The organism is Aquimarina rubra (assembly GCF_042684305.1).
GTDB lineage: Bacteria > Bacteroidota > Bacteroidia > Flavobacteriales > Flavobacteriaceae > Aquimarina > Aquimarina rubra.
Window position 1 is genome coordinate 64112 of the sequence record NZ_JBHULE010000008.1, and the last position, 57671, is coordinate 121782.

Consider the following 57671-nt stretch of genomic DNA (forward strand, 5'->3'; position numbering starts at 1 on the left):
TGCTAAAAAGGATTGCTGATATACATGGTGCTAAAAACATTGAACTTTTTACCGGTATTTACAAAATGAATTCTACAAATACTCCCAAAATTGGTAATATACTTCTTGAAAATGGGCTTGATTACATCCCTGAAGCACATTGTTATTTAAGATATAAAGGGGAAACAATCGATGCCACATCGGACACTTCGGATTTTGAAAGAATCAAAAAAGACATAATCATTGAACGAAAGATACAGCCTGATCAAGTAGCAAATTTCAAAGAACAATTCCATCAAAATTTTATCAAAACCTGGATAATCTCAGAAAGACTCAATTTTTCTTATAGTGAGTTATGGGAAATTAGAGAAGAATGTATTTATAACTTATCAACGTGAGTGAAATTTACATTTCTCACAATGCTTTGAGAAGTAATTGTGCCGTAGCCGGATTGGTTGCTAGAGGTACATCATATACATCGCACAACCTCATCAGCATAAAAATATCTGGTTCATGAGGATGTTTTGCCAATGGATCCCTGAAGAAGATGACCATATCCACTTTTTTCTCTGCTACTCCGGCCGCTATCTGTGCATCCCCACCAAGAGGACCAGAAAGTAATGCATTTACCTCAAAACCTGCTCGTTTTGCTTTCTCTCCAGTAGTACCTGTAGCAATAAGTTTAATGTTTTTAGAACTTAAAATATCCTGATGTTCATTAAGAAACTGAACCATTTCTGCTTTTTTACCATCGTGAGCTATGATTGCTATTGTCATAATCCTTTATTATACAGATAGTATATCTGAAATACGTAATAATTCTTTATTAATACTATGATCTTCTTTTAATCCCTCATCGAAATTAGTAGCAACAATTTTATTATTAAGTAATCCTACCATTACATTTTCTTCTCCATCTAACAACAACTCTACAGCTTTTACACATAATCTGCTTGCTAGTGTCCTATCAAAACACGATGGGGAACCTCCACGTTGCATATGTCCTAAAACAGTTACTCTTACATCATAATCAGGAAGGTTATCCGTAACATAGTCAGCTAGTTCATATACATTTTTCCCAATTTTATCACCTTCACAAACCACTACGATACTTGATGACTTCCCGGAACGTTTACTTCTTTTTAAAGATTCCAACAGCCTATCTAATCCTAGATCTTCTTCAGGAATTAAAATTTCCTCTGCTCCTGCTCCTACTCCACTATTTAATGCAATAAATCCTGCATCACGCCCCATCACTTCTATAAAAAACAAACGATCGTGTGAACTGGCTGTATCTCTAATCTTATCGATAGCTTCAACAACAGTGTTTAATGCTGTATCATATCCGATGGTGAAATTAGTACCTGCAATATCATTATCTATCGTTCCTGGAACTCCAATAACCGGGATATCGTGCTCTTCGCTAAAAATCTTACCTCCTTTAAATGTACCGTCACCACCTATTAATATCATGGCATCAACGTCGGATTTTTTAAGATTTTCGGCAGCTTTTTTTCTTCCCTCAGGCGTTCTGAAATCTTCCGAACGAGCAGATTTAAGAATGGTTCCTCCGGCACTAATGATATTACGCACACTACGGGCGTTTAGCTCACAGTAATCATTTTCTATCATTCCCTGATAGCCCCTATAAAAACCTATACATTTTACATTATAATATGAGCAGGCACGAGCAACAGCTCTGATTGCAGCATTCATCCCAGGAGAATCACCTCCAGAGGTCATTACTCCGATAGTCCTAATTTGTTTAGCCATGTATTGTGTAAAATTTAATCAAATTACTTATTCTTATCTGTAAAATTAATAAATTCTGGTGTGTCTATTTTGGTTGTATCCTGAGTTTTTACAATCAAAGTGTCCTTTTCTTTTTTAGACTTGAAAACCTTTTTCCAAAGCTCATTAAAATTGTCAAAATCTACAGAGTATGAAAGACCTAAACCTTGTTTATAACCTTGCGACTCTCCGATATATTGAATTTCATTCTGACGATTAAAAATCTTTCCTTTTAGCGTTCCTTCTTCATTAAACAAATATTCTACTTCTACATCTCCTGTCACCACCGATTCGCTCACACCACCTATTGGGACACCGACTCTTCCATTAATTAAGATCCTATTATTGATTTGTGTAGATACTGTTACCCCAAATTGATCGGCTGCTTCCTGATCGACATTTCTGTTTCCTTGCACGTAGTTTACTCCTACCTGAAATTTATCATCGTCTCCGGAGAATATTCCATTCACCAATCCTGCAGCGCGCTCCACCAAATTTCCTGTAATAAACGTTGGATCCAGATTTCCACTATAAAACTGTCCCTGAGTAACTAACGACAAAGCCTGTAGCTCTTTGGTTGCCTGATCTTCTAGTTGATATTCTAACTCACTTTTGGCAACAGAACTTAAATTAGGTAATTCTATATTAAAATTAAGATCAGGCTGTATCAATTCTCCATTTAGATCTACTACTACTTCTACCGGAATTTTCCGATTAATCGTTGCATTTTCTAATAATACTGCCGGATTTGCTTCAGTTTTATATACCGCACTTAGATTTAGTTTTGCTCTTGTCGGGCTACCATCCCAGTTAATACTTCCTCCTGATCTTACAGTAAAGTCTTTACCTACCAATGCCCCATATCTGAAATTATAGCTTCCTTCATATGCCACAAAATCCCCCCACATATTAAACTTCCCATTTGTATTGATTTCTATAAGCAATGTTCCTGCTCCTCTTCCCTTTAGAGAACTACCCGTTTTCTTATCTACAACAACTTCTACTAAGGCATTATTATTTACATCCAGATCAAAATTGAGTTCTAATCCTTTGATATCTTTTATTACAATTTCCTTTCCTTCCAAACGTGCTAACTTTTCTTCTTTGCTTAAAAAATGGATATATGAATTATCACCAATGGATTCGGATTCGTTTAAAGGAATTTTAAAAACTGTTCCTTCTTCTGTAGTTGCATTTACATTAATAACAAGAGCGTCTGTTGGACCTTCAATAGTTGCATCACCACTAATAAAACCTGTTCCATAATACAATGATTCCTCATCTTCTTTTGTATCTAGCACCAACAACCTTTCATTAGCTGTTAACTTAAGCCCTAATTTCCACTTAGAAAAACGCTGGTGACCAATAAAACCTCCTAAAATACCTCTTGTATTATACTTCGTATCCGTAATGTCTACGTTATCAAAATTAAAACGCTGCTTATTCAGGATAACTCTAGAATCCTTATCAAAGTCAAGATCTACATTTAGATATGGGATTTTTAAACCAGCGTCATTCAGTTTTAAGACCCCATCAATAGAAGGATTCACATAATTTCCGGTCACTTTTGCATTACCTGTTACCAAACCTCTAAGATCAGATATCACGATCCCACCCAAAGCACTGAATCCTGACATATTAAACTGATCCAGATTTACATCAATATGCATATTCGGGTCGTTATCAGAAACATTGATAGACCCTATCGCCGAAAGTGTTTTTACATCATTTTCATTTACTAATCTGGTATTCACCTTATATTCGGTAAGAGATTCATTACCAGAAACGTTTACTCGTAATTCTCCCAGATTGGTATCATTTACTGCCAAGTCATTAATGATTACTGTAGAACTCGGAAAATACACCCCTTTATCCTGAAATACCTTAAGATCACCATCTACTACACCTGACAACTTTAGATTTTCTATATAGGGAGTGATCTTATTTAAGTCTACATCTCTGAAATTAGCTTTGATATCCTTGTTATTTTTGCCTTCCATTATTCCAGAAACACTTATTTGCTCATCTTCATGTTTTAATAAAATTGACTGGATATCTACATTTTGGAAATTATTATCAAAAATTATCTTATTGTTACTTTTGCTTCTATTCGGGTTTGCATACCAGGTATAACCTTTAAAAGTGAAGTCAGATTTTTTTAACCCTAAAACAGAATTATTATCTTCATTGATCGTATGATAGAACTCTAGGTTATAATTATCAACATTATTTTTTCCTCCTTTAAATTCTGATCGCATAAATAAAGTGTCTTTTAGTGTTACATTAATCAAACTAAATTTGGACACATCATAGTATTGCGTATCGATACTATCAATAGCAACATACGTATTAAACAGAGGGTTTTTGTTATCAACTTGTATATCGACATCCTTCATTAAGTTATCGAACGCTTTTATTGAAGGAGATTTAAAGGTGAGCTTAAACTCAGAATCATTGCTTTCTACTTTCCCTTTGATAAAGGTATTCGGTGCAAACTCGATTTCCGGAAAAAATACATCTACAATTTTGTTATAAATTCTAAAATTGAATTCCATGAATTCATTATCTGTTATTTCTGTAGCTTCAAAATTAGTGTATAGACTACCTATAGAATTACGAAACAGATCGTAAACATTTTCGAATCTAAATATTCCTTTTACACTTCCATCGATAATGTCAGGACTATTCATGGTGATGGTTCTTACATTTTGATCGTCAAAACTCGAAGTGATCTCAAAATCATCAAAATAATAACTCGCATTTTGATTTTTATACAATGTTTTTTCAAAAGAAATGGTACCAAAAGCATCATTTATACCGGTTCCTTTCATTTTCATGATAACATCTCCATTAAAAACCGATACACTATCCCTTGTAAAAAGATTTAATCGATTTAAATCTATATGATCCACATTTGCTGTAAAATCATAATTATTGATCTCTTTTGATAAATCAGCTACCCCATTAAAAGCAAATTTCACGTTTGGATCATCAGAAATAAGTTTTCCATCAAAAACAGGGTCTTTTAGATTTCCTACTACATTAAGATTGGTATAAGTATATCCGTTGAATTCTAGTTTTCTAATATCACCTTCTAGTTTTGTATCCAGATTATTTAATGTAAAACCGCTTCCATCCACGTGTATATCAAAAGCTGCATTACCTAGATTTTTTTTGCTCAGCAATTGACCTATATTAAAATCATTAGATATTACATTTCCATTATAGGTTGCTTCTTTAACATTATCCAGATCGCCTAATAAAACAAACGCATTGATTTTGCCCAATTGAGAATAGAAATCCATATCTACATCAACATCCTTTATGGTCACTATAGTAGATCCAACACCTTTCACGCTTCCTAATTGATATAATTGTTTTGGTAATGATTCACCCAGAATTCCTGGTAAAAGGTTTACGAGATCATAATAATTAGTTGTAAGGTTTTTTAAATCCCCATCTAATCGAAACTTAGAAGCATTAGTAACTGCATTTCTAATTCTTATATCTCCCTTAATGATAGATCTATCGAGTCCTGAAATATCTGAGTTTAGTATCTCAAAATCATTCAAAGTACCTTTTACGGTAGTATTTTTAATTAATAAGTCTTCATCTCTTCCGAATTCTTTATAAAAAGGTATTAAATCATTGGTAGAAATTGTAGCTTTTTTAAAATCTGCGGTAATGTTCACTTTGTTTTCGAAATTAACCATTCCACCACGTTCATATGAAAATACAATTTCACCTTGAACTTTAGAGTCTGCCGTTTCTATTAGCAACTCACGAAACCTCATTTCTGTTGGAGTAATAGAAAAACCTGTCTTTAGATTCGATACATTTAATCCTCTATGATCTTTGAAAGAAAGCAAATCTGTAGTAATATAAAAGTCTTCGCCATCTACTTTTAAGCTTTCTGCATCTAGTATTATATCCCGTAATACCACAACATTTGGAGAACTTAGATTTTCATCTACATAGCTAAACTTACTGTTCTCCATAGTTACATTACCAGTGGTAAGTAAAAATTTGGTATCGGATGTAGATTTTTTACCGGTATCAAATTTTCTGATAAAAGTCATCAGGTTGTCACTGCTTTCATCCTTATACATTTTCATTCTAAAGGTTAGATCATCTATAGCAACATCTCCCAATTCTGGTTGACCTTTAGAAATTTCTCTGATGTTTAGAATCGACGTAGCTATACTTTTTGCGTATATCAAGGTATCCTGATGATGATCTTTTACAAATACTTCTTTTAAGTCAACATCACCAGAATAGGTTAATCCTACTCTACCTACGTTGATATCTACACCGTATTCATTATTTAGATAATTAGTAATTTTTTTACCAAAAAAAGTTTGTACAGCAGGAATGGAAAACAGGATCACTAATAGTATAAATAGCGAGATAAGGGTAAGTAATACCCTTTTCAATATTTTCCCGAATTTTTTGATACGTTTTATTGTTTTAACTTTGCTGACAATATTAACAATTTCTATGCCCTTTTCCTCATAATGAGTTCACAAAATGTATACATCTTAGGTATTGAATCGTCGTGTGATGATACCTCTGCCGCTATATTATGCAACGATAATGTATTATCAAATGTTGTAGCATCTCAAAAAATTCACGAACAATATGGTGGAGTTGTTCCAGAACTGGCTTCTAGAGCACATCAGCAAAACATTGTTCCTGTTATTGATCAGGCAATAAAACAAGCTAATATTAACAAGTCCGATTTAAGTGCCATCGCATTTACAAGAGGCCCCGGTTTAATGGGATCTTTGTTGGTAGGCACTTCATTTGCTAAGTCATTAGCTTTATCCTTAGACATTCCCTTAATCGATGTAAACCATATGCAGGCTCATATTCTGGCACATTTTATAGACGAGGAAGGTTTTGACAAACCAGAATTTCCTTTTCTGGCTTTAACAATTAGTGGTGGACATACCCAAATTGTAAAAGTAAATGACCACTTTGATATGGAAATCATTGGCGAAACGATTGACGATGCGGTAGGAGAAGCTTTTGATAAAAGTGCTAAAATATTAGGCCTTCCTTATCCAGGCGGACCGTTGATAGATAAACACGCACAATCAGGTAATCCCAAAGCATTTCCGTTTACGAAACCAAGAGTTGATGGATTGAACTTTAGTTTTAGTGGCCTTAAAACTGCTGTATTGTACTTTGTTCAAAAGCAGGTAAAGGAAAATCCTAACTTTATAGAAGAAAACCTTGAAGATGTATGCGCATCTATTCAATATACCATTATCAATATCTTAATTGACAAGTTGAAAAAAGCTTCTAAAGAAACCGGAATTAAAGCAATTGCCATTGGAGGTGGGGTTTCTGCAAACTCAGGAATCCGAAAAGCTCTAAAGGAAGGTGAGCATAAATACGGATGGAAGACCTTTGTTCCTAAATTTGAATATACCACGGATAATGCAGCTATGATCGGAATTGTTGGATACTTAAAATATCTTAAAGAAGATTTTACGGATATGAGTGTCGTGGCCAAAGCAAGAATTAAATTTTGAATAGACTGTTAGATTATTAGACAATTGGATTGTTATAAGTAAGAAACCTGAAACCAAAACATGCAATTATTCTATAGTAAAGATATTACTGAAGCTACCAATGAGTTTGAATTCTCTAGAGAAGAAAGTAAGCATATCTCAAAAGTATTGCGAAAAAAGGAAGGTGATACGCTCCAAATCACAAACGGAAACGGATTGCTTTGTAACGGAACGATAATCTTTTCAAGCCCAAACAAATGTATTATATCACTTACACATAAAGAATTACAAACTCCCAAAAATTATCGATTACATCTTGCGGTTGCTCCAACTAAGATGAATGATCGCTATGAGTGGTTTTTAGAAAAAGCAACAGAAATTGGTGTTGATGAGATTACTCCGATCATCTGTGATCACAGTGAGCGAAAAGTGGTGAAACTAGAACGTTTTGAGCGTATTTTACAAAGCGCTATGAAACAGTCCCTACAATCTTATTTACCGAAACTGAACCCTGCTATTTCTTTTTCAGAGTTTATGCAAAAAGAAAGTACTGACCAATTGCTTATCGCGCATTGCGAAGAGTCTGATAAACAATCACTAAAAGACATACTTACTTTACAAGGACATACCACGATTTTAATTGGTCCTGAAGGAGATTTTTCTCAAAAAGAAATAGAAAGTTCTTTAAACATAGGTTATACACCTGTTACCTTAGGCGAAACCAGACTGCGAACAGAAACTGCAGCTATTGTTGCTACGCATAGTGTGGCTTTTTTAAACTCATAACAGGATAAAATACTATCTTTATAGACATATGGTATAAAAAAAGCGTCAATTCGATTTCTATGACACTACCACTCGAATTGACTTATTTTGAATTAAAAAGTATCAAATGCACAAATGATATCCTTATATCCAATAAAACTGAAGAAATGAAAGCAAAAATCATCTGTTTTATAATCTCCATTACACTTTTCACAAGTTGTTCTTCTAATGATGATACTACAACGATTCCTCCGTTACCTGTAGATCCTTTAAATACAATTAGTCGTCTGGAATATATAGATGAATTTGTAATTCCTGAGCAAGATATTGATGGTGTACCTATTGGAGGTTTCTCTGGAATTGACTACAAAAATGATACTTGGTATATCATTAGTGACGGCTCGGATCCTATTCGGTTTTATACAGCAGATATATCATACGATCAAAGTACGTTTACTAATGTGAGTATAAACACTATGGTTGAAATCAAAGATGTAATGGGAAACTCTTTTCCTGAAAATCAGATGGATCCCGAAGCCATTCGGTTTGACACAAGTACAGGAAACATCATCTACACTAGTGAGGGCTCCATAGTTAATGGTACAGATCCAGCTGTATTAGAAATTGGAATGAATGGTGTGCAATTACGAAATCTAGAGCTTCCGGATCATTTTGCTGCGAATACCACAGATGATATAACCGGACCAAGACATAATGGAGCTTTAGAAGCACTATCCTTAAGTTTTGATACCAATGCATATTGGATTGGCATGGAACTGCCGTTGATCGAGGATGGACCAGAACCAACTACGACAGATACCGAATCACCAGTGCGCATTACACGTATCAATAAAACTACAGGCATAGCAGAACGTCAATTTGCCTATGAGTTAGATCCCGTAGATCGAGAGCCTGCTTTAGGAACAACCTTTACCATCAATGGTCTTGTAGAAATTTTGGAATATGATGAAAATAAATTCCTTACCATAGAACGTTCTTTCTCATCCGGTTATTTGGACGGAGGAAATACGGTAAAAATTTATAAAGTAGATGCTACAAATGCTACCGATATATTGTCGACAACTGCTCTGGTTCCTGAAACCTTCACCAAAGCAACCAAGACATTGCTATTTGACTTTGATACCATTCGCAGTCAATTAACAAATAGTACTGTCGATAATCTAGAAGGAATTACATTTGGTCCTACATTACCAGATGGTAATAAATCTCTGGTTGTGATTTCTGATAATAATTTTAACGCATTTTTACCTCAACTAAATCAATTGATTGTTTTTAGGGTGGTTCCTTGATAGTAAACACTTTGAATACACTACTAAGTGTGACTTATAAAAGTAAAATTAGTATTAAGTTACAATTGAAGGTTGATAAATTACTAAAGCCTATGGTTTTACCGCATTAATTTCTTCGTATATTGCAAGACAATTTCACTCAATTATAATTACTATTATGAAAAAACTTTATTTTTTACTCTTTACTATTACACTCTCATTTACTTCTTTTGGACAGGTTTTTCAGGAATCTTTTGAAACTGGAAATTCTGGAACTCCTTCTGAAACTTGTAATGACGGAACTGACTTTTTTACAAGAACCAATGGTACTGATATTAACAATTACTCAGTAACTGGTGGTGATGGTTCTTTTTTCTTTGCTGCTCAGGATACTGATGGTGCGCCTTGTACTTCAGCTACTGAAACTTTAATTTTTGATGATATTGATATTTCTGGTTTTACCAATCTTACTTTTGCCATCCTAATCGCTGAAGATGATTCTTCTGATGGTCAAGAAGACTGGGACGATGTTAGTAGTTTTACCGTTGAAGTTGACATCGATAACTCAGGTATGTTTACTAAAATTTTACAATTTGAGGCTATTGAACTAAGACCTGATGGTAGCCCTAGCACTACAAATAAAGAACCTGCTCTTGATACAAATTTTGATGGGGTTGGAGATGGTACTCTTTTAACTTCCACTTTTCAAGAGTTTACTGCTTCTATGAACAGTGGTTCTCTAGCAGATATCAGACTAACGTTTACCAATTTAAAAAATGGTGATGAAGACATAGCTATAGATAATATTAGAATCATAGAAAATTTTGCTACTACACCTACAATTTCTGTTAGTGGGGCGGTTTCAGGTTTAGATTATTTCGAAAACAACGGACCATCAGCTGAAGGTACGTTTACTGTTTCCGGAACAAATCTTACTGCTGATCTAACCGTAACGGCACCTACTGATTTTGAAGTATCATTAACTTCAGGAAGTGGTTTCGGTTCTTCGGTTGTCATCACTCCTAGTATGGGTACTGTGGCTACTACTACAGTTTATACTCGTTTAGCTGCAGGTCTAACAGCAAATTCTTATATGGGTGATGCTACGGCATCTTCTACAGGCGTAACTGATCAAACTGTAGCACTAAGCGGAACGGTATCACCAGACGATCCTCAAATTACGGTTTCAGGATTTGTTGGTGATTTTTCGTATTTTGAAGGAACCGGTCCTTCTGCAGAAGATAGCTTTAACGTAGAAGGCTTATTTCTTACAGGAGATATTACTGTTACAGCTCCGATGAATTTTGAAGTATCGCTTACAACAGGAACTGGTTTTGGATCGTCCGTGACTATTACACCTAGCATGGGAACAGTAACCAGTACAGAAGTTTTTGTGAGAATGGCTTCGGGTCTTACAGCAAATTCTTACGCTGGGGATGTTACAGCTTCATCAACCGGAGCTACGGATCAAACAATCGGTTTAACTGGTACCGTATCGCCTGCTGCTGTATGCGCAAATGTTGGTGATATTATCATTACAGAGGTTATGAGAAATCCCGATGCTGTTGGTGATCCTAATGGAGAATATTTTGAATTATACAATACTACAACTAGCCCAATTGATATTCAAAGCTGGGTTATCAAAGACGATGCTACTGTATCAGAAACTCACGTGATTGCATCCTCTGTTATTGTTCCTGCAATGGGTTACGCACTAATTGCGAATGGAGGAACTCCAAACGGAGGCATTACACCTGACTACACCTATGCCAATGATATTTCTTTAGGAAATGGTGCTGATGGTCTTATTATTGAATGTAGTTCTACTACCATAGACGAAGTCATCTGGGATGGAACTTTTCCAAATCCGACTGGAGCGAGTATGGAACTATCTATAAGTACTTTAAACAGCACGGACAATGACAACGGGGCGAATTGGCTAGAAGCGGTATCTGCATTTGGTAGCGGTGACCTTGGTACTCCAGGAACTGAAAATGATGCCAATTTACTATCAGTAGATTCATTTGATGAACCCTCTGAAGATTTTACTATATTCCCTAATCCAACAAATACAGGGTTTATAAATATTACTACAAAATCTAATACGGCGATTACTGTTAGTGTATTTGATATGTTAGGAAAACAAGTAGTTTCGCAAATTTTAAACAACAATATCTTAAATATATCGAATCTTAATGCTGGTATTTATATTGTTAAACTAGATCAAAACAGTGCATCCGTTACTAAGAAATTAGTGATCGAATAAACGTTTTTTATAATATCCTAAAAAGAGCATTGTCCATAATGGCAATGCTCTTTTTTATTTCTAAGTTTTTGTAATGTTATGTATCTAAGGATAACCTATCCAAATATTTTCTTCTCTATATTCTCCATAATTTTTATCCAAGTTAATGGACACTAAATTCAAAGCTCCCTGTACTCTGTAAGTTCCTGATTCGTTTATATTTTGCTTTAACAAACCCTCCCAAAAATTGATATCACCGGTAACATTCATAGAATTTTCGCAAACTTTGAGAATCTGTGCGCCACTTTTAATATGTGTTCTAATCCAAGGATCAAAGGTTTTATCATCTTTGGTCCAATTCATATAATCCTCAATTTTAATATCGGGATATGTATGTTTTAAAATTGGTCTTATAGGAATGATGAAATTCTTAAACCCTAAATTCTCTTTTACCTGTTTACCTCTAGCGATTAATAGTTGGCTATATCCTTTACCCTGGAACTCCTTAGTAACTACTATTTGCAAACCACCCAAGCTGTTTGGTTGTATATCGTTTTCGAAATCACTAATCCCTTTTTTCACAAGCCAGTCCCAGCCATCATCAGGTAATTCATCTAACGGTTGATCCCAAAATATCGGTATTGCATTCATAAAACCAATGAGATTATGATTCTCTCCTACCGCAAAAAGTTGTGTATAAGGGAAATACTTTTCCAATCTCTCCCAGTAGTTTCTGATTACCTCAGAATGTAGAATAATCTCGGGAAAAGCGAGACGGATCGCTCTTCTATATTGGTCTAGAAGATGATCATCCAAATCAGAAAACTCAAGATAAGTAATCAAGTTATTCATATTATCTAACAAAACAAATACATAATGTTTTAGAAAATACACTATTTTTTATTTCAAAATAAATCTTCGAATTCCAATAAAAACAAGAATCAAAGCAGAATACCCTATAAAAAAAGGTATTACGTATTTCTCTAAATGAAATAATAACATTAACGCCATAAACAACAACTGAAACCCGAGGCCAAAAACAGATATCAATGTCATAAACCATTTAGGAAAAGGCTTACTATTACTTGCGTTTTTATCAAGGAAATATATGGTTTTATCAAAAACAATATAAAGAACATCGTAAATTTTATAAAATATATTTACAGCTCTTTGGGTTTCTCCTTTCATAGCTATTGGAGCCGCATCTTCAAATACTCTGCTGGTGGAATCTCCATTCACATTATTACGTAAAATCACATAATAATAATTATATACGGTTCCTTGTAATTGAATCCCAACAAATGCTAATATCATAAGGATGATAGAACTATCTGTGATGTACCAAAAAGTAAGAAGAAAGAGAAAGTTTAAAATAATATCGGCTATAGAGTCATAATAGCGGCCCGTATAAGAAGGTGTTTTTTTTATTCTTGCCAATTCGCCATCTGCTGCATCCAAAATTGATTTTAAAATCAAAAAAAATGCTGCCGCCGTATTATATTGGTATACCATACAGATGATTGCCATAATTCCCGAAACGATAAAGAAAGTGGTCACATGAATTGGTGTCAATCGCGTATTCTTCAATGAATCTGCGATCCAGTGCCCTGGAGATCTTCCATAATCTGATACATCTATAAATTGATATTGTTTTGGTAGTTTAGCCATTCTTGTTTATTGTGAATTCTTTAGGATGCTAATCCATTTTTATAATCTCTATTTTCTTGTTGTTCAATTGTTATTTCTTCAATTCCATATGTAAAATAGGATATGGTTTACCCGAAGCATCTAATTCGGAACGCCTGATTGTTTTGAATCCCGCGTGTTCATAAAACCCAACTGCTTGCTCATTCTGCTCATTTACATCTACTTTGATTACGTTTAATTGATCAATTGAATAACGTAATAAAGTTTTACCAATACTCATTCCTCTATATTCGGGATGAATAAAAAGCATTTCTAAGTTTTGTTCTGCTACTCCCAAAAAACCAATAATATCTTTGTTGTTATTTCTCACACAACGCAACTCCACTGCATCTAAATACTCGTTTAAAATCAATGGTTTAAAATATGCTATATCCTCTTCCTTTAAGAAATGATGAGTTGCTCTTACCGAAGCTTCCCATACATCTACAACACTTGGAAATTCAGTTTTATCGATACTGCCAACAAAGTGTTTCATACTATATTAGCTTTAGTTATTTGCCAATGTTCTATCAATATAAGCGTCTATGATTTCTTCCAAAATATCCAAAGGTACGGCTCCATTTTTCAAAACTGCATTATGAAACTCTCGTAAATCAAATCGATCGCCTAGTTTTTGTTTCGCTTTTTCTCTTAACTCTAAAATTTTAAGCATTCCGATTTTATATGCACAGGCTTGTCCGGGCCAAACAATGTATCGTTCTATTTCTGTTGTTACCTCGGTTGTAGTCATTCCCGTATTCTGCACCATATAATCAATCGCTTGTTCTCTGGTCCATTTTTTATGATGAATCCCTGTATCTACAACAAGACGAACCGCCCTAAACATCTCTGCTTGTAATCTTCCTAAGTTTCCAAAAGGATCATTTTCATAAAAACCGAGTTCCCAGGCCAATTGTTCAGAATACAACGCCCATCCTTCGATATACGATGTAAAAAGCCCAATGGTTCTGAAAATAGGTACTCCTTCTAGTTCTGATTGAATCGCAATTTGGAAATGATGCCCCGGTATTCCTTCGTGATAAGCCAATGTTTTCATTCCGAATTTAACAGATTCGTGTACATTTCTAAGGTTGGCGTAAAAGACACCTCCGCGTGATCCGTCCATAGCGGGTCTGTTATAATATGCCCCAGCAGATCCTTCTTCTTTAAACTCAGGAACACGTTTTACCTCAAGTCCTGCTTTTGGTCTAATATCAAAGGCATCATCAAGACCTGCACTTATTTCAGACAAAATACGATCATACTCGTCTAACACCATCTGCCTGCCTTCATCCGTATTAGGAAAAAGAAAACGTTCTTCTTTATTTAATTCCTGGACAATAGCGCCCAGTGTTTTTGTAGAATCTGCATATCCTTCAGCAGAAAGTATCTCAAGCATTTCGCCTTTGATTCTGGCAACTTCGGATACTCCTATTTGATGTACTTCTTCAGGATCTAAATCCGTTGTAGTGCGTTGCTTTAATTGATAGCGATAAAACGCATCTCCATCAGGTAGTTTCCAAACTCCGGCATCTGTTGTTGCCTTTTTTTTCAGAGCTTCAAAATAAGTAATCAGTTTCTTATAAGCGCCAAAAACAGTGGTTTCTATTTCTTGTTCTACTTGTTTTTTGAGTGTATCTTTTTCTTCCTGAGAAAGCTCCTCTATTTTTTCAATTTTAGTCTTGAAATTGGAATATAAAATATTTGATTTCGTCTCTCCAATAAAACCATTCATTTCATCTAATACCCGATCCATTACGAATTTTGGTGGTATGATGCCTTTGTCCTCTCTCAGTTTTAAATTCTCAATTAATTGGTCAAACTTGGTATCAAACAATGACAAACGTGTGATATAGGCTTCTGCATCACTTTTATCCCTTAGTTTATGCGAATTTTCTAAGAGACTAGGTAATGAACTCTGCTCCCCTCCCATTTGATTAACTGGATAATCGTGATAGAAGAAACGTTCACCTTCCATTAATCCTTCCAGATAAAAACCTAAAATTTTAGTGTTTAATTGATTGGCTTCTGACTGGTTTTCAAAATTATAGCTTTGTAAAGTTTTATAGTCTTCTTTCATTTTATTGAAAGTTTCCCATTGCTTTGCATCGGAGATATCATCCAATTCATCCTTAGACCAATCGTAGATTACGGGAATTCCCATCGACGTGGTAAGTTCAGGGCTATCTAAAGCCAATTCTACAAAGACTTTGTCATAAAAATGATTGATATTAAACGGTCTAAACCAAATAAGGTTTACTAACCAAAGTAACCCAAAAACCAAAATGATTAATAAAGTTCTTGAGGTCCAAAATTTCCAGGTACGTTTTTTTTTCATGATGAGTGATTTATGCGTGAATATGATTGATGATCATCCTAAGATGATATGCTAAGATAGTAAATCTAAGAAGCTTTATAACCGAAGGTAATTCTAATTCTTTATGATTATTTTCCTGATCTAATCGCAGATTCTATTGAATTTTTATTTTTGCCTTTTAGATCCGTAAATTGTTGTATGCATTCCTGCAATTCTCCACGTACCATTTGACTTTTCCATAAGCCTTGTTTCCCGCTTTAGTCCTCTTAGTGAATCTTGTTGTTCATAAGTAACCCAGGCTGCTTTATGATATAATCTGACTTCAATATCTTTTACTAATTCCGGAATCGGTTCCGGTTCAGGATGTTCTTCGATAAACGTTTTAACAAAACCGCTGATTTCACTCCATCCAATAGATTCTGAAAAACTATTATCTACAAAGTTTATATATGTTTTGGAAATGGTTGAATCGTGCACCCAATGATTCTGCCAGCTTTTATAGTCTCTTTTAAAAGCTGCTTTGGTTTCATTATGTAATGTTTCCAAAATAGCTAGTTTCTCTTTTTCAAAATCTACCAGCTGACTTTGTACATCATTTGTCTTATCATTTTTCTTTTTTGTGCAGCTTGTACATAATATGATTATAAAAACGAAAGCTACTAGTTTATTGAGAGTCATAATTTTTGTCTTACTTATTTATTGAGTTCATTTAGAATTCGATTGAACTCAACAACTGCTGAATTTCTTCTATCATTCTTAGCTTTTTTCATCCCTTCTTCGGCAACTTTTAACGCTTCCGTATTTTTGCCTAGTTCTTTTAGTAGGATTGCTTTGACCCTAAGATCCCACCAACCAGCATTTTTTGCTATAGCTATGGCTTTATTTATCCAGTTTAGTCCTTTTGTAAACTCTTTTCCTGATTCCATCTGATATACCGCAGCCAGGTAGTAATCATCATATGTTGGCCCCTCTAAATGACTACTTATTTTTTTATCCATTAATTCTTTTGTAGATAGCTCGATAGGTACAGAAACAAGTGTATGATCCCAGGCAATGTTCAAATCGAATTGATAATTTGTAAAATCGCCAATTTCAATAGTGAGCACCTCTTTTTTTGTATTTAATTGAACGGGGACTACTTTTACTTTTGATACAATTTTTGCAGTATCAATAACCTCAGGAACATTCCAATTATCTGTATCCTTGTAAAAAATGATTTCCCATTCGCTCGGATTTGGTATAGAGAATATGGCATATTTGCCTTTTTTTATTCTTTCCTTATTAATAAAAACATCTTGATTGAAACTTATTGTGGTATTTTTATTAGCACCTGTTCGCCAATACTTGCCATAAGGTACTAACGCTCCAAATATTTCCCTCCCCCTTTTTGATGGACGTGAATACTCAATGATGATATCTGTGAGTCCAATATTCTGTTCTATTCTTTGGCTTGGGCTTAATGGCAATCTTCCAATTTGTGCATTTAATTCAAAATTAACAGATGCTATTAATAATAAAACATAAACTATATACTTTAATGGAGTCTTCATTTTATTTTCATTTTGATATTCTTTAAGATACTTTTTTTATGGAAGTTACAGGCTTGTATACATAATTTTACAATACCTTTATTAATAACTATTTACAAACCTATAATTTACATTTGATACAATAGTTCTTCCATTTTTTATTAAAGAAAAGGAAAAATCATAGAACAAAAAAACCACAACAATAATTGTTGTGGCTAAGTTACTCTGTACTATAAATTAAGATCGAATATTTATTTTTGCAGCTCCTGTAGTAGCTAGTTTATTATTCTGTGTATACGCAATGATCATTAATTCATCATTCACATCAATCCATTCCGGAAAAGACAACGTTACGATTCCGGATGTATCCTTTTTTACCACACGACCGGCTACAATATTAGTGTTTTTTAGTGTCCTATTTCTATTTTCTCCTCTTCTTATTTTTGTAACTCTTTTTGAAACGACCAGTGCCAAAGTAATTTGTTCAAAGGTTTCTCCTTGTACATTATATTGAATTTCAATAGCATCTTTTTTACGTTGAATATCTTTAAGTTCAATATTGTTATTACTCTTTGATTTTGAATACTTATGGATAGCTTCCAACGCCTTACTACTATGAGACCCTGTAAAATGTTCACTACCATTAACTACCAATTGTGGTGTATAAATTGAACTGCTATTAAACTGTCTTGCATACTCTCTTTGATAATCACTAAACACTTCTACACTAAAAGGATCATTCCATCCTAATCGATTCCAATAATCTACGTGATATGATAGAACATAAACATTTTCATATTTATTTTTGATCACTTCCAGTAGTTCATCTGCCGGCGGACAACTACTACATCCCTGAGATGTAAATAATTCCATGACCACAATTGAATTACTATTCTGCTGAGCTTTAGTAATTGAAGAAATTGTGATCGTTAATAGTATCAAAAGGTTTCTGATCATCTCGTTTATTTTAGTACTTTTAGAATCTATTATTTAGACGATGATGATCAGAAAGCTTACACAGATTATTTGCCTTTTGTTATTTTCAGGAGCTATGTTCGCTCAGGATATTGCGGTATTGCAATATAATGGTGGTGGTGATTGGTACAGTAATCCTACTGCATTACCTAATCTCATTAGTTTTTGTAACCAGAACATCAGCACCGCAATGAGTCCAAAACCAAAAACCGTTAAACCAGAGAGTGTAGATATTTTTCAGTATCCTTATATTCATATGACGGGTCACGGTAATGTGTTTTTTACTGAACAAGACGCAGAGAATTTGCGAAACTATTTATTAAGCGGTGGTTTTTTGCATATTGATGATAATTATGGAATGGCACCTTATGTTAAAAAGGAGTTAGTAAAGATTTTTCCTGATAAAGAATTGATGGAACTACCGACGTCACATCCTATTTTTTCGAATAAATACAAATTCCCGCAAGGATTACCTAAAATACATGAACACGATGGTGAGCGACCACAAGCCTTTGGAATTATATATGAAGACAGATTAGTCCTGCTTTTTACTTTTGAAAGTGATCTGGGTGATGGTTGGGAAAATCCTGAAATCCATAACGACCCGGAAGAAGTTCGCCAAAAGGCCCTAAAAATGGGCGCCAATATTATCAAATACGCTTTTGAGAATTAATTAAATGGCAGCACAATTACAACATGATACCACTTCTTTTACAAAAAGAAAATTTCCTATTACACTTGTTTGCGATCGTGTCAATTCACCGGCGAATATCGGTAGTATTTTTAGAATAGCAGATAGTTTTGGTGTGGAACAAATTTATTTTTGTGGTGAGGATATCACAGTGGTAAGCAAAAGAATGCAACGGACCTCTAGATCTACACATGAAATCATACCCTATCACGAGTCAGAGGATATTATATCTGTAATCGATAAATTACAATCTGATGGCTATAAATTAATTGGATTAGAAATTACTGAAAATAGTATTCCGGTTGCTGAATACACTTTTTCTGAGAAAGATAAAATTGTATTGATTATTGGTGAAGAAAACTTAGGGATTTCTGAAGATGTACTAAACAGAGTTACAAAAAGTGTACATATAAATATGTATGGGACCAATAGTAGCATGAATGTAGCGACAGCGACAGGCGTTGCCCTTTATGAGATAACCAAGCAGTTGATGGTTAATGGGAACGTTCAATAATTTAAATTTCAGTTTTTCTGAAAATATTTACATATGAATTCTAAAACAATCGCATACGGTATTCTGAGAGCCATTGCAGTAATTGTAGGTATCCTTGCACTATTATGGTTTTTGTATAAAATACAGTCCATTCTGCTTTACATTACCTTTGCAGCAGTTATTTCGCTAATGGGAAGACCTCTTGTTCTCTTCTTGAAAAGACGATTGAAGTTTAATAATACTCTGGCAGTAGTGTTTGCTTTATTTATTACTATCGGATTATTTCTAAGTCTATTTTTATTATTCGTTCCCATTGTTACAGAACAAGGTCAATTAATTGGAAATATTGATATTAATGAGGTTGGTGATGATTTAGACCGCCTAAATCAAGAAATTAGTGATTATTTTAATGTCGAAAAGTTGAACTTTGTTGAGCTGATTAAGCAAACAGATCTGATGGCGTTTTTTGATTTAAAAGCCATCCCTAATGCGATTAATTCTTTTTTAAGTGGTTTTGGTGCAGTTTTGATAGGACTATTCTCTGTACTGTTTATTTCATTTTTTCTATTAAAAGACAGTAGGCTTTTAGTGAACAGTATGTTAGTATTTGCAAAAAAAGAAGATGAAACGCGATTTATGAGAGCATTTAATAAAATCAAAGACTTATTATCTCGTTACTTTGTCGGTTTATTGCTCCAGGTATTAATTCTATTTGTGCTCTATTCTATCCTTTTGTTAATATTTGGAGTGAGCAATGCTATTGCAGTTGCATTAATAGCTGCAATATTTAACCTGATTCCATATATTGGACCTTTATTTGGAGGAGCTTTGGTTCTAATCCTGGCAACAACAAGTAATTTAGGATATGATTTTCAATCTGTGATATTACCAAAGCTGACTTATATCTTAATCGGTTATATTGTGATACAACTAATCGATAATTTTCTAAATCAACCGTTGATTTTTGGAAATAGTGTAAAATCACATCCCTTAGAAATTTTTCTGGCAATTCTTATTTTTGGAGCGTTATTCGGAATCGGAGGGTTAATCGTAGCTGTTCCTTTTTATACTGCTATTAAAGTTATTGCAAAAGAATTTTTGTCTGAATATAAGATAGTAAAGCAATTGACTAAAGAGCTGTAACTATTGAATACCCATATTCTACATATAGAAATTCAAGATTATATCTTTAAAAAATCTGACAACCACGTCGATTTGACAAAATTGATCCTTTCCGGAAGTCCCTTTGAAAATATAAGTCCTCAGCAACTTGCTCAACAGATTAGTGGAAGAATAAAAGCTAAAAATAAATTACCCGTGTGGTATCAAACAAGGGGAGTTTATTATCCTCCAACCTTAAACCTGGAACAAACTTCTTCTGAAACCACTGCTTTATACAAAAGTAATTTGGTTTCTGGCGATACATTGATAGATCTTACCGGAGGTTTCGGAATTGACGATTACTATTTTTCAAAAACAGTAAAGCGTGTTATTCATTGTGAATTAAATGCAGAATTGAGTGAAATAGCTTCTCATAACTTTCGGGTTTTAGGAGTAACTAATATAGAAACGAAAGCTGCTGATGGATTAGAAACGCTAAGAAAACTAAAAAAAGTAGATTGGATTTACTTAGACCCATCTCGACGACATGATAGTAAGGGCAAAGTATTTTTCTTAGAAGATTGCTTACCGGATGTACCGTCAAACTTGGATTTTTTATTTTCTAAAAGTGATAACATTCTGATTAAAACCTCTCCACTACTCGATATTCATTCCGGATTAAAATCATTACAATTTGTAAAAGAAATCCATGTAATTGCTGTAAACAATGAAGTAAAAGAATTGTTATGGGTATTGGAAAAAGAAATCAATACTGATGTTCAAATCAAAACGATCAATATCGCTAAAAATCTAAGGCAGGAATTCTCATTTTCATTAAAAGATGAGAATAATATCTCGGCCGAACTTTCATTACCTAAAAAGTACCTACACGAACCGAACTCCGCTATTATGAAAGCCGGAGGTTTTCAGAGCGTTTCTAAAATTCTCGGACTGCAAAAGCTTCATCAACATTCGCATTTATATACTTCTCAGGATCCAATTGAATTTCCCGGAAGAAGTTTTGAGTTACTATCAATACTACCATACCAGAAACAAGTTTTAAAGAAAGAGAAAATCACAAAAGCGAATATTACTACGCGTAATTTTCCTGAAACTGTTGCAGAAATACGCAAAAAATTCAAAATAAAGGATGGTGGCGAAACCTATTTATTTTTCACAACCAATTGTCTAAATGAAAGAGTAGTTTTGGTATGTAAAAAAATCCGGGCCAACATTTAAAACTAATTTAAATGTGACCCGAATTCTCAATCTATATTAAATATTCTAAATAATATGACTTCTATTTAGAATCTGATGATTTCTCTATGATGAAGAAGTTTTCATTCATCGTTTTTACTTTATAATCTTTATTTTTTACCGAGTATCTAAATTCTTCTCCTTTTACCATAATTACAAATCCTTCCTCTGTCGGCATCATTTTAAAATCTTTATCTGCCTCTTTTAAATATGAAATCTGTATAGTATTATCGAATGAATTATCATATTGATCATCTATCGTAATTACTTTAGTAATTCTTTCCTGTGCATCTACTCGATCTTGATTTAATTTATATCGGTCTTCCTTCTCTAATTTTATAGGATCCAGCTCTTTATTCCATATGGTGACCTCGTAAGGAATTGTTTTATTTCCTTGTTCAATTTCATATGTTTTTACGGTTGTTTCTTTTGTTATTTCCATGTTATGCTCCTGCGCTGTTGTAATAGCAAAGGTGAATAATAGGGCTGCGAATGATATTTTATTTAAAATTTTCATGTTTCTGTTTTTGAAATTATTATTTACTAACTTTTTATTATATGTTAATTATAAACGACGTTTGACTTGCCGTTAGTTAGCATTAATCTTTTCATTTCTTTTTCTCAACATTTCCAATTTTTTCTCTAAGGTTACGATTACATCATCTGCTTTTAAGCTCATATCATTAACCAATCCATCTATCTCTTTAGAAAATTCTGCTTTCTGAGAATTAAATTTCGACGTGATTTCATCTGATATTTTACTTGCTCGTTCTGTCAGATCATCTTTTGTATCCTTTACTTTTACCTTTATTTTCTTTCTGGTATTTTTTCCTGAGTCAGGTGCAAACAAAAGTGCTGTTACTGCTCCGAGTGCGGCTCCTGTTGCTAATCCGATAATAGTGTTGTTGCTTGACATAATACTGTTTTAAATGTTAAAAATTAGTTTTAAGTGAATTTGAAAACCAAATAAAACAATGTAATAACTATAGAGTTATTAATAATAATTTTATGTTTTACAATGGTTTCTGAAAAAAGTTATATAGTAATAGAACTTACCAACGGAGTCTTCAATACTAAACATTGTAGACTAGAATACTCTATAGCATTCAATAACTTTTCAAGATTTCAAATCGCATCAAATAAGAAATTGTATAATTCTTTTTTTGATGGTTGATTACATAACTTAGATTAATTAATCAACACCTTTAATATAAGGCGGAGAGAGATTTTGTCAAGCGCTTTAACGAGTTTTAACCTTTAACACATCATATTAACATAAAAAAATGTTAAAAGGGAAATTTTCTGTTATCAAATTTAGCATGATTTATCTAATACCAAATAATATCTATTCAAGAGAAAGGTGTAAAAATATTAGATATGCTGATTTCTAACAAAAATCTGATTTTCTATAGCGTGAATTACCAAGCCGGCAATATTCTTGGATCCGGTTTTTACCAATAAATTATTACGATGTCCTTCAACAGTTCTTGGGCTTATAAATAACTGTTCTGCTATTTCTGTAGTAGTTTTTTGTTCACATATTAATTTTAAAACTTCCCGCTCACGTTTGGTTAAGTATTCATCGTCTCTAGAAGGCTTATTTATTTTCAATGAGGCCTCTTCTAAAATACTCATAACATTGTCATCATAATAAAACCCTTTTATAGCGACATGGTTTATAGTACTTATCACTTCTGTAGGTGTAGCATTTTTGGCAAGATAAGCCACAGCTCCTTGTTGCATCATATTCGTAATGAAAGGCTTGCTATAATAACTTGTTAAGGCGATAATTTTTATTTCGGGGTATTTCTTTTTTACAATTTTAGTTGTTTCTACACCGTTAAGATCGGGCATCTTTAGATCCATTAAAATAATCTCTGGTAAATCTCTGGTGAGTTCTAATTGTTTAATCAGGTCATTACCGTTCTCTGCCTGAATGTTTATTTCTATATTACTTTCTTTATCAAGAATAAATGTGATTCCTTGTCTAAATAAAGTTTCATCATCGGCTATGGCTAATTTTATGATGTCTTTTTTCATGGTTGAGGTTTTTTAGCGCTAATATTAAAAGTTGCTCCATTACCGACTTCACTATGATATGAAAGCTTCCCATCGAGTATCTCTACTCTACTTTCAATATTCTTAAGTCCTATTCCCTTATTTTTGTTTACCGATGTTATGTCAAATCCTTTTCCGTTATCAACATATTCAATTTCTAGGTGCTCATTAGTATCATTTATCTTTAAAATTACATTTTCAGCTCTACCGTGTCTGACCGAATTATTCAATAATTCCTGAATTATCCTGAAGATATGCAATTCCTTTCTTTTAGGCAATAAATTGTTATACTCAATTGCATATTCAATATTGACTTTCTTACTACTTATAAACTCATCACAAAGTTCCTCTATAGCTGCGCTTAACCCAAAATTTTCCAAAATAGGAGGTAATAAATTATGTGCTAACCTTCTAGAACTCTCTAATGTTTTTGTAGTTACGGATAGAATATTTTGCAATGTTCTCTCCTGCTCTTCTTTATTTAATTTACCATCGATCAAAACATTGGTACTAAGGCTTACTACATTTAATTTTGCACTAATCGCATCGTGTAAATCCTGAGCAATTCTTTTTCGCTCTTCTTCTTGGGTTTCAATAGTACTATGTAATAGATCTTTTTGATGTGAAAGTTCCAGATTAGCTTTCTCTAACTCGGCAGCGATAATTTTTTTACGAGAAAAGAAAAAGAAAAGCACCAGTGATACTGCCATAAGCAATAACACCATAATAGCAATTAAAATAATCACTATGATCTGGGAATCTTCTTGTAATAATTCTTTCTCCATTCTATAAAGATTAGGATTTGGAATATAAAATAAAGTATGGCATTTAATTTCAATAATAACAAGTATGTGTTCTCTGGAATATTTACGTTAAAAACTAAATTCCCAGAAGCAAAAATCAAAGTGCTACAAATCAAATATAATAGAACTCCAATATTAACATGTATTAAAAGTGGTTTTTTTTCTCGCAACGAATTGTAAAAATAAATAATACTGTATAAGATCAATATTGATTGCGTTATGCTTATTCCAACAGAATTGTATACGTAAAATAATCCAAGATCATCTACATACTGATAAAACAAAAATATTAAGATAACTACATATATAAACAGAATTATTTTCTTTTTAAGCAAAACATTATAAAAAAAAGACAATAAGGAAAATTGTATAAACAAAAATATGTTGGTCATAAAAAGATTATTGTGATGAAATACTGTAGAGAGCGTGGTCATCACTAATTGTATTATACAGCTTGATAGTAAAAAAGCCGTAAATATTATAAAAGCCTTATTTTTATGTAAGGCTTTTATAAATAGTAGTGTATTAATAATCAACAATATTGTTGAGGTATAACCTAAATACCTTGTTAATTCCATTATACTAATTCAATGGACTATTAGGATCACATACTGGAGGACAAGGGTTTGTTAAATCATAAATTCCACTATTAGGCCCATCTCCTATACCTGCAGATTTCCCATCGATTTCTCCATTAATAATATCTCTATATACTCCATCCACTTCTTGTGTTCCTACAATTAACAATCTTTCTTCTACCGGACCACCATCTTCAGAACCGATTGCCATATATGCTCTTACATCTAACTTGTTTTTGGAAGCTTTTTTCTGTGCTTTTTTAGCTGCTTTATCACCTAATATCCCCATTTCGTTTAATACTTCAATTAAATCTACAGCAGGCACTAAAAAGGCTTTACAATTATTAGGGCATTGTTCTCTCCATGCTTCTGTCCAATCTTTTGCCTTTTTTAGAGAAACGGTGTTTTCGTTGTTTGGATTCATTTTGTTTTAGTTTAAATTAGTAATATGATTAATTAAAATACAAAATATGGAGTATGGGTATGTAAACAATCTGCTTGCTTAAATTAAATACGTTGAAATACATTATTCAATTAAAAAAGCATTCTCTAAATTTAAAATAAATAGTACGTATTTCGTTAAAGAAATGTGAAAAATTTAATGCATTAAGAGAGAAACTTTTCTTTTAACTGAAAATCAAATGAATAAAAATCTTTTTTTTTAAGAATTTTTAATAGCTTCTCTCGAATCTATAAATGAAATCGGTTTACGACTCATTTCGGGAAATTTCTTAGCCTTTAGCTCGGCTTTAGTATTTAATATTAAATCAGGTACCACTCTAAGGTTTGCTCTTAAGTGTTCTCTTAACTCTTTTTGTTGCAAAGCGGTTAAAGAATCAGACACATGAATTAACAACTTATCAGTACCAAGTTCTCCAATGACCACTTCGATCACATACATTCCCAATCCTTCAAAACTGGTTAATACTTCTATGACACTTTGCGGGTAGAGTGTAGTTCCTTTATACTTGATCATATGCTTCTTTCTACCCAATACAGGACTTAATCGCATCGTTGTTCTTCCGCAACTACAAACCTCTTTATGAGCTTGTACCATATCTCCTGTTGTATATCGTGCTAGAGGCATCGCTTCAATACCTAGTGTAGTGATCGCCAATTCTCCAACTTTTCCTTCTTCTACGGGTTCTCCATTTTCATCCAGAATCTCTGTGATGATCAATTCCGGACGGTGATGTCCTCCCTGATGTGCTTCGCATTCCGTAAATGCTGTACTCATCTCTGTAGACGCATAGGTAGAATATAGATCAATATCCCATTTCTCTTTGATTTTACTTCCAAGGGTATTTAGATTAAAATCCTGATCTCTTAACGGTTCTCCAATACATATAGCAGCTTTTACAGAAGAATTTCTATAATCAATTCCGTGTGCTTCTGCGTATGAGATTAGTTTTAACAAAAATGAAGGTACTACAACCAGATATGTTGATTGAAACCGCTCTATAGAATCCCATTGTAGTTCTGGGATTCCTGATCCTACTCGGACCATAGCAGCTCCCAATTTTCTAGTTCCTAAAAAGTATGCAAGACCTGCCATAAACCTGCGATCCAAAGTGGTTGTCAACTGCACCACGTCAGTTTTGGTTACACCGGCAGTCTGAAAAGAAATTGCCTCATTATAGGATAGTCTCTCCAAATCCTTTTCTGTAAGAGCAAATGTAACTGGTTTTCCTAATGTTCCAGATGTGGTTACGTAGTCTACTATTTCTGTTTTTGGTACACATAGAAAATCGTCATTATACGCTTGCAAGTCATCCTTGGTCGTAATAGGAAGTTTTTTTAGATCTTCTACCGTTTTTATATCTACTTCTGTGATACCTTTATTAGCGAACAATCTTTTATAATATGGCGAATTTTGAGATATAAAAGCAATTAACTCCTGCAATTTTTCATTCTGAAGTTTAGATATTTCTTCTGGTGTTGATTGTTCTATATTACGGGTCATTGACTTATATTTTTCGTTCACATTTTCTGATATACTTTTTTAATTCTTGTACATCAGGAACAGTGGTTACTTCTCTTTTTATAGCTTGTTTAAAAGCTATTAATGCCTTTTTGTAATCTTTGTGCGAATAATAATATTCACCAAGCACAAAATACGTTGCCCAATAATTTGGGTTTAAATTTTGAAATTTTGAAAGCTCATCTTGTGATATCTCCTCTTCATCATCTGTAGCCGCTTCAATTTTTCGACTTAACACTCTAAAAGCCTCATAATTAGTATATGTTTGCGAGTGAATAAATGGGTCTTCAGGAATATTTAGTGATTCTGAGGCAATCACAATTTCTTCTTTTTGTTCTTTTATTCTTTCAAAAACTTCATCCAAGTCATACGCTACAAACTCTCCCATCTGGTAAGGGTTTGTAGAAACCCACACTTTACGTTCCTCTGGCTGGAAAACGATTCCATGATGCGCTAGCATTTGATTCAAAGCCTTTTCATTGCCGTATCCAATTAGCTTATCATCAAGGCCGTCTCTGTTACGTAATATAGCTACGGCTTTTTCGGGATTTAGCTTATCGTTTTCTGATAAAAGCTCTGTCATTCTCTGGTATCGATACAATGAATGACTTTCTTCGATTGCTTTTTGATTTCGTTTATCTTCAGTATAAGAAGCACTTTGGAAATGATTAGAACATACTAGTTGATTGGTGTTTGGAACTTCATACACTCCAAAGTTATCCGGAGCAACCTCGATCAGTGCAGCTCTTTTGTCTTTGGCACTACCGATCATAATAGATTCTGATACAAAAACCTCTCTTTTTCTGGCAATCTCTATCGCTTCTTCAATAGTTGAAGCATATTGTAATATTTCTCTTGTTAGAATTGATATAGGAGTTTTTGCAATTAACGGGATTTTGGACTTACCAGCATTGATCGTCACTGTTAATCCTTCTTCGTTCATTCCCGACAACGCTCCCATCATTCCAGCCCAACCATACGTCATGAATTTATACCCTTCTGTTGGATTCATGAATGTTACTAACTTTTCTTTAGAAAAATCATCTCCTGCATAGAAATCAAAATTACGACCGATGAGTAACTTTCCATCTACTGTTTTATCATCCCAGGCAGCAAAAGATGTACATCCAACTAACATCAGGTCTTGTAACGCGTGTCCAATATCATGTGCTCCGTGCGCATATAACATTCTCACATAAGGTTCTGCAAAATCATTATAATCATTAGAAGCATATCTGGATACCCCATAGATTTCGGTTTTATACTCTTCAGGAACATTGAGATGCAACTTACGATTGTACCAGGCGACAATTTTACTTAAAAATCTCAGATAACTTTCTGACGGAATCAATTCTGTAATTTTTCCGATAAAGGCATCCTCCTGAATTTTGATCAATTCTCTACCTAAACTTCCTGCTGCTATACCTCTTTCTAAAGGTTTACCCTCTAGATACATTTCCCATAATCCCTGCTTATTTTTCCGCAAGAGGTTATTGTTCAGCGTAAAAAAAGTCTCACTATGTTTTATTCTTGTTGTATCAACGCTTTCTATTCCGGTAATATCAGGTCTGGCTGCTAATGATTTCTTGACACCACAAGATGACAATATCATTACAAAAAATAAGAAAAGTATATGATGAACAATATTCTTCATTATGAATCAGACAATTCTTTTTCTGCCAAAGTATCTTTAATTTGTTGGAGTAAGTGCTCCTTACCTACTAATTCTCCACAAGTGACCACTGCACTTATTGTTACTCCTAATACCCCGTGCATATTTAATCCTTGACCAGTAAATAGTAAATTAGGAATCTTAGTTCTTGGTGATAAAAAGGATTTCATGGGATTATCTGCATCCTTTGCAAAACCATACATAGAACCTTCGTAACAACCGATATAATCTCTATACGATAATGGTGTAGAAGTATGCACGGATTTAATACAAGATCGAATGTTTGGAAATTTTTTCTCTATCTCTTTCAAATATGCTTCGATCTTACGTTGTTTAAACTGCTCGTAATCCTCTCCTCTATCATTCTTTTGAGCTACAGTATTAAAAGTATCTGCCCAAGGTTCCATCTCATCAAATCTCATATATGCGATAGAAGTCAAATTCTCGGCATAACCAGGATTTTTAAGATCTTCATTTACAGAAATTAGGTATGCTTCAGGCCAATTCTCCTCTGTGTAATTTTGGGTAGTCCATACTTTCTCTGGTGCATGTGTATGGTAATAGTTTTTATTAATGTAGGGAAATGTTCCTTTTTCGAATACTATATATAGACTAAAAGAAGATATGATACTTTCTGTATTTTGAATCCGCTTGTAATACAAATTCCTAAAATGTTCCTTACCAATAATCTGAAGGGTAAGTTTTGGATCTACATTAGAAATGAAATTATCCGCATAAAAAGTATCTCCCTTGGTTGTAGAAACCGATGCTATTTGCCCATCTTCAAAACTAAATTTATCTACTTCTTGATATTTAAAGATTTTACCTCCAAGTGCTCTAAATCTTTTTACCAATAGTTTAGCTATCTGACTTCCTCCCTGAACACATCTCCAGGCACTCTCCATATAAGAATTAATGGAAAGTGCATGAACATAAAATGGTGTTTTTTCAGGATCACCGGCATATAACAAATTAGAACCTGCCAAAACTGCTCTTAGTTTTGGATTCTCCACCACACTATCGATATAATCTTTTGCCTTTAGTGTCAATAAATCTTCACCATAATATCGATCTCCATGCTCTAAATTATACAAGGGAAATCTGTAACAAGTATCTTTTACTTTATTTACATATTCTTTAATTCCTTTTTCTTCTTCAGGAAAAAACTTTACCAACTGTTTTACAAAATTGTCGTAACCCTGTGCGTGTGGATATTCTAGTTCATCATCATCAAAAGTAATTACATCATACCCATCCAGATCCATTCTTTTTAACTTTAGATCATCCATAATATCCAGATACTTAAAGTACTGATATAAGTTTTGACCTTTATCTAACCCACCTATGTAATGGATACCTGTATCAAATATGCTTTTATCTCTAACAAAAGTCTGTAGATTGCCTCCGAATTGGTTATTTTTCTCTAAAACGCATACTTTTTTACCTTCTTTGGCAAGAATGTTTGCAGAAACCAATCCACCTAATCCACTTCCTATGATTATGACGTCAAATTTCTCTTGCATCTATTTTATTCTATTCAAAACTGTTAATCCAAATTCTTGAACTGTTACCTTAAAAGTAGCTTTCAACAATTCAGAAAACTCATTGTTTTCAGAGAATACAATGATTCTATTGATATTCTCTGATATTAATTCTTTTATGTGTTGTGGTTGTATCGGTGTAGTTGTATTTAACAAAAGTACATCAAATTTTGTCGATGACAAATCTTCATCTGATACAAATGCTACTTTGTTTCTAATAGTAGCATAACAGTGTTTTGCAATTGTCAATTTTTCTCTGTTAGTAAGTATACCTTTTAGTTTGGCATACGGTCTCTTAAAACTTAGATATAAAAGAAACTGGCCATAATCATCGCTAAACTGCAAAACGCTATCTTTCTCTCCGATGAAACTTGTTGCTTTATAATATTTTTCTTTGGAGAGCGCATAATCAGTTTTGACTTCTTTAAAACAACTTTTGTATCTATAATTATTTAGCAATGCTTTTTTATAATAATCAACACCTTCTAAATCTTGTTGTAACTCAGAATACTGCTCTCTAAAATATGCGCTGATCTTCTTTGTCCTTTCGGTATATCCATTTCCAAACTCTTTATTATCTAAGGTTATCCTTGGTAAAATCTTTAATTGAATCGCTCCATCGTGGATGATAAAATCTCCTTTGGGCGAAACCTGGGCATTCCCGTGAATTACCACTGGTAATATGTCTAAGTTCAATTCCTGCGCCAGATAAAATGATCCCTTATGAAATCTACTCATCTTGGCTGTGTCCGTTCTGGATCCTTCAGGAAATGCTATTAATGAATATCCTTGTTTTACTTTTTCGCGCAGGTGCTCTACTCCACCTTCAATACCAGATGAAACCGGATAAAAACCTGCTAATTTTGCAGCTCTCCCGAAAACAGGATTGTCATAAACCCAATCTTTTACCAGGTATATTAATTTGGGATATAGCATTCCAATAGAAATAATATCCAAAAACGAAGAATGGTTCGCTATGATGATACATTGTTTACTGAAGTCTTCATTTTCAGGATTGAATACCCTTTTTTTCACGAAAGGATTAGAGTATAAAACAGATCCCATTAGTTTAGAAACAATTTTATGAAAAACTGCCATTTTCTTTTTCTTACGAACCGGAAACCAAGGAATAATAAGACTACTAAGCAATGAAATAATAAATCCTCCGATAATGAAATATCCAAAGCTAAAAAGAGACCACAATGTTTGACGAATTCTAAGCGGTGTTAATCCTTTTTTAACACGGTTGGTTATAAACAGTTTAAAAAGCATTGGTTGAATCGTAAATGCCACCAAAACCGCCGATATGATTCCTATTAAGGATACAATAGAAATGGATCGAAGCGCAGGATGTTTTGCAAATATCAAAACTCCAACTCCTAAAATAGTAGTGATTACTGATAATAAAATAGAAGTTTTATAGGTTGGCAGCTCCTTTACTGCATATGTGTGCTCCTTAATAAGTCCGTTGGTAATAAAAATACTATAGTCTACTCCTAGACCAAAAATAAATGTTGAAATAATTACATTGAAAATATTAAAATCAATTCCTAGCATTTTCATAACGCCCAAAGTAATTACCCAGGTAATCGCAATAGGCAATGCAGTTAATAAGGTGAGCATTGGATCTCTGTAAAAAACCAATAATAATAAAACTACTGCAACCAGCGAATAGCCTATTAAGGAATTAAAATCATTCTTAAGGTTCCCCAATAAAGTTTCATTTAGCTGCTTTCGATCTATAATAACAGTATTTGCTATCTTACCCAAAGAAGTATTGATTTTATCAGCATTCTCGTGATCTACTTTTATGGCAGAAACCACGGTCGAAAAACCTTCTTCATTTGTAACAAATTCATCAAGATATAATTCCTTAATATTTTGATACTCATTAAAGCTAATAGGTTTGATTTCGTTATGAAGTGTCGTATAAAACTGATTAAATGTCTTGGGTTTAAAACCAACGAGACTTCCCTTTTCTTTCAACAAATTAGTAATAGCATCTTTTCGTTGTTCTGTCCAGAATTCATTCCAGAGTTTTATCTTTTCTACTTGGGTTTCTTTTGATAAAACAACACCTCCTACAGAGCTAAAATTAATAAGTTCCTTAGCAGATTTCTTTCGTTCCAATGTTTCAAACAACTTGTTATTAGCGTTCAAAGCTTCATTGAGTGATGAACCATAAGAAACTAAATAAATGGACTTTGCTTTATTATTATTAATTCTATCCAGATCTTCTTCTGCAGCTACCAACTCTTCCGGCTGATAGTTCATTGTATTTAGATCCGTATTAAACCCAACTTTATGAAACAAAAATAATCCGGCGATAAACACCAAGCCAATTATTGAAATCAGCACTTTACTTTTATGAAAATTCGTTTGGGAAATTTTATCGATGAATGTTTCCCTTTTGGCTTTTTTACTTTCAGAAAACCGATACACCTGTGGAATAAATATAAGTGCAAACACAGATGCCCCAACTACGCTTACGGCTGCAAAGATTCCTAAATCGTTTAATGCTTCGGATTTTACAAAGATCAAACATAAGAAAGCAACAGCTGTAGTTAAACTACTCATAATTACCGGCATGGATACGTCCCGATATAATTCTTTTACATTATTATTATTCCGGAAATGTGTAAGAATATGTAATGAATAGTCTAAAGTAATCCCTAATAATACCGAACCAATACCCAAGGATATTGCAGAAATTTTCCCTTTTACTAAATACAATACGGCAATGGCTACTATTGCTCCAAAAACGGTTGGTGTAAAAATTATTAGTGGTACCGTCAATTTTCTATAGAAGAAAATCAAAATGAGTAATAAAATACTCAAGGCAATGCTCACTGTAAGCTGTATATCTCTTTTTATTTGTTTTGCGTTGGCAACCGCATATAAAGTGGCTCCAAATAAAGTAGCTTCAGCTTGTTCTGAATGTTTTTCGTTTAAGTCAGATGTGATTTTTTTTAATCTTTCTACAAATAATGTATTCTCTCCTGTTTCGTTTGTTGCAAGTGCTGGTGTAAGAAATAACAATAAATTTTTTCTATCCTTGGTGATTAAAAAACCATTGTACAAATCGTAATTATCTCCTAATTGCAATTGCGCCAGTTTTTGAAGTCCTTGCGGTGTTAAAGCTAATGGATCTTTTACAATAAACTTTTTTGTTACCAAACCAGCTGGAGAAATCAGGGTTTTGTAGTTATTCTCTATGATTTTGGAAATAGAATCGGGATTAATCTTAGCGGCTATATTTTCGTAATCAGTCTCTGTAAGAAAAAATGGAAGATGTTGATAAACAAAATCATATAACTCCATCACATTATCATCTGCAACTTTACCCTGTATTTTTTTTACATACTTGGAAAGATGTGTATTTATCGAATCTATATAGACTGATGCATACGTTGTAAGATCATCAGGATTTTCTCCTTTGTTCGTTATATTAACAACAATTTTATCCGAAAATGAAACTGTTTTCAGAACTTTCTGCGTAATCTCAGATTTATCACTGTTCGGAATTAATCTGGTAATATCCTCTTCGAACCCGATATTGCTCGCCAGAAAAGCAAAAACAGCAAAAAGACCAATAATTATTGGCCAGGCGATCAATCTATTCTGTCTTATGTATTGGTATACTGAAAGAAAAAACTTATGCATCTATTGCACTACTTTTGGATTTACGAGAGCTAAAATACAAATACGCAATGACTCCTGAAATCAATGATACTATTGTTGCCAAAATAAAACTACCTAAGACATATTGTCCAAGACTTTTAAAAACATCAGTTCCTGATTTTATATCTTCGATATTAAGTGTAGCGTCCATTTCTTTTCCCATAGCAATGGCACCCATTTGATAACTTCCGTAAATGATGAAGGGAATGAGCGGCGGAATACTAATGTTAGAAAACAAAAATGCAATGGGTCTATTTAACCTAAGTGCTATAGCAAGAGATATTACTAAAATAGTTTGAAACCCCCAAAAAGGAGCAATACCAATAAATAGACCGAGAGCAATAGCACTTGCTTTTTTTATTGGTGGATCATTACTTCTTAGCACATTTTCTCGCCAATATCTCTTAAACCCTTTTTTTTTTACACGATGTATGAGTCGTTTCGGTAAGTAGAAAAACAAAGTTAATGTCACCAACCAAGTGTTTAAAACACTGATTCTTGTAAAGTCTTTAAAAGGCCTAAAATGCGATACGCGTTCTGTTTCATCATATAAAACCTGAACGGGTATATTTCGAACTTCTACATTTCTCCAAGCAAGTTTGACTATCACTTCTATTTCTAATTCGAACTTGGTTGTAAACAATTTTAACTTACTGATTTCCTTTATTGGATATAACCTATAACCGGATTGAGTATCCTTAAGCTTAATACCTGTTTCTATATAGTACCAAAAATTAGAAAACTTATTCCCAAAACTACTTTTACCAGGCACCGATGGATCATCCATATTTCTGGAACCTATCAATAACAAGGGTTTATTAGAATCTTGTTTCTCTAATTCATCCAAAAACACGGACAAATCACTAGGAAAATGCTGGCCATCGCTATCAATAGTGATCATATAATCGTACCCTAAAAGATGAGCTTGTTTAAAACCCTCTCTTAATGCCATCCCTTTTCCTTTATTCTCTGAAAAAGTAATAACGGTAAGCTCTTCCTGGTATTTCTCTAAAATGTTAGCAGTATCATCTGTAGCACCATCATTAATGATAACAATCCTGTTTGTATATTGCAGAACACCTTGTATTACCCTATCCAGTGTTTTTTGATTATTATACGTAGGTATAAAAACACAACAATTCAGTGTTTCAAAACGCTCATCATATAATGTAGTTTGGATCACGGTACTATTTTTTTGTTGCAAAAATAGTGTAAATCTGGTTCAGAAGAATTAATGATTTAAGAATAATCAGAGATTGAATGAAGATTACTTTTCAAAAACCTTTGAAGTTGACATAAAACCTTTAATAAATTCTTTTAATTTTAGTGAAGTAACCTTGTCTATATTCTTAATTAGATAATTTTTATCTTCATCTATTTCCTTATAATACCTAATAATTCGTGGAGCATTGCTTTGTACACTTAATCTAATCATTCTCAACTCAATATTATTAGGATCGGTTTCTATAGAGCTTTCAATTAACTTTTTCCCTTGTTTAAAAAAGGATATTTTATCTCCTCTTTTTTCAGAAAAAGACGCTTTTAATGTTAATGCACATCCATAGTAAGCAGATAATACCGGATCATTTTGATAATTTGTTTTTTCTGTTATTTCAAGAAACTTCTCAGTATTCTCTTTAGAATCTTTAGCATACCTATATAATTCTCGCACTTCTGCGATGTCAGCAACATTAGCATTCGTAAACAGCAATCCGATAAATACTACTAAAAATTTCATATAGATTCATTTATAATTTAACAAAAGTCACTACAACTTTTAATGCTATAGTGTCATCATATTTTACTACACTCTTCACTTTAATCTCATCATCATTATCTGTAAAATCATTAGTAATAATTAAATCCGGAGTTTTTTCAGGATTAATTACCGCCATAAACTTCACATTTGATGCTTTCTTCATAAATAAAGAACATCCTGTTCTATTTTCTGTAAGCTCCTTAATAATTTGTAAAGTGCAAACTCCCGGAGTTATTGGGTTACCCGGAAAATGACCTTTAAACACATCGTTGTCCGGATTTAATGTAATAGACGTAGTTTGTATACTATCCCTTACAGTATCTTCATTAATTTTATATAAATCGGCTATTAACATATTATTTTTTTAGCAAGTTTAATTCTATAGTAAGTTTTATATTTTTATGATCAATCTGTATGTTTTTTGCAATCTGATCTCCAGAAATATCATTAAAAATTATAATGAACTTTTCCTTTCTTTTGGAGGCGTGAACTATCCTGTCCAACTTCTGATCTAATTGATTGTAAAAGTAATAATTACTACGCTTATCTTTTTGATTTTCCAGAACGTTGTACTGATCATTATAATATCGTTCAGCTACTATTGCTGTTTCTTTTACTAATAACGAAAAATCTCTAATTAAGGTATTCAGAATAATTTTTCTATCAAGTTGTTCTATAATAGAATTGATTTTATGCGTCTCTTTCTCAAATTCTATATCAAAAAAGGTACTTCCAAATTGTGAGGTAAACACCATACGGTGTTTTTGAGGAGTTATCTTTTTTAAAATAAGAATCCCGCTAAATTCATTACCATAAACGGTTATATCTGCCTTATACACATAGTCAATTTCCTGATTAGAAAAATAAGGATTTTGCACCTTATACTCAGCTTTCACTTCTGACTTTGTAAAATTCTCTACGGTTGTTACTTTGCAACCGAAAATGGAAACAAATAGAACACTAATGAGAAAACACCGCATCCGGAATAGGTTTATTAATAGATGTATTTTGAAAATTTATCAGTGTATAATCGTCTGAAGGCTCTATAAGCTTAACACTGGATACCAAATAATCCTTTGATTCAAAACTTAATATAATCTCCTTAAACATATCTTTTAGAGTCTGATCCTTTGGGGATAGTTTTGCAATGTATTGATTGTTATTCTTAAAAAAACTCATTGAAAACTGAGTGTCATCCAACATATCACCACTTACGCTCTTAGCTATCAAATCATTTAATTTCTTAAAAACTTTATTAGAAGCCAGGTTAATATCACTTTTTTTACCTGCATCATTAATAAACAGTTTTTTATCCTTAAAAATCACACTGTACTCATATGGCTTTGTATAAGACCACTTTATAATATCAGGCGACTTAAAATATAAATCCCCACTACTCTCTATATCATTAGATAGAAAATCAATATGTTTTAGTTGCACAAAAGTATTTACTATTGTTTTAGACTTCTGGGCACTAGCACTCACTCCTGCTTTAAAAGAATTAATTTCTGAGGCTGAAAGCTCCACTTCCTGAGCGTGCAGGATTGAAAAACAGAAAAAACAGCTGATATATATAAAACTTCTAAACATATGCTTGTATTGAAAATAGTTCATCTATTGTAACGGTTGTAAAATTGTTTCTTTGCAAAAATAGCAACAATTGTTCCAATACGGTCACGGTAATACTTTTTGTATCATGAAGAAGGATAACATCTCCGCTTTTAAGGTTTTTAGTTACTCTTCTTAGTATTACTTTTTCTGAAGGGATCGTAGTATCAAAGGATCGCTTGTTCCATCCAATTACAGCGTGTCCAGTCTTTTTAACAGCCCTGGCAATTTTTGGGTTGGTGATACCATAAGGAGGTCTGAACAGTAGTGGCCTTTTTCCTGAAATTTTTTCTATAATTTCATCTGCATCTTTAATTTCTTCTGTAAACCTGTCTGTGCCATAAAGATCTATAAGCTTATCGTGAGAAAAGGTGTGATTACCAATAATGTGTTTAGCTTCAATAATTCTATTTAGTATTTCGGGATGCTTTTCTACCTGTTTACCGATGCAAAAAAAAGTACCTTTAACATCATACTTATCCAGTACTTTTAAAATTTCAAGAGTATTCTGGTCTGGTCCGTCATCAAAAGTAATTGCTATTTTTTTACCTTCAGCATCTGGATTACTATTTAAACTTTTTAGAAAGTAGCCTGATCTTATATTAGCCACACCATAAGCAGTAACTAATAGCCAAAGAAAAACTAACACAAGTAAACTCCACCACGGAAGTTTATTGAAACTCACTGCCGATATCAGAAGAACCCCGGCAATTACAGATACAATATTAATTATATGTCTAACTAGCATCGTTGTAACAACGCAATACTATGGTTTTTTCCTAAATATTGGTTATACAAAAGTACGTTTTCATACTTGTTTGCGGTAACATTATTAACTTTTAAAATAGCTGGCACTTGATCAGTTTCAAAAATTTTACAACCAATCCAAAAACCAAAGCTAGAAGCCACGTGATAGTCCCCTATAAGATGTTTATAACAAAGTTGCTCAATATTAGAAAATATCGAAGATTGTAGGTTTTTGTAATAGTTATCGTACGTAACGTCTCCATTATTTCCTAAAACCACGGCATCAATATCATCTGCAGAAAGTTTGTGACGTTTCATAAACTTTTCTATATCTTTTTTAATCTCATCAGGTGTTGCTGCACTGATGGTTTCTACATCAACAATCTTAGCAAGGCTTTTATCTGTTTTTTCTCCTCCCAAAACCATAAACGTGGCACCTTCACTGGCCACGGTCCCTGATGTATCTGAATCTAACAAGTTGATTACATCGGTAGTATCCTCTTTTATCTGACCATCCAGTTTATGTAAAAGTGTAGAGTTCTTAGCTACTTCATCAATACCACCAACCAAAATCTTTCTATTTGGCTCTTCAGATAGCATTAATTGCGCGTCCATAACAGATGTCTCAAAAGAAGCTGCTCCCTGAACATAGGTTACATTATAAGCTTTACAACCTAAACCTAAAGCAACTTGTCCACCGACAGTATTGTGGGTTGACTGAATAAATAACGTAGGTGTTAAAAACTGTTCGTCGTTATGCAGCACATTTTCCAAAAACTTTTCAGAATCCTGTTTACATCCCATTCCTGTACCCGTAATAATCGCATCAGGCATTTCTACACCAGAACGATTCAACGCCATAGATGCAGCTGCAACCCCCATCTTGACAGACTTAGACATACGACGCATGGCCGCAGGTTTAATATATTCTTTATAATTAGGATCATGTGATCTAAATATAGACTCTTGATAAGAGATTATATCTTCTAAAAAAGTATCTGGATCTGTAGTAGGTTGTGCAGAAATGCATGCAATACCATTAATAAAACAATCGCTCATTATTTCGTAAAAATTAAAGTGGAACAATTGCCACCAAAACCAAAAGAATTGGACAAAATAGTGTTCATTTCTTTGGAAACTAATTCTGTTTGTGGAACCAAAGAAAATTCTTTCATTTTAGTTTTGAAATTTAAGTTAGGAAAAATTAGATTTTCACGAAGTGATAATAGTGAATATACTGCTTCTACAGAACCAGCTGCTGCAAGTGTATGTCCGGTAAATGCCTTTGTAGAACTGAATATAGGAGTGTTTTCTTCACCAAAAATCCTAGTCATTGCTACTCCTTCAGACAAATCATTATTTGGTGTAGCCGTTCCATGAGCATTAACATAATCAATATCCTCTGCTTTTAGATCCGCAACTTCCAATGCTTTGTTCATTGCTAAATATGCTCCTTCGCCATCAGATGATGAAGCCGTTTGGTGATATGCATCGTTGGCATTTGCCCATCCGGCAACACGACCTAAGACCTTCTTATTCTCTTTCTGAACAATCTCATCACTTTCCAGAACCAAGAACGCGGCAGCTTCTCCCAGGTTCAATCCCTTTCTATTATCATCAAAAGGAGTACACTCTGAATCTGACAAAATCATTAAGGTGCCAAATCCGTTGATAGTAAACTTAGACAGGGCATCTGTACCACCTACTATCATTCTATCAATCTTTCCTGCTTGAATCATTCGAGCTCCGAGCATAATTGCATTCGCAGCAGAAGAACAAGCTGTACTAATAGTAGACACATACCCTTTTATCCCTAAATAATCAGAAATAGACTGGGTAGTAAAGCCAGCATGCTGCGCTTGAATAAATCTTCTATTATCTTCAATTTCAGTATATCCCAAATAGTATTTTTCTGTGGTATCCATACCACCTACACTCGTACCAGAAACAAAACCAGTTCGGTATTCATTGATATCAGAAATCTGAGCGTCTTGCAATGCTTCTTTTGCTGCGATAGCACCAATCATTGCTGTTCTGGAAAAACTATGTAATGGTTCCAATCCCAATTCTTTTTCCAAGTCATTGTTGGTTTTCTTAATCTCACCAACCATGATTTCATCTTTATGACGCGTTTCCAGCATTTCTATTCTAGAAATCCCGTGAGATACTGATTTCAAAGCATTCAGATTTTCTTCTACCGTATTTCCGATCGAAGAAATGATTCCCATACCTGTTATGGCAATGCCCTTATTCATATTATTTTGTACGATGTTTTGAAATATAATCAGCCATTACGCTAATAGACTCAAATATTGCTTTACCTTCTTTAGGATCTTTGAGTTTAATCCCATAATCTTTTTCTAATAATACAATTAGTTCAAGAGCGTCAATAGAATCCAACCCTAAACCATCACCAAAAAGTGGATCATCGTCTCCGATCTCACTTACCTCTACATCTTCAAGACTTAGTTGTTCTATTAATTTTTCCTTTAGCTCTTCTCTTAATTCAGCCATAACTATTGATTATATAATTTATTTAATTCTTCTTTTGTTAGCTCTTTTTTACCTTTTTTTGAAAGAAAAGCCAAAAATACGTCATATTTATCATTATCCAAATCTACCCAACCACAAATAACGTTACTTGCTTTTCCTGTATGCATCAAAACTTCAGAATATTTCGTCATAAAATCAGCATCAAAACTTTCGGTCACAAAAAATGCATTCTCACTTTTTAAAGTATTCTTGATGCTTATCTCTCCCATAATGATGTTAGGCAGTGTATATACAAATACCGCCGGAGATGGATAAAAATCCTTTCTATTCTGAATACTTTCCTGATGTTTTCTGTCAGTATCAAGACTAGATGCTTTATTCGAAAATACTAAGGCAGTATTTTGATCTACATCGTTGATACCTTTCAATAATATCTCTGAGGCTAAAAATCCTAATTTACACAACTCGTCCATCTTGTAAAATTTGGGATATTTTAACTCCAAAAATTTATAAACTCCTTTAGCAAAATCTTTCAGATTATCAGATTCCGCATCCATATATAACTGCTCTCCGTTTTTAAAAACTTTACGATCCCGGAGCGCACAAAAATCAGATATGTAATATTTTTCTTTAATCACGATACTTCTTTTTCAATAATCAATGCCACATTACACCCTCCGAAACCAGAAGCTGTTTTCAATACCCTACTTAATTCTTTTTGATCATTATTGGCAATTACATTAATTGACTCCGAAACTCCTAACTCCTCAAAACCCAAAGAAGCAAACAATTCATTATTTAACAAACAATGTCTTGCGATGATACTTTCTATTAAAGCTGACGCTCCTAATGTATGGCCGTAATATCCTTTTAGACTATTGATTGGAACGTGCTGCATTCCTGCTCGATTAAAAGCGATAGCTTCCATTTCATCGTTATAAGGAGTTGCAGTCCCGTGTGCGGTGATATAATCAATCTGATTGCTCTCTAAACCTGCTTCTTTTAATGCTTTTGTGACACTTATATAAAGCCCTTCTCCTGTTCTTGAAGGTCCCGAAATATGATTAGCATCATTGGCTGAAGCGTCTCCGGTAATACTGATAGCGTGTTCTGTTACATTCTCCTTTCTACCACTCAGCCAGGCACAAGCCGCTGCTTCTCCAAGACTAATTCCGGTTCTGTGCTTACAAAATGGTTTGCAAGGTGCATCGCTGACCGCCTGAAATGAAAAGAAACCTGACAATGTGAATTCTGAAAGTAAATCACCTCCGATTACGATCACATCTTCAAAAAGCCCTGATTGAATCATACGTTTTCCAACAGCTAGAGCTAACCCTCCGGAGATACAAGCATTGGATAATACTACAGGTGTTTGATCTAACTTAAAATAATGTTGTATAGTTTTAGAAATACTGCTTAAATATGCTTTTTCATTAGATTCATTCCGCAAACTATTGATATTGCCTTTGGTAGTAGAAATTATGATCCCACTTTTGGTAATATCTAGAGATGGGTTATTTGCTAATAATTTAGAAACAGATAGCAACATCATCTTCTCTAACTTGGTATAGCCCGAGTTATTTGAAATTGTTTTCCAAGCTTGAGCAAGCTTGTTATTATCAACCACAGCTCCGTAAAAAGATTCAGACCATATTTGATCATCTTCAACTTTTTTAATACCAGTTTGATTAGCGCGAAGATTTTCTATGTTTTCTTCGGTAGAAAACCCAAGTGGTGAAACTATATTATCTGAAACTAAGTAGACTTTTCTCATAATAATCCTACTTTACGTTTCCAATCAAGAAAAAACTCTGGAGTACTTAGAGACATAGTACCTTCCATATCTAAGAACACCTGCGTTGTTTCACCTACACAAACAAGATCTTTATTTTGATTATAAACATTGTATCTAAAAATCATTTTTGCAGCCGGACTATCCACGTAAATAGTTTCTACTGTAGCAATATCTCCATATTTAAGTGGCAATTTATGATTACAATTAGAATTGACAATTGGGGTTACATAATCATTATCTTTAAAGTGTAAATATGAAAGTCCGTGAGTCCGCCCAAAGGCTTCTCGTCCTTCCTCAAAATAGGTTATATAGATTCCGTGCCACACGATACTAAGCGGATCACAGTCATTAAACCTGACTCTCACCTCATGAACGTGTTTAATATCGGTAATAATTTCTTTAGACCGCTTTTTTCTTTTCATAGTATAATATAGCGATTACGATAGTACTAATAAAAAAACCAATAAGCAAACCAATTTCAGGAAGAATATCTTCCAAATTTCCTTTTCTTAGAAAACAATCATAAAAAGCTTCCAATCCCCAGTTCATAGGAGATATTTTAGCTATGATTTGCATAGTCTCCGGCATTGCAAAAACGGGTACCCAAACTCCTCCAATAGCTGCTAACAAGACAACCAAAACAGCACCAAATGGGGCTGCTTGTTCATGAGAATTAAACACCGTTCCTAACAAAATTCCTAATCCAACAGCAGCTAAGCCAGAAGCTAATGCTACAAGATACAACAACCCTAAGTTATCTCCCAAATCTAATATTGGTAAACCTAATTTTGGGAACATAAAAATACCTAATAATAAAATTAAGGTAAACTGTAATAAACTTACCAATAAAAACAAAAATGCCTTACCTCCTATTATGGTTGCATAACTGATAGGAGTAGTTTGTAATCGAACAAATGTCCCTTGACCTTTTTCATGTACAAGATTCAATGATAAGGGTAAAATCATAAAGAAAATTGCAAACAATGTCCAAGCAGGTATATTATGCTGTACTGAATTAGGTATTATAGATTCTCCGGATAGAGAAGGATTGATCTGTTCATATCTCACAAAATTATCCCGATTAAAGGACTTAAGGCTTTCAGACTCGCCTAATTCTTTTTCGAAAGCTTCATAAATAGATTTAGTTTCAATACTGGCAACTAATTTATCTACAGCAAAAATTACAGAGCTTCTAAAGGTTTCCTGAGTTATTGGATCAAAATAGAGTTTTACTACTTTATTCGAAAGTTTTCCTTGTACTTCGTCCAACTTTAAGGAATCCTTAGAGCCTTCAAATTCTTCCAGAATCTTGTTGATGTTCTTATCTATTTGATTTTGGAGCTCACTACTTAATCCTTCAGGAATTATTACGGCAAGTTGGTAATCACCAGAAGCGACTAACTGGCTTGCTTTTTCTTCAGTTAAAGCAATGTTATCTATTTCTGAAATTGGTTCCAGAAACTCTATATCTACGAAACTCTTTTGAATTTCATTTGATAATTTCCCTTTATCCTTATCTACCAGAAGTATTTCTATAGAATTGCTTGTAACAGATTTGAAAGTAGCATCTTGAATCAAAGTAATGGTAATTACCAAAACTATAGGCATTAAGAATAAAATAACCAAACCACCGGGGTCCCTAAGTAATAATAGAAACTCTTTCTTTATGGAAGCCAAAAGTCTATGCATAATCTCGTAATTCTCTTCCTGTAAGTTCTATAAATACATCTTCTAAGTTTCTAGCATCTTCCGTTTCTGAAATCAACTTGGCTGGGGTGTTCTCAGCAATTATTTTTCCGGAATCTATAATTCCTACCAACGAACATAAATCCTGTGCTTCTCTGAGATGATGGGAGGTGTAAATTATAGTTGTACCTGCCTTGTTAAGCTCCTGAAGCTTGGTAGTGATTGCCTGTTTTGACTGTACATCTACTCCAACTGTTGGCTCATCCAAGAATAACAGTTCGGGATTATGAAGTATTCCTGCAATAAGATTTACCCTTCTTTTCATTCCTCCAGAAAATGTTTTAATTTTTTTATCTGCGAAAGGAAGTAATCCCAATTGATCCAAATGTGTGGAAACAATGGGCTTCAACTCAGATTTTTTCATACCGAACATACTTCCAAAATACAACAAATTCTCTTTTGCCGTTAATTTAGGATATAGGGCATATTCTTGTGGTACCACACCTATTGTTTTCCGAATTTCTTTGTCATCCGTTTTAAAACTCTTCCCAGATATCAACACTTCTCCAGAAGTTGGTTTAATCAAACCGCATAGAATAGAAATCAATGTAGTTTTACCAGCTCCGTTTGGACCTAATAATCCATACACTTCTCCTCTATTTATTTGTAAGTCCACAGCATCTAAAGAAAGAAAAGTAGCTCCTTTATATTGTTTAGAAACTTGTTTTATTTGAATAAGAGGAGTAGTGTCCATTCAGAAATTATTTAATTGCCTTCTTAAGATCTAAAAAGAAAGCCCTTTCGGCTAGAGCAATTGCATCTAGCTTATCTGCTATTTTATTGTAAGCATCCGTTTCTCTACTCCTGTTTTTGTACAATCTGGAAGCATCGATAGCAAAATCTCTCCATTGATCACCAATAGTAGTCATTTCTTTTGACAACTCTGCAAGTCTAGGGTTTTCCATAATAACAGAAGCTTCCTGTAAAAATGCTGCAAAAATAAATCGAAAACCTCCTCCTCCAGTTCCTATTTCTTCTTGCATTCGAACCAACTGACCTAAATAATGATTCGTTTTCTTTACACCAATCTTATCAGGCCATTTACGAATTCGTTTGGCTACATATCTTATTCCCCTAAATCCAACTAGAGGAACCGGTGCTAACATATGCCTATATGCCTGTTTAATTCCTTTGGTAATTGCTTTTTTAAGGTCTACTTCATTCGGTAATTGCGTTGGGTAATAAATATGACCATTAGGAGCAAATGGCCCCTTGGCAAAACGCACTTTTTCTAATTCCTTAGACGACAAAGTCGTAACCTCTGGCATTACCGGATCACTTATTAAATAATCATCACCTTCTTTTCCATACACCACTAAGTTATGTGCATTGAAGTGAAAACGATATTCATCAGGAAAATATGTTAAATTGTATACACCAACTTGTAAACCTACCGGGTTATTTTTAGATAATTCCGCATCTAATGTTTGTTGCGCTTTATCTGTGGATTTGAACTTATGTCTTTTGATCTTAAACCCTAGTCTTTTACTAACTCTGGAAAATATAAATCCCGGCACCGGTCTAAAACTAAACATTGGTGCAAAATTCACTTTTATAAAAGGAATATATATGAAAAAGACCCCAGAAGCGATACCAAAAACCATGGGTTCACTTACTTTGAGTCCATTATAATTCAATAAATTAGAAACCACCCCATTTTCGCAATGAGCGGATTGATTATGTTCAAAGTTGATTTTCAAATCTTTGGATTTTTAAGTTCTTCTAAAGAAACCTCAAATGCTTCTGCATATTTCTTTAGTATTTTTTCGCTTAGTTTTTTGAAGGTTTTAGCTTTTAAGTGTCTTTTTACTCGCCATTGCCATAACCCAACATATCCGGATAGCACTACTACATCCATGCGCTGTAATTCCATATAATATGCTATCGGACTGAGTTCTCCTTGTTTTATTTTTTGAATAGTTTCTCGAAGTTGTTCTTCTATTAATTCCAGAGACTCATTTAATGCAATAGTCTTAGCATCCCAACCAGAACTAAGTGCTTTTCCGTACTTCCCGTCTTTATCTACGGCATACACCACTTCTTTCATATTGGTATGAGAAAAGCAACTTTCGTCTTGAGGTACGTCTTCTTTTTTCATACTAATTATTTTTTAGAGTTATTCAGGAAATGGACCAACATTAAGCATCCACAATAATAGTTTTCATTTCAGAAGATGCTATCAAATTTCCGTTTGTATCCTTTACTTCTATTTTCACAAGGGATACCTGCATAATTTCGGCAATTATTTCTACGGTAGTAATAAGCTCTGTTCCGATTTTAGGCAACGTATAAATGGTAGCATGTTTTATTGAACCTATAAAGCCTGTTTTAGGTTTCTCATCTTTGCCACGATTGATATAACCTCTATATCCTCTATGCAAAGCAATGCTTTGTGCCATATTCTCTATAAGTCCGCCTTCTGTAAAAAACTGGTCAGAGGTTAGGATATTATCGGATGTCACTTTTAAACCTGAAATTACCTTCTCTGTATCAAAATGCAGTAATTTATCAATCATCACAAAAGGGTCTTTTTGTGGGATCAACTTCTTGATGAAATCTACATCTGTTATCTTTTCTTCCAGCTGATTATCCATTAGCACACGGTAAGTAAAATATGAAAATACGAAAAACGACCACTTTCAGGAACAAGTACTAATATCTTTTCTCCTTTTTTTAACTTGCCGGAGTTCTTCAATTCATCAATCATAAGATATATCGATGCAGAACCTACATTACCTACATTCTTAAGGTTAGTAAACCATTTTTCTTTAGGAATTCCTATTCCTTGTCCTACCATTTCATCGTTTAGCTTTCCTTCAAAATAAAAAGAAGACATATGAGGTAAGAAATAGTCTACGGTATCTATATCTAAATTATTTTTGGTCACAGCATCCTTTAGACTTTGAATAGCTTTTTTAACCACATGCTCGTCCAGGACTTTCACATCTTGTTTTAGAGAAAATATGGAATCGTTAAGCCATTCTTTTGGAGTGTAATCTGTCCAGGGCTTTAAAGAACCATCTTCTTGTTTTTCTCCACCTGCATACATACAAGCCTCCAGTTCGTATGCATATGAATATGCTTGCATCCAGTCAATCCTTAAAGAAGCATCCCCTTTAGGTTCTGATTCTAATAAAAAAGCTCCTGCTCCATCAGATAACATCCAACGCAGAAAATCTTTCTTAAAACCAATCACAGGAGTTTCTTCCAGGTTTTTAAGATTATCTATCTCTTCATTATATTTTTGAGATTGCATCCAGCTTGAAGATCTTTCGGAACCTGTACAAACAGCATTATTACTATTACCAGATTTTACAGAAAGGAAACCATATTTTAAAGCACTCATTCCAGAACAACATACTCCAGACGCTGAGTTAAGCTCCATGCTTTCTGTATCTAATAATCCGTGAACCATAGAAGCATGAGAAGGAAGTAAGTTATCCGGCCCGGTTGTTCCACAAGAAAGTAGTTCTATATCTTTTTCAGAAAAACCATCATTACATAGGTTTTTTATAGCTTCCTTGGTAAGCTCAGCATTATTATGAGTTACATTACCATTAGCATCTATCGCATAATAACGTTCTTTAATACCGTTATTTCTCAAAACAATTCTTCTGGCTCTGGAGGGTTGATCATCAATCATGCCTAATCTCCTCTCCATTTCATCATTAGAGACCGGCTCATTTGGCAAGAAATGCCCTGTTTTTGTTATGTAAACGTTCTTCATAAATTATGATTACCTATCGTAATCTTGTTGATTGATAATATTTAATGTCTTTTTTTATGCGTGCATAAAAAGGTAAATAAGTCAACAAAAATATAATAAAAACTATAGGTACAAAAACCCAAATCGCAAATTGTAGATAATACTGGAAAAAGTTTAACCATTTTGCTCTTCTTTTTTGTGACTTAAGCCCTACTTTATATATATGTGCCGACCATTTACTAAAGATATGATTTCCAGATTTATCTGATCTAATTAAGAAAGGCTTTATCGTAACAGCACCCTCTTCTACCAACTCTTCCTGTAATTGTTCAAAATTTTTCTGAAAAAGATGTTTTTTAATAATTGTTCCAAATTTACCTGCTCCATTAATATCTTCATCAGAAACTCCCGGTTTTGGAAAAACACCCAAATATTTAGTTTTCTTTCCTCCCATCATCCAATGCACTATGGTAATCACACTAATATGATTCCAGTGCCTATCAACAAAAGCTATATTTCCTACTAATTCGGCTTTACAATCGACTAACAATCTTTTCACCTTCTCCTGAGTTAATATCCACATGTTTCTAGAACCATTAACGGTAATTACAGGTGTATCCTTTAATAGTACTTTTGCGTCATTTCCTTTTAGAAAAGAATTCATTGGAATGGAAGGTGAAAGATACCAAACTGTATACCCAAGTATAATTAGATCATATTTTTTTGATTTAACCTCTTCTGGAATAGGAATATTTGGTTTAGCTATTTGCAAATAAGACTCCGGAAAAACTTGCAAAAAATCCTTTTTATTCCAAGGAAACGGATAAGAATCTTCTGGATGAATTTGCTGTAATGTTAATGAGCAGTTTTCATCTAGCTCAAGCGGTTTAGTAAGATTTGTTAATATTTCACCTAATTGACCACTTTGGCTATAGTACAATACGAGTATATTTTTCATAAATCAGGTGTTAAGGTCATCCCAATAGTCATAATAATTAAACCACTGTAAGGGATACTTTTTAACCATAATTTCAGTATTTCTGACATACTCTCTTAATACATGGCTAGGTTTTATAGAGGGTTCTGAAAACTCAGGCTCTCTAGCATATAAATTATATTGTTTACCTGATCCTTTCATAATGTACATATAAAGAATAGGTTTCTTCTTTCTTGCTGCTAACTTGTATGGCCCTGAAGGAAATTTTACCGGCTTTCCAAAAAAGTCGTGTTCAATGAACTGAATACCTTCAACGTACCTATCTGCAGCAAAAATAATTACTTCTCCATTCGCTAAGACATCATTCATTTGGAAAATATGAGACATATCCTCCTTGATCACTATAAATTTCATCGTTGTGTCCATAGATACGGCACCAACATATTGCTTAATTTGTTCATTTTCTTGATCCGTTACTATTAGATTGACTCCTGTATCTGTCATATCGAACTCATCAAAAAAATAGCGAGCAATATTAAAACTACCTATATGACCACTAAACACAACTCCACCTTGCTTCTTATCTAAAAGACTCTGAATCTTTTCTCTACCATCATAAGTGAAACTAAATTTGTTTTTTAGACCATAAGAAATAGCTGTTCGATCTATAAGCGTTTGACCAAAGACAAAATAATTCTTGTAAACATTTATAAATGATTTCCAAGGGGATAGTTTAAGCCTTTTATTATAAAAATAATAACTAGCTTTTGTCGTAGAAAAAGAAAACACCACATAATATGCTGCTACAAATACCAAAATAGAATAAGCAGCATTAAGACCTAAGTTCTTTATGAAAAAAATGAATATTTTATATCCTAAAGGTGTTCCTTTAGCCTTACCTTCCCATTGGGCCATTATGTCTCCTAAATATTGACTTTACGTTCTATCAAATCATAAAAATCTTTGAAGCTTTCTACACCAACAAAATCATCTCCTACCAGTTTAACTCCAAAAGTAGCCTCTATGGCTACTACAAGATCAACATAGTCTAAGCTATCAAGATCTAAAGTTTCTTTAAGGTTTGCATCAGGAGCAATTTCATCAGCTTCAACCTCGAATTCTTCTATCAAAAATTCATCAACTTTTTCGACAATTACACTTGTTTCCATCATCTTTCTAGTAATTTTTTTTCTATTCTAAATCTTTTTAATGACGATTGCAGAATTTGTGCCCCCAAACCCAAATGAATTCGACAAAAATACATCAATTTTTTTATCTACCGTTTCTTTTACCAAATTTAACTTTGAAGAATCTTCATCCGGAGATTCTAAATTAATATTAGGTGCGATAAATGAGTTGTTCAACATTATTAATGAATACACAATTTCACTTGCCCCAGCCATCCAACATTCATGTCCTGTCATAGATTTTGTAGAGCTTACATAAGGTTTTGATCCCCCAAAAACCTCGTTGATCGCTTTTGCTTCGTTTGCATCTCCAATAGGAGTTGAAGTCGCGTGCGCGTTTACATAATCAATATCCTCTGGATTTATATTAGCCTGTTCCACAGCACGTTTCATTGCTCTGGCCGGTCCTTCTTGATTAGGAGTAGAAATATGATCTCCGTTAGAAGAAAAACCATAACCAACCACTTCTCCCAAAATAGTTGCTCCTCTTTTCATAGCACTTTCATAAGTCTCCATAAACAAAGCTGCTCCACCTCCACTTGGCACTAGTCCATCCCTCTTACTATCAAAAGGCCTTGATGCTTTTGTAGGATTTTCTTCATTTATAGAGAAAACACCTAATCCATCAAAACTACCAAACGCATAATCATTTATTTCCTGAGCTCCTCCACATAACACATAATCTTGTAATCCCTGCTTGATCAAAAGATACCCCATTCCTATGGAGTGCGAACCACTGGCGCAAGCAGCGCTAATTGTAAAATTAACTCCTTTCAATTTAAAGACAGTAGAAAGATTCATGGTTACCGTAGAGTTCATGGATTTAAAAACCCCACCAGAACCTACAAGCGTAGTATCTTTCTTAACTCTTATCTTATCAATTGCCTCCATCACCGATTCTGCAGTACTATCATTACCAAACAGCACTCCTATTTCCTCTCTATCTAAAAAATCCTGATCAACACCTGCTTGATCAAACGCTTGTTTTGTTGCTATATACGCATACTCGGATTCAGATCCAAAACTTACTCGTTGTCTTCTACTTAATTCTTTTTTTAAATTTGGCTTAGGTACTACCCCTGTTAATGCCGATCTGTATCCAAATTCTTTACGAGAAGGTTCGTAAACGATACCAGATTTTCCTTGGTACAATGATTCTTTGACCTCATCCACATTTGTTCCAATACAAGAATAAATTCCCATTCCAGTGATAACTACTCTTCGCATACTCAATTATGAATAAATTCCTCCATTTATGTTAACAACTTCTCCGGTAATATATGATGCTTTCTTGGAAGCTAAAAAAGCCACTAAATCGGCAACTTCTTCTGCTTCACCAAAACGGTTAATTGGTATCATACGTTTCAGTTCTTTTTCATCCATCTCTGCAGTCATATCCGTCTTAATAAAACCTGGAGCTACCGCATTAACAGTAATCTTACGTTTTGCTACTTCCTGAGCTAAAGCTTTCGTAGCTGCTACAAGAGCTCCTTTTGCGGCAGAATAATTAACCTGCCCTGCTGTCCCCTTAACTCCAGAAACAGACACCACATTTACAATTCGACCGTAACGATTGGTCAGCATTTTTTGAATCAGATGGTTTGTAACATTATAAAAACCATTTAAGCTAATATTCAAAACATCGTGCCAGTCCTCTGGTTTCATCCACATAAATAATCCGTCTCTGGTAATTCCAGCATTGTTCACAATTACCTCTACTGTTGCATCCGGATTATGCTTTATCCAACTATCTAAAACCTGATGCGTCTCTTTTAAATCAGCAACGTTAAACTTCAGTAATTCACATTGACCACCCTCATCTTCAATCAGTTTTTTTGTTTCATTAGCCGCATCATCATTTGACTGATAATTAATCAAGATAGGATATTCTAATTCTTTTGCCAATTTTACAGCAATTGCTCTTCCTATTCCTCTGGATCCACCAGTAACAAGGGCGTATTTCATTTACAACGTTGGTTTTAAGATCAAAAATAATTATTGAATTAAAAATGCAACAATTATTCCAAATTATGATTTATTTAACAATATTAAAAGATTCCTAACAACTTTAACAATCGTCTAATGTCGTAAGTATCCAAAATTTTTATTTAATTTTAACGAAAGGCTCCGCATTTTCAAACCACTTATCTCCTAAAAGTTTTCCATCCGGCATCAAAAACCCCCAGCTTTTGTTATATTTTACACGAGCAAGTCCATCCACAAAACCTTTTTCGGCTACTCTACCAGATAAAAATCCAAAACTACCAGCAGTAATTCCGTACTTAGTTTCAATCACTAATTCTCCTTTCGTGTTGATGAATCCCCATTCTTCAATTTTAACAGGAGCTAGTCCGTTGGCATCAAAGAAATCAACATCATCATACTTGTAATCTACAACTACTTTACCATTAGTATCAATAAAGCCCCATTTGTTACCATTAAAAACTCCTGCATATCCATTTTTAAATGGTTTTGCCTTTACAAACTGAGGTTCTATCACCCATTTACCTGCTGCATCTATAAATCCTATTTTCTCATCTTTCTGAGCAATCGTATACTTTCCTCCTGCTCTAAAGTCCCAAATTTTTGTTGCTCCATCAACTTTGTTGAACGAATTAGGAGAAGCAATACCAAAAACTTTTTCTCCCTTTTCTGCACGGGCAACACCATTCACATAATTTCCTATGGATGTATATTCTGGTTTAATAACAATATTTCCTTTATTGTCTATGATACCCCATTGATCAGATTGGTTTGCAAACCTGGCATATCCGTTCTGAAAACCTTTGATAATTTTATAGGTAGGTTTAGAGATAACTTCTCCTTTTGGGTTTATGAAGCCCACCATCTTACCGGCTTTAATAAAAGCCACTCCGTCTTTAAAAGGATATAATTTCTCTGCGTCAGAAAAGTTCAGTTCTTTGCCTTGTTTATCAATATACATCCACTTTTTGTCCTTCATCACCATCGCCACGCCACTATTAAAATCCTTAGCCTTGGAAAATTGAGGTTCTAAAAGCCATTTTCCATCAGGATTTATATATCCCCATTTCTTACCATCTAAAACCAATGCAACACCATCTGCAAAACTATTGGCCTTTTTGAACTGCGGTGCAATAACAAATTCTGCTTTTTTATCGATATAACCAAATTTCCCATCTTCTCTTACTTTTGCAAGTTCTTGAGAACATAAAGTTTGTAAACCAAATACTAATGTTAGTGTAATTAAGAGTGCTTTTTTCATCATATTTATATTTAAGGTTTATTTTTTAGTGTATATAAGTAAACACAGGTAAACATGAATAACTATATATCGCTTATAAATTAAATCTTAATTCAAAATACTTAGTAGGCATCATTTTCCTTCAAAAAATCTTTAACTTTCTGAACAAAAGGATATGTAATATAATCTTTAGTAAAAGGGGGAACAATTGTTTTAATATCCTGAACCAACTTCTGAGTTCTGCTTGACAATTTATCTCCGAAATCCAAAAATTCCAAAGCCTGCACTATCGTCATCAATTCTATGGCGAGAACTTCGAATGTATTTTCTATAACTGTCTTAGTCATATTTGCAGCATTTGTTCCCATACTAACAATGTCCTGGTTGTCATTGTTATTTGGTATACTATGCACATACATCGGGTTAGAAAGCACTTGATTTTCTGCAGTTGTAGATACTGCTGTAAATTGAATTCCTTGCATTCCGAAGTTAAACCCTAGTTTTCCTAAATTAGCAAAAGGAGGTAATATATCATTCAACTTAGAATTGAGAAGATAATTTAACTGTCGTTCTGCAAGCATCGATAATTTAGTCGTTACCAACTTTAGTTTATCCATTTCCAGAGAAACGTAATCTCCGTGGAAGTTTCCACCGTGGTATACGTGTTCAGTTTCCACATCGATAATAGGGTTATCGTTAGCAGAATTTAATTCTTCAATCAATATCCTACCTACGTGTTTTATGGTATCGCAAACGGGACCTAAAATCTGAGGGACACAACGAAGTGAATAATATTCCTGAACTTTTTCCTTAAAATAAGTATCACCATTCTGACCAGAATATAAATGCTCCGTACGGTCTCTTGTTAGCTTACTATCGGACAAGTGCTCTCTCATTTTACGGGCAACATCCTGTTGGCCCAAATGTAGTTTACTATGATTTAATTCTTCTGACAAGTGATCATCGTAGGCTTCAACAATTTCATTAATAGCTGAAGAACAACAAATTGACCAATCCAATAATTTTTGTGCATTGATAACATTAACAATTCCGATACCGGTCATTGCCGAAGTACCGTTCATCAATGCTAATCCTTCTCTGATCTTAACCTCGATAGGTTTTAGACCGAGTTCTTTAAAAACATCTTCAGTATTTCTTCTTTCTCCTTTGTAAAAAACTTCCCCTTCTCCAATTAGAACAAGTGCTAAGTGAGCTAATTGAACCAAATCACCACTTGCTCCAACTCCACCGTGCTCAAAAATCAAGGGTGTAATATCATTATTGATAAGGTTTTTTAAACCTTTAATCACAGAAACATTTACTCCAGATTTACCCAAAGACAAGGTGTTAAGTCTGGCTAGCATTAATGCCTTTACATAATCAGGTTCCATTGCTTTACCAGTACCTGAAGAATGGCTTCTGATCAAGTTATATTGTAGTTCAATTCTATCTTTGTCGTCAATCTTATATTGAGCCATAGGCCCAAATCCTGTATTTACTCCATAGATCACTTTATTTTCAGAAAAATTCTCTAAAAATTTAAAGCTATCATTCACTCTTTTTTCTATAGATTCATCTATAGAAATCTTCTTATCGTTAAAAATAACGCTTAGAAAATCTTTTATTTCTAACCTTTCTTTTAGTATTAGCATTCGCGAATTAGTAAGTTTTTTCCAATATTTGTAAAAAAATTCAAGTTTACTCTTTATTTTTACCGAGGGCAAATGTAATGTATTTAATGTACCTTTGAAAATTATGAAAAAAGAAAATGTAGATGTGCTAGTTATTGGTGCTGGTCCGTCAGGCAGTGTTAGTGCTGCCTATCTTAACAAACACGGAATAAACGTTAAAGTAGTAGAAAAGACAAAATTCCCCCGTTTTCAGGTTGGAGAAAGCCTGATCCCTAGGTGTATGGATAATTTTGAAGAAGCAGGTCTTCTTGATTGTCTCATGAAACAAGGGTACGAAAAAAAATACGGTGCTCGCTTTATTAAAGATGGTGTTCAAGGTTGTTTTGACTTCAGCAAAAAATATGGAGAAGGTTGGGACTGGACCTGGCAGGTGCCAAGAGATCATTTTGACAAAACACTTATAGATGAAGCTATCAGACAAGGAGTTAGTGTTGATTTTGAAACTGAAGTTACCAAGGTAGAATTTAACGGAACTGACTCATTAACGACAGTAAAACACCAAGATGGTTCTGAAAGCCAGATTGAAGCCAAGTTTATTATAGACTCCAGTGGTTTTGGTCGTGTGATAGCGAGACAACTTGGACTTGAGGCACCTTCAAAACTTGCAGAGCACGGGTCAATTTTCACTCAGGTAAAAGATGTTAATCGCCCTGAAGGTGTTGAAGGAACTACGATTACTTTTGAAATCATCGAAACCGAAGTATGGTTTTGGTATATTCCTTTCTCAAATGGAAATACAAGCATTGGTTTTGTAGGACCGATGGAATGGATCAATAAATTTGAAGGAAATAAAACGGAAGTTTTACAAGAAATGATGAAAACTTCTCCTTATTATTATGAGCAGTTTAAAGACATTCCTTATTTATTTGAGCCATATAAAGTAGAGAACATAGCGAAAAATGTGACTAAGTTATATGGAGATGGCTTTGTACTTACTGGTAATAGTGCGGAATTCTTAGATCCAGTATTCTCTTCAGGAGTTTCTTTTGCAACCGAAACCGGATTATTATCTGCAAAATTGGCTATCAAACAACTCAATAACGAAGAGGTTGATTGGCAAACAGAATTCGTCGACTATATGAAACAAGGTGTCGATGTGTTTACTACATATGTCAAAGAATGGTACACTGGGAACTTACAAAAAATTATTTTTCACGATAAGCCTAATGACGAATTTAAAGAACAAATTTGTGCAGTACTTGCAGGCTATGTTTGGGATAAAACAAATCCATTTGTTAGAAAGCATAGTCATATTGTAAGAAATGTGGCAAAACTTGTAGAAATGGAAGAAAATATGTCCGAGTAATTTTCTTTCAAAAACATAGAATTAAAAAAGGAGGCAATTGCCTCCTTTTTTTATCGTTATAATATTTTTCAGTCTTATCTTTATTTCTTGGCTGTTACCTTAACAAGAAAGTCTTTACTTCTCCCCTCGAAACCTTCTATCAAAATCTCAGAATCTGATAAAGGAAATATTTTATCCGTTTCAAAATGCTCTAATTCTGTTCCATTAAATTCTCGGGTATTAAAAATAGCCTCTTTTATTACCTGTCCTGTTTTATCATTGATTATATAAGCTGTAAAATACCCTCCTTTTCCATCTGTATGTTTATAAGGAACCTGATCTTCTGTCAGATTTAAATTCTTTACATTGTCTAAATACAATAAATAATGATTTTCTCCAGCAAACATATGTGTATAAGACATGGTTCTTTTACCTCTTTTACCTACTTGTCTTTTTGGTAATTTATGCATCCAGGCAAGAGTTCCATCTGCATTAATTTTTGCAGCCAAAATATCTCGATAGTAATAAGTATAGCTTGTACTAGTTCTTCCAGAGGAACTCGTTCTTGTTTTAACAACAACATATCTTTGCTCTCCCAGGATTAAAAAACTACCATCGTTATTAGCGGCAATAGAATTAATTTTAAGACCTTCGAATGCAGGACTTTCTTCATCATCGCCTTTTTTCTTTTCATTTCTTTTCTTTTCTTTTTTAGTCGCGTATTTAGTTAACATTTCTAACGGAAAATCATAACTCATAAACTCACTAATCGCACCCTCATTATTAAGCTTTGCTGTAAAAATACCAGTCGCCTGCCCTCTCTTTTTATTAAGAAAAATTCCACTTCTTGAGTCAGGGTTTTTAGAAGTGCCTGATAAAACAATATTACCCAGCGCATCTTCATATAACAAAACTTCATCTACAAACTTATCTCCGATCTCTATCTTATTATTGATAATTGAAGTTGTCCCTTTCTTTACTTTGAATATCTCCAAATGATAATTAGCATCCTTCTTTTTTCTTTTTTTTTCGTTTGTCGTGTCATCTTCATACACCTTAACCAACATGAAAAAATTACCTTCTTTGTCAATTACAAAATCTTCATTGTCCATTTTCTTTTCCGTATATGGCATTTCTATAACTTCATCCCATATTGGTTTCAGATCTTTATCAAATACATTTATTGAAATTCTATCAAAACTTTTAGAGTCATCTCTAAATTTTGGTTTTAACCGATACTCTATTAATAATTTATCATTATCATAAGAAGTTCTGTATTCATACTTATTCAATGTCTTTGCCTTGGTAGTAAAAAAACCAGACCTAACAAATGCAAAATCACCCGCAACTTTACCTTCTTGCCTTATAATCTCTTTGAAATCACTTACTTCTAATGTTTTTAAGGAAATTGATTCATATTCCAAAGACTCTACTTTTGCTTTTCTATCCCACTGAGGATAAAAAAATAAAACTTCATCTCCCAATCGCAGAATTTTCTCAAAATCCTCTCTTCGTTTTTCTTTAAAGAATTTTTTATATTCTTTTC

The 57671-nt window shown here is 33.7% G+C and carries 55 protein-coding genes (2 of these 55 running past the window's edge); 10 read left to right on the top strand and 45 right to left on the bottom strand.

What is annotated here, in order from left to right; all coding sequences use genetic code 11:
• Positions 1 to 377, top strand: the 3' portion of a protein-coding gene (locus ACFSR1_RS04415) for a hypothetical protein (protein ID WP_378290030.1). The gene continues 184 nt to the left of window position 1, outside the view; 377 of the gene's 561 nt are visible here — the last part of the coding sequence; its start codon lies beyond the left edge, outside the window; its stop codon occupies positions 375 to 377.
• A 16-nt stretch (positions 378 to 393) separates the two neighbouring features.
• On the opposite strand, the gene ACFSR1_RS04420 is transcribed toward ACFSR1_RS04415, so the two are convergent.
• Genes ACFSR1_RS04420 through ACFSR1_RS04430 form a run of 3 tightly spaced genes read right to left on the bottom strand, consistent with a single transcriptional unit; the run spans position 394 to position 6203 of the window.
• A complete protein-coding gene (locus ACFSR1_RS04420) occupies positions 394 to 756 on the bottom strand; it encodes a methylglyoxal synthase (RefSeq protein ID WP_378290032.1) in 363 nt (120 codons plus the stop codon).
• Positions 757 to 765: 9 nt separating this feature from the next.
• Positions 766 to 1752 carry a 6-phosphofructokinase gene (pfkA, locus tag ACFSR1_RS04425; protein ID WP_378290034.1) on the bottom strand — a complete coding sequence of 329 codons (987 nt, stop codon included), beginning with the start codon at positions 1750 to 1752 and terminating at the stop codon, positions 766 to 768.
• 23 nt (positions 1753 to 1775) lie between these two features.
• Positions 1776 to 6203 (bottom strand): translocation/assembly module TamB domain-containing protein, encoded by a 4428-nt coding sequence (locus tag ACFSR1_RS04430; protein WP_378290036.1) that lies wholly within the window; start codon positions 6201 to 6203, stop codon positions 1776 to 1778.
• Positions 6204 to 6284: 81 nt separating this feature from the next.
• Here ACFSR1_RS04430 and tsaD point away from each other — a divergent pair, with 81 nt between their 5' ends.
• The 4 genes from tsaD to ACFSR1_RS04450 all read left to right on the top strand — a co-directional run bounded on the left by tsaD (position 6285) and on the right by ACFSR1_RS04450 (position 11606).
• A complete protein-coding gene (tsaD, locus tag ACFSR1_RS04435) occupies positions 6285 to 7307 on the top strand; it encodes a tRNA (adenosine(37)-N6)-threonylcarbamoyltransferase complex transferase subunit TsaD (protein WP_378290038.1) in 1023 nt (340 codons plus the stop codon).
• Between the two features lie 60 nt (positions 7308 to 7367).
• Positions 7368 to 8072, top strand: coding sequence for a 16S rRNA (uracil(1498)-N(3))-methyltransferase (locus ACFSR1_RS04440; RefSeq protein ID WP_378290040.1), 705 nt, complete (start codon positions 7368 to 7370; stop codon positions 8070 to 8072).
• Positions 8073 to 8218: 146 nt separating this feature from the next.
• Complete coding sequence (locus tag ACFSR1_RS04445; RefSeq protein ID WP_378290042.1) at positions 8219 to 9361, top strand: esterase-like activity of phytase family protein; 1143 nt, start codon at positions 8219 to 8221, stop codon at positions 9359 to 9361.
• A gap of 157 nt (positions 9362 to 9518) precedes the next feature.
• Positions 9519 to 11606: a T9SS type A sorting domain-containing protein gene (locus tag ACFSR1_RS04450; RefSeq protein ID WP_378290044.1), complete on the top strand. Its 2088-nt coding sequence runs from the start codon at positions 9519 to 9521 to the stop codon at positions 11604 to 11606.
• 84 nt (positions 11607 to 11690) lie between these two features.
• On the opposite strand, the gene ACFSR1_RS04455 is transcribed toward ACFSR1_RS04450, so the two are convergent.
• The 7 genes from ACFSR1_RS04455 to ACFSR1_RS04485 all read right to left on the bottom strand — a co-directional run bounded on the left by ACFSR1_RS04455 (position 11691) and on the right by ACFSR1_RS04485 (position 18074).
• Positions 11691 to 12428, bottom strand: a complete 738-nt coding sequence (locus tag ACFSR1_RS04455) for a hypothetical protein (protein ID WP_378290046.1) — start codon at positions 12426 to 12428, stop codon at positions 11691 to 11693.
• 57 nt (positions 12429 to 12485) lie between these two features.
• Positions 12486 to 13253: a CDP-alcohol phosphatidyltransferase family protein gene (locus tag ACFSR1_RS04460; RefSeq protein WP_378290048.1), complete on the bottom strand. Its 768-nt coding sequence runs from the start codon at positions 13251 to 13253 to the stop codon at positions 12486 to 12488.
• A gap of 70 nt (positions 13254 to 13323) precedes the next feature.
• Positions 13324 to 13767 carry a GNAT family N-acetyltransferase gene (locus tag ACFSR1_RS04465; protein ID WP_378290050.1) on the bottom strand — a complete coding sequence of 148 codons (444 nt, stop codon included), beginning with the start codon at positions 13765 to 13767 and terminating at the stop codon, positions 13324 to 13326.
• Positions 13768 to 13779: 12 nt separating this feature from the next.
• Positions 13780 to 15609, bottom strand: coding sequence for a DUF885 domain-containing protein (locus ACFSR1_RS04470; protein WP_378290052.1), 1830 nt, complete (start codon positions 15607 to 15609; stop codon positions 13780 to 13782).
• A gap of 144 nt (positions 15610 to 15753) precedes the next feature.
• Positions 15754 to 16266 carry a hypothetical protein gene (locus tag ACFSR1_RS04475; protein WP_378290054.1) on the bottom strand — a complete coding sequence of 171 codons (513 nt, stop codon included), beginning with the start codon at positions 16264 to 16266 and terminating at the stop codon, positions 15754 to 15756.
• A gap of 14 nt (positions 16267 to 16280) precedes the next feature.
• Positions 16281 to 17138 (bottom strand): DUF2911 domain-containing protein, encoded by an 858-nt coding sequence (locus tag ACFSR1_RS04480; protein WP_378290056.1) that lies wholly within the window; start codon positions 17136 to 17138, stop codon positions 16281 to 16283.
• A gap of 216 nt (positions 17139 to 17354) precedes the next feature.
• Positions 17355 to 18074: a DUF1223 domain-containing protein gene (locus ACFSR1_RS04485; RefSeq protein WP_378290058.1), complete on the bottom strand. Its 720-nt coding sequence runs from the start codon at positions 18072 to 18074 to the stop codon at positions 17355 to 17357.
• Positions 18075 to 18117: 43 nt separating this feature from the next.
• Here ACFSR1_RS04485 and ACFSR1_RS04490 point away from each other — a divergent pair, with 43 nt between their 5' ends.
• From ACFSR1_RS04490 to ACFSR1_RS04505, 4 genes are all read left to right on the top strand, one after another.
• A complete protein-coding gene (locus ACFSR1_RS04490; RefSeq protein WP_378291352.1) occupies positions 18118 to 18765 on the top strand; it encodes a DUF4159 domain-containing protein in 648 nt (215 codons plus the stop codon).
• A 4-nt stretch (positions 18766 to 18769) separates the two neighbouring features.
• On the top strand, positions 18770 to 19297 hold the full coding sequence (locus ACFSR1_RS04495; protein WP_378290060.1) for a TrmH family RNA methyltransferase: 528 nt from the start codon (positions 18770 to 18772) through the stop codon (positions 19295 to 19297).
• Positions 19298 to 19330: 33 nt separating this feature from the next.
• Positions 19331 to 20419: an AI-2E family transporter gene (locus ACFSR1_RS04500; protein WP_378290062.1), complete on the top strand. Its 1089-nt coding sequence runs from the start codon at positions 19331 to 19333 to the stop codon at positions 20417 to 20419.
• A gap of 72 nt (positions 20420 to 20491) precedes the next feature.
• Positions 20492 to 21616 carry a THUMP-like domain-containing protein gene (locus ACFSR1_RS04505; protein WP_378290063.1) on the top strand — a complete coding sequence of 375 codons (1125 nt, stop codon included), beginning with the start codon at positions 20492 to 20494 and terminating at the stop codon, positions 21614 to 21616.
• 61 nt (positions 21617 to 21677) lie between these two features.
• Here the strand turns inward: ACFSR1_RS04505 and ACFSR1_RS04510 are convergent, their stop codons facing one another.
• The 34 genes from ACFSR1_RS04510 to ACFSR1_RS04675 all read right to left on the bottom strand — a co-directional run bounded on the left by ACFSR1_RS04510 (position 21678) and on the right by ACFSR1_RS04675 (position 54801).
• A complete protein-coding gene (locus ACFSR1_RS04510; protein ID WP_378290065.1) occupies positions 21678 to 22151 on the bottom strand; it encodes a hypothetical protein in 474 nt (157 codons plus the stop codon).
• Between the two features lie 72 nt (positions 22152 to 22223).
• Positions 22224 to 22550, bottom strand: coding sequence for a YtxH domain-containing protein (locus ACFSR1_RS04515; RefSeq protein WP_378290067.1), 327 nt, complete (start codon positions 22548 to 22550; stop codon positions 22224 to 22226).
• 455 nt (positions 22551 to 23005) lie between these two features.
• Positions 23006 to 23674, bottom strand: coding sequence for a response regulator (locus ACFSR1_RS04520; protein ID WP_378290069.1), 669 nt, complete (start codon positions 23672 to 23674; stop codon positions 23006 to 23008).
• Positions 23671 to 24477 carry a sensor histidine kinase gene (locus tag ACFSR1_RS04525; protein WP_378290071.1) on the bottom strand — a complete coding sequence of 269 codons (807 nt, stop codon included), beginning with the start codon at positions 24475 to 24477 and terminating at the stop codon, positions 23671 to 23673. The genes ACFSR1_RS04520 and ACFSR1_RS04525 overlap by 4 nt, the downstream gene beginning before the upstream one ends.
• 600 nt (positions 24478 to 25077) lie before the next feature.
• Complete coding sequence (locus ACFSR1_RS04530) at positions 25078 to 25497, bottom strand: hypothetical protein (protein ID WP_378290073.1); 420 nt, start codon at positions 25495 to 25497, stop codon at positions 25078 to 25080.
• A gap of 237 nt (positions 25498 to 25734) precedes the next feature.
• Positions 25735 to 27036, bottom strand: coding sequence for a phenylacetate--CoA ligase family protein (locus tag ACFSR1_RS04535; RefSeq protein ID WP_378290075.1), 1302 nt, complete (start codon positions 27034 to 27036; stop codon positions 25735 to 25737).
• A gap of 4 nt (positions 27037 to 27040) precedes the next feature.
• Positions 27041 to 28708, bottom strand: coding sequence for a C45 family autoproteolytic acyltransferase/hydolase (locus ACFSR1_RS04540; RefSeq protein ID WP_378290077.1), 1668 nt, complete (start codon positions 28706 to 28708; stop codon positions 27041 to 27043).
• Entirely contained in the window at positions 28708 to 30249 is a 1542-nt protein-coding gene (locus ACFSR1_RS04545; RefSeq protein WP_378290079.1) for a phytoene desaturase family protein, read from the bottom strand. Before ACFSR1_RS04545 ends, ACFSR1_RS04540 begins: the two co-directional genes overlap by 1 nt.
• Positions 30250 to 33930: an MMPL family transporter gene (locus ACFSR1_RS04550; protein ID WP_378290081.1), complete on the bottom strand. Its 3681-nt coding sequence runs from the start codon at positions 33928 to 33930 to the stop codon at positions 30250 to 30252. It abuts the gene before it with no gap.
• The gene (locus tag ACFSR1_RS04555) at positions 33923 to 35131 is read right to left on the bottom strand and encodes a DUF2062 domain-containing protein (protein WP_378290083.1); all 1209 of its coding nucleotides are present in this window, start codon (positions 35129 to 35131) and stop codon (positions 33923 to 33925) included. Before ACFSR1_RS04555 ends, ACFSR1_RS04550 begins: the two co-directional genes overlap by 8 nt.
• An 84-nt stretch (positions 35132 to 35215) precedes the next feature.
• Positions 35216 to 35686, bottom strand: coding sequence for a hypothetical protein (locus ACFSR1_RS04560; protein WP_378290084.1), 471 nt, complete (start codon positions 35684 to 35686; stop codon positions 35216 to 35218).
• Between the two features lie 10 nt (positions 35687 to 35696).
• Positions 35697 to 36062, bottom strand: coding sequence for a 3-hydroxyacyl-ACP dehydratase (locus ACFSR1_RS04565; protein WP_378290086.1), 366 nt, complete (start codon positions 36060 to 36062; stop codon positions 35697 to 35699).
• A gap of 1 nt (position 36063) precedes the next feature.
• A complete protein-coding gene (locus ACFSR1_RS04570) occupies positions 36064 to 36687 on the bottom strand; it encodes a hypothetical protein (RefSeq protein WP_378290088.1) in 624 nt (207 codons plus the stop codon).
• A complete protein-coding gene (locus tag ACFSR1_RS04575) occupies positions 36668 to 37321 on the bottom strand; it encodes an outer membrane lipoprotein carrier protein LolA (protein ID WP_378290090.1) in 654 nt (217 codons plus the stop codon). The genes ACFSR1_RS04570 and ACFSR1_RS04575 overlap by 20 nt, the downstream gene beginning before the upstream one ends.
• Positions 37290 to 38063 (bottom strand): polysaccharide deacetylase family protein, encoded by a 774-nt coding sequence (locus ACFSR1_RS04580; RefSeq protein WP_378290092.1) that lies wholly within the window; start codon positions 38061 to 38063, stop codon positions 37290 to 37292. Before ACFSR1_RS04580 ends, ACFSR1_RS04575 begins: the two co-directional genes overlap by 32 nt.
• Positions 38057 to 39121 (bottom strand): beta-ketoacyl synthase N-terminal-like domain-containing protein, encoded by a 1065-nt coding sequence (locus ACFSR1_RS04585; protein ID WP_378290094.1) that lies wholly within the window; start codon positions 39119 to 39121, stop codon positions 38057 to 38059. Before ACFSR1_RS04585 ends, ACFSR1_RS04580 begins: the two co-directional genes overlap by 7 nt.
• On the bottom strand, positions 39121 to 40317 hold the full coding sequence (locus ACFSR1_RS04590) for a beta-ketoacyl-[acyl-carrier-protein] synthase family protein (protein ID WP_378290096.1): 1197 nt from the start codon (positions 40315 to 40317) through the stop codon (positions 39121 to 39123). Before ACFSR1_RS04590 ends, ACFSR1_RS04585 begins: the two co-directional genes overlap by 1 nt.
• 1 nt (position 40318) lies before the next feature.
• The gene (locus ACFSR1_RS04595; protein ID WP_027392746.1) at positions 40319 to 40576 is read right to left on the bottom strand and encodes a phosphopantetheine-binding protein; all 258 of its coding nucleotides are present in this window, start codon (positions 40574 to 40576) and stop codon (positions 40319 to 40321) included.
• Positions 40577 to 40578: 2 nt separating this feature from the next.
• Positions 40579 to 41193 (bottom strand): 3-oxoacyl-ACP synthase, encoded by a 615-nt coding sequence (locus ACFSR1_RS04600; RefSeq protein ID WP_378290098.1) that lies wholly within the window; start codon positions 41191 to 41193, stop codon positions 40579 to 40581.
• Positions 41190 to 42329 carry a beta-ketoacyl synthase N-terminal-like domain-containing protein gene (locus ACFSR1_RS04605; RefSeq protein ID WP_378290100.1) on the bottom strand — a complete coding sequence of 380 codons (1140 nt, stop codon included), beginning with the start codon at positions 42327 to 42329 and terminating at the stop codon, positions 41190 to 41192. Before ACFSR1_RS04605 ends, ACFSR1_RS04600 begins: the two co-directional genes overlap by 4 nt.
• On the bottom strand, positions 42326 to 42772 hold the full coding sequence (locus ACFSR1_RS04610) for an acyl-CoA thioesterase (protein ID WP_378290102.1): 447 nt from the start codon (positions 42770 to 42772) through the stop codon (positions 42326 to 42328). The genes ACFSR1_RS04605 and ACFSR1_RS04610 overlap by 4 nt, the downstream gene beginning before the upstream one ends.
• Complete coding sequence (locus ACFSR1_RS04615) at positions 42750 to 44039, bottom strand: ABC transporter permease (RefSeq protein ID WP_378290104.1); 1290 nt, start codon at positions 44037 to 44039, stop codon at positions 42750 to 42752. The genes ACFSR1_RS04610 and ACFSR1_RS04615 overlap by 23 nt, the downstream gene beginning before the upstream one ends.
• The gene (locus ACFSR1_RS04620) at positions 44032 to 44790 is read right to left on the bottom strand and encodes an ABC transporter ATP-binding protein (protein WP_378290106.1); all 759 of its coding nucleotides are present in this window, start codon (positions 44788 to 44790) and stop codon (positions 44032 to 44034) included. The genes ACFSR1_RS04615 and ACFSR1_RS04620 overlap by 8 nt, the downstream gene beginning before the upstream one ends.
• 7 nt (positions 44791 to 44797) lie before the next feature.
• Positions 44798 to 45796, bottom strand: coding sequence for a BtrH N-terminal domain-containing protein (locus ACFSR1_RS04625; protein ID WP_378290108.1), 999 nt, complete (start codon positions 45794 to 45796; stop codon positions 44798 to 44800).
• Positions 45793 to 46194: a hypothetical protein gene (locus tag ACFSR1_RS04630; RefSeq protein WP_378290110.1), complete on the bottom strand. Its 402-nt coding sequence runs from the start codon at positions 46192 to 46194 to the stop codon at positions 45793 to 45795. Before ACFSR1_RS04630 ends, ACFSR1_RS04625 begins: the two co-directional genes overlap by 4 nt.
• A 40-nt stretch (positions 46195 to 46234) precedes the next feature.
• Positions 46235 to 46690 (bottom strand): hypothetical protein, encoded by a 456-nt coding sequence (locus tag ACFSR1_RS04635; protein WP_378290112.1) that lies wholly within the window; start codon positions 46688 to 46690, stop codon positions 46235 to 46237.
• Entirely contained in the window at positions 46690 to 47823 is a 1134-nt protein-coding gene (locus tag ACFSR1_RS04640) for a beta-ketoacyl-ACP synthase III (RefSeq protein ID WP_378290114.1), read from the bottom strand. Before ACFSR1_RS04640 ends, ACFSR1_RS04635 begins: the two co-directional genes overlap by 1 nt.
• Positions 47824 to 47836: 13 nt before the next feature.
• The gene (locus ACFSR1_RS04645; RefSeq protein WP_378290116.1) at positions 47837 to 48760 is read right to left on the bottom strand and encodes a dialkylrecorsinol condensing enzyme DarA; all 924 of its coding nucleotides are present in this window, start codon (positions 48758 to 48760) and stop codon (positions 47837 to 47839) included.
• A 3-nt stretch (positions 48761 to 48763) separates the two neighbouring features.
• Positions 48764 to 49654, bottom strand: coding sequence for an LpxL/LpxP family acyltransferase (locus tag ACFSR1_RS04650; protein ID WP_378290118.1), 891 nt, complete (start codon positions 49652 to 49654; stop codon positions 48764 to 48766).
• A gap of 8 nt (positions 49655 to 49662) precedes the next feature.
• Positions 49663 to 49908 (bottom strand): phosphopantetheine-binding protein, encoded by a 246-nt coding sequence (locus ACFSR1_RS04655; protein WP_378291354.1) that lies wholly within the window; start codon positions 49906 to 49908, stop codon positions 49663 to 49665.
• A 27-nt stretch (positions 49909 to 49935) separates the two neighbouring features.
• Positions 49936 to 51153: a beta-ketoacyl-[acyl-carrier-protein] synthase family protein gene (locus ACFSR1_RS04660; RefSeq protein WP_378290120.1), complete on the bottom strand. Its 1218-nt coding sequence runs from the start codon at positions 51151 to 51153 to the stop codon at positions 49936 to 49938.
• Positions 51154 to 51159: 6 nt separating this feature from the next.
• The gene (fabG, locus tag ACFSR1_RS04665) at positions 51160 to 51891 is read right to left on the bottom strand and encodes a 3-oxoacyl-ACP reductase FabG (protein ID WP_378290122.1); all 732 of its coding nucleotides are present in this window, start codon (positions 51889 to 51891) and stop codon (positions 51160 to 51162) included.
• Positions 51892 to 52030: 139 nt separating this feature from the next.
• Complete coding sequence (locus ACFSR1_RS04670) at positions 52031 to 53170, bottom strand: WG repeat-containing protein (RefSeq protein WP_378290124.1); 1140 nt, start codon at positions 53168 to 53170, stop codon at positions 52031 to 52033.
• Positions 53171 to 53271: 101 nt separating this feature from the next.
• Positions 53272 to 54801 (bottom strand): HAL/PAL/TAL family ammonia-lyase, encoded by a 1530-nt coding sequence (locus tag ACFSR1_RS04675; RefSeq protein WP_378290126.1) that lies wholly within the window; start codon positions 54799 to 54801, stop codon positions 53272 to 53274.
• A gap of 103 nt (positions 54802 to 54904) precedes the next feature.
• Here ACFSR1_RS04675 and ACFSR1_RS04680 point away from each other — a divergent pair, with 103 nt between their 5' ends.
• Positions 54905 to 56146, top strand: coding sequence for an NAD(P)/FAD-dependent oxidoreductase (locus ACFSR1_RS04680; RefSeq protein WP_378290128.1), 1242 nt, complete (start codon positions 54905 to 54907; stop codon positions 56144 to 56146).
• Positions 56147 to 56226: 80 nt separating this feature from the next.
• Here ACFSR1_RS04680 and ACFSR1_RS04685 read toward each other — a convergent pair whose 3' ends face one another.
• Positions 56227 to 57671: the 3' portion of a hypothetical protein gene (locus tag ACFSR1_RS04685; RefSeq protein WP_378290130.1), read on the bottom strand. The gene runs 229 nt beyond the window's last position; the window shows 1445 of its 1674 coding nt (coding positions 230–1674); the start codon falls outside the window, past its right edge — the gene reads right to left on this strand; it ends in the stop codon at positions 56227 to 56229.

Coding starts and splice junctions, on each gene's coding strand:
- ACFSR1_RS04420 (WP_378290032.1), bottom strand. CDS start 756: ATGACAATAGCAATCATAGCTCACGATGGTAAAAAAGCAGAAATGGTT.
- pfkA (WP_378290034.1), bottom strand. CDS start 1,752: ATGGCTAAACAAATTAGGACTATCGGAGTAATGACCTCTGGAGGTGAT.
- tsaD (WP_378290038.1), top strand. CDS start 6,285: ATGAGTTCACAAAATGTATACATCTTAGGTATTGAATCGTCGTGTGAT.
- ACFSR1_RS04440 (WP_378290040.1), top strand. CDS start 7,368: ATGCAATTATTCTATAGTAAAGATATTACTGAAGCTACCAATGAGTTT.
- ACFSR1_RS04445 (WP_378290042.1), top strand. CDS start 8,219: ATGAAAGCAAAAATCATCTGTTTTATAATCTCCATTACACTTTTCACA.
- ACFSR1_RS04450 (WP_378290044.1), top strand. CDS start 9,519: ATGAAAAAACTTTATTTTTTACTCTTTACTATTACACTCTCATTTACT.
- ACFSR1_RS04460 (WP_378290048.1), bottom strand. CDS start 13,253: ATGGCTAAACTACCAAAACAATATCAATTTATAGATGTATCAGATTAT.
- ACFSR1_RS04465 (WP_378290050.1), bottom strand. CDS start 13,767: ATGAAACACTTTGTTGGCAGTATCGATAAAACTGAATTTCCAAGTGTT.
- ACFSR1_RS04470 (WP_378290052.1), bottom strand. CDS start 15,609: ATGAAAAAAAAACGTACCTGGAAATTTTGGACCTCAAGAACTTTATTA.
- ACFSR1_RS04475 (WP_378290054.1), bottom strand. CDS start 16,266: ATGACTCTCAATAAACTAGTAGCTTTCGTTTTTATAATCATATTATGT.
- ACFSR1_RS04480 (WP_378290056.1), bottom strand. CDS start 17,138: ATGAAGACTCCATTAAAGTATATAGTTTATGTTTTATTATTAATAGCA.
- ACFSR1_RS04485 (WP_378290058.1), bottom strand. CDS start 18,074: ATGATCAGAAACCTTTTGATACTATTAACGATCACAATTTCTTCAATT.
- ACFSR1_RS04490 (WP_378291352.1), top strand. CDS start 18,118: ATGATCAGAAAGCTTACACAGATTATTTGCCTTTTGTTATTTTCAGGA.
- ACFSR1_RS04495 (WP_378290060.1), top strand. CDS start 18,770: ATGGCAGCACAATTACAACATGATACCACTTCTTTTACAAAAAGAAAA.
- ACFSR1_RS04500 (WP_378290062.1), top strand. CDS start 19,331: ATGAATTCTAAAACAATCGCATACGGTATTCTGAGAGCCATTGCAGTA.
- ACFSR1_RS04510 (WP_378290065.1), bottom strand. CDS start 22,151: ATGAAAATTTTAAATAAAATATCATTCGCAGCCCTATTATTCACCTTT.
- ACFSR1_RS04515 (WP_378290067.1), bottom strand. CDS start 22,550: ATGTCAAGCAACAACACTATTATCGGATTAGCAACAGGAGCCGCACTC.
- ACFSR1_RS04520 (WP_378290069.1), bottom strand. CDS start 23,674: ATGAAAAAAGACATCATAAAATTAGCCATAGCCGATGATGAAACTTTA.
- ACFSR1_RS04525 (WP_378290071.1), bottom strand. CDS start 24,477: ATGGAGAAAGAATTATTACAAGAAGATTCCCAGATCATAGTGATTATT.
- ACFSR1_RS04530 (WP_378290073.1), bottom strand. CDS start 25,497: ATGAATCCAAACAACGAAAACACCGTTTCTCTAAAAAAGGCAAAAGAT.
- ACFSR1_RS04535 (WP_378290075.1), bottom strand. CDS start 27,036: ATGACCCGTAATATAGAACAATCAACACCAGAAGAAATATCTAAACTT.
- ACFSR1_RS04540 (WP_378290077.1), bottom strand. CDS start 28,708: ATGAAGAATATTGTTCATCATATACTTTTCTTATTTTTTGTAATGATA.
- ACFSR1_RS04545 (WP_378290079.1), bottom strand. CDS start 30,249: ATGCAAGAGAAATTTGACGTCATAATCATAGGAAGTGGATTAGGTGGA.
- ACFSR1_RS04550 (WP_378290081.1), bottom strand. CDS start 33,930: ATGCATAAGTTTTTTCTTTCAGTATACCAATACATAAGACAGAATAGA.
- ACFSR1_RS04560 (WP_378290084.1), bottom strand. CDS start 35,686: ATGAAATTTTTAGTAGTATTTATCGGATTGCTGTTTACGAATGCTAAT.
- ACFSR1_RS04565 (WP_378290086.1), bottom strand. CDS start 36,062: ATGTTAATAGCCGATTTATATAAAATTAATGAAGATACTGTAAGGGAT.
- ACFSR1_RS04570 (WP_378290088.1), bottom strand. CDS start 36,687: ATGCGGTGTTTTCTCATTAGTGTTCTATTTGTTTCCATTTTCGGTTGC.
- ACFSR1_RS04575 (WP_378290090.1), bottom strand. CDS start 37,321: ATGAACTATTTTCAATACAAGCATATGTTTAGAAGTTTTATATATATC.
- ACFSR1_RS04580 (WP_378290092.1), bottom strand. CDS start 38,063: ATGCTAGTTAGACATATAATTAATATTGTATCTGTAATTGCCGGGGTT.
- ACFSR1_RS04585 (WP_378290094.1), bottom strand. CDS start 39,121: ATGAGCGATTGTTTTATTAATGGTATTGCATGCATTTCTGCACAACCT.
- ACFSR1_RS04590 (WP_378290096.1), bottom strand. CDS start 40,317: ATGAATAAGGGCATTGCCATAACAGGTATGGGAATCATTTCTTCGATC.
- ACFSR1_RS04595 (WP_027392746.1), bottom strand. CDS start 40,576: ATGGCTGAATTAAGAGAAGAGCTAAAGGAAAAATTAATAGAACAACTA.
- ACFSR1_RS04605 (WP_378290100.1), bottom strand. CDS start 42,329: ATGAGAAAAGTCTACTTAGTTTCAGATAATATAGTTTCACCACTTGGG.
- ACFSR1_RS04610 (WP_378290102.1), bottom strand. CDS start 42,772: ATGAAAAGAAAAAAGCGGTCTAAAGAAATTATTACCGATATTAAACAC.
- ACFSR1_RS04615 (WP_378290104.1), bottom strand. CDS start 44,039: ATGCATAGACTTTTGGCTTCCATAAAGAAAGAGTTTCTATTATTACTT.
- ACFSR1_RS04620 (WP_378290106.1), bottom strand. CDS start 44,790: ATGGACACTACTCCTCTTATTCAAATAAAACAAGTTTCTAAACAATAT.
- ACFSR1_RS04630 (WP_378290110.1), bottom strand. CDS start 46,194: ATGAAAAAAGAAGACGTACCTCAAGACGAAAGTTGCTTTTCTCATACC.
- ACFSR1_RS04635 (WP_378290112.1), bottom strand. CDS start 46,690: ATGGATAATCAGCTGGAAGAAAAGATAACAGATGTAGATTTCATCAAG.
- ACFSR1_RS04640 (WP_378290114.1), bottom strand. CDS start 47,823: ATGAAGAACGTTTACATAACAAAAACAGGGCATTTCTTGCCAAATGAG.
- ACFSR1_RS04645 (WP_378290116.1), bottom strand. CDS start 48,760: ATGAAAAATATACTCGTATTGTACTATAGCCAAAGTGGTCAATTAGGT.
- ACFSR1_RS04650 (WP_378290118.1), bottom strand. CDS start 49,654: ATGGCCCAATGGGAAGGTAAGGCTAAAGGAACACCTTTAGGATATAAA.
- ACFSR1_RS04655 (WP_378291354.1), bottom strand. CDS start 49,908: ATGGAAACAAGTGTAATTGTCGAAAAAGTTGATGAATTTTTGATAGAA.
- ACFSR1_RS04660 (WP_378290120.1), bottom strand. CDS start 51,153: ATGCGAAGAGTAGTTATCACTGGAATGGGAATTTATTCTTGTATTGGA.
- fabG (WP_378290122.1), bottom strand. CDS start 51,891: ATGAAATACGCCCTTGTTACTGGTGGATCCAGAGGAATAGGAAGAGCA.
- ACFSR1_RS04670 (WP_378290124.1), bottom strand. CDS start 53,170: ATGAAAAAAGCACTCTTAATTACACTAACATTAGTATTTGGTTTACAA.
- ACFSR1_RS04675 (WP_378290126.1), bottom strand. CDS start 54,801: ATGCTAATACTAAAAGAAAGGTTAGAAATAAAAGATTTTCTAAGCGTT.
- ACFSR1_RS04680 (WP_378290128.1), top strand. CDS start 54,905: ATGAAAAAAGAAAATGTAGATGTGCTAGTTATTGGTGCTGGTCCGTCA.